This window comes from Aeribacillus pallidus (assembly GCF_050478865.1).
GTDB lineage: Bacteria > Bacillota > Bacilli > Bacillales > JACDOC01 > JACDOC01.
The window spans coordinates 1-57,671 of sequence record NZ_JBCNBW010000001.1; the positions used below are offsets into that span (position 1 = coordinate 1).

Here is a 57,671-nt window from a genome sequence, read left to right on the forward strand (position 1 = left end):
CATGCCGGGCGCACAAGAAAATCCCCTGCCCTTCAATGAGGGACAGGGGATTAATATTAATACCTGGATATACTTCGTATATTAATGTTAACAAAATTAGACCTTATTTTATTAAATATCCTATTATAGAGAGACAGTTCTTCATTCGAATGATTCGTCCTTCTTTTCTGTCCTAATAATTTTGCTCTGATGATGTTTTCTCTTCGAGAGCAGTAGAAACAGGTTTAATGATGTCTTCTTTTGATACATTTCCAATCACTTCAACTATAATTTCATTTCCATGTACGATAATCAGCGCTGGATATTCATCAATATCAAATCTCTCTTTCACTTCATGCTCTTTTCCGGGACTAATGACTACCATATTTTTAAATACTTCAGGATATTCTTTTTTTAACTCAATTAATGCATCATAGTATGAGACTTCATTTTTATAATCCGACTCATTTGAAAAGAAGAAAACTTGATTCTCATCCATCAATTCTTTTTCAGAAGGGGTTTCGTGCACACAACCGTTTAACAAGAGAAGGGAGATAAGAAGAAAAAAAGATCTGCCTCTCATACGTGGCGCCTCGCTTTATGGAATGATGATTGTAAAATTATTACTTCTTTTTTTGCTATTTTATCACATATACATGTACAAACACGGCTTGTAAATTAAATGTTACACAATTGAAACATAGAAGGTGGGCCTTAAGGGAAGTGATTCGATGAAAACGTATGTAGTATTATTAATTCATATGATAATTTGGAGTGGTTTTTCATTAGCTATTTGGTTGTCCCCAGATGATCATAAGGAATATAAATTATTAATGCTTTTGGTTTTTATTTACATCAGTGTTATCGTGGCCAACCGTTTTTTTTATTCCCTCCGACGCTCGATTGTGGTTACCGTGCTTAGCTTTGGATGTTATTTCGGAATTTATTCTTTTTTGTAATGTTCAAATCCAAAGAGAAAGGCTGACGAACCCAAGGTTTCGTCAGCCTTTGTTCCTTTTATTTCGTTTATTTTTTTCGAGTTGTTTTCATTTCTTCATTAAAAGATGTTATTAAAGAAACGACAATCATTAACATAATAACCGTAAACGGTAATGCCGCGATAATTGAAGCACGTTGTAATGCAGCTAAACCACCATTCCATAAAAGGATGGCAGCAGTAGCTGATTGAATAATACCCCAAACGAATTTCACTTGGTTTGATGGATTTAAACTTCCATTTGTTGTTTGCATACCAAGAACGAACGTAGCCGAGTCAGCTGATGTAATAAAGAAAGTACTAATTAATACAATGGCTATGGCAGATAAAAGGGTAGTTAATGGGAAATTTTCGAATACAGTAAACAAGGCAATTTCAACGCCTTTATTTGACATGACTTCCATAATATTTTTTCCAATGAAATGTTCTAAGTAAATACCAGTACCACCGAATACTGCAAACCATAGCATACCAAAAATGGTTGGTACAGCTAATACCCCAATGACAAATTCACGAACAGTACGTCCACGAGATACACGGGCAATGAATGATCCAACAAATGGTGCCCATGCAATCCACCATGCCCAATAGAAAATGGTCCAATCTTGGAACCACGTAATATCTTGTTCAAACGGTGCTAACCGGAAGCTCATAGAAGGTAAATTTTGTAAGTATTGGCCGATGGTAGATGTGAAGACATCCATAATAAAGTTTGTTGGTCCAACAAAGAGTAAAAAGAGCATGAGTAATATCGCTAAGAAAATGTTAATATTACTTAAATATTTAATTCCACGGTTTAATCCTGTTTGAGCTGAAAGCATAAATAAGACAGTAACAACAGCCACAATCATCAATTGTGTACCGATCGTATTTGAAACACCATCAAACAAATAAGAAATTCCCCCACCGATTTGGATCGCTCCTAATCCTAAGGAAGTTGCTACCCCAAAGACGGTCGCAAACACGGCAATAAAATTAATAAAAACGCCTAAACCACCGTCAGCACGGTCACCTAAAATCGGTCTTAGCGTGGAACTAATGACACCCGGTGAATGTTTACGGAATTGGGTGTAGGCTAAAGAAAGTGCAACAACCGTATATATCGCCCAAGGATGTAAGCCCCAATGGAAGTATGAATAGCGCATAGCTGCTCGAGCAGCTTCGTTCGTTTGTCCTTCAACAAACGGTGGAGAATAATAATGATACAATGGTTCAGCTACGCCCCAGAATACTAAACCAATCCCCATTCCAGCGCTAAAGAGCATCGCAAACCATGTTAAGAAGTTGTACTCTGGCTCCTCATTGTCTTTCCCCAAACGAATGTTCCCATACTTTGAGAATATTAAAATGAAGGCAAAAACTAAAAAGATGGATGCGGATAATAGATAAAACCACCCAAATTTTTCTAAAATGAAAGAGTGAACTTTTGTAGTAATTGTATCTAAATTTAACGTTGGAAATTTATCTTTTGGTAGAAGTCCCCAAATAATAAACAATACTGTAACAATGACAGAAACGAAAAACACTGGGGTTACCTTCTTCATCAAATCTCCCCTTTCAATATGAAATTTTTTGTTTGAATGGATAAATTCGGTTCTTTTTCTAGATAAAAAATCAGTATAATAAATTGAGCCAATATCGTTTGAAAAAGACAATGAGCGCTTATGACAAATGGGTGTTGGGGCATACGGTTTACTACGTTACCATCTTTAGCTATTTTCGTAAAGGAAGGAGAATCCCTATGAATAAGATCATTATAGGTACCATGTTGTTACTACTGATTACTGCATGCTCCCATACGTATACTGAGACAACCGATTCACCGCCTTCATATAAATACCCTGAACAAAAGGAAACTAAACATGAAAATGAGGGAAAAATTGAAAATAATGAAGAAAATGAGAAAGATGTTTTGAATATGCATGAGGAAGAAAAGGAAGTCCCACTTGTTCCACTCTACCGTGTAGATGAACATTCATGGACAATCGTTCCTATCGCGGATGCGAATGAAAAAGTTGTTCTATTGACAATCGATGATGCGCCTGATCAATATACGTTAGAAATGGCCAACATTCTTAAAGAGCTCGATGTCAAAGCGATCTTTTTCGTCAATGGTCATTTTTTAGATACGGAGGAAGAACAAAATGTTTTAAAAGAAATACACCAGTTAGGTTTTGAAATCGGAAATCATACGTACAGTCATTCCATGTTAAGTAAACTCTCTCCTGAAAAACAGAAAGAAGAGATTGTTCGGTTAAATGATTTGATCGAAAATATTATCGGTGAACGCCCGAAATTTTTCCGGGCACCATTTGGGGTGAATACAGAAATTAGTAAGGAGATTGTAAGGCAAGAAGGAATGCAGTTGATGAATTGGACGTACGGGTACGATTGGGAAAAGGAGTATCGAACGAAAGAAGCGTTGGAACACATTATGGTAGACACACCATTGTTGCGGAATGGAGCTAACCTCTTAATGCACGACCGGGAGTGGACAAAAGAAGCTTTACGTAACATCGTTCTTGGCTTACAAGAAAAAGGATATGAAATAATAGATCCGGCACTGATTGCCACACCACAACCCAATCAATAGAAGCAAATGTAAAAGGTACAGGACATATGCCTGTACCTTTTATTTCTTTCTTTTCTTTTTTTCGAGTGAAAAGTCCATTAACCGACCGTTAAACAAAGTAACTTTCCCTTTTAGTTTCGGTCCAAATGATTTACAAAACTCGTTCGCTTTCCCTTTGTCACCATGAGTAGATTGGGGATGGAGCTGAATGTAAAGAGAAGAATCGTCCCAAAATAGAAAGATCCCCCAATAATGACGTTCAAACCCTCGTAAAAAAATTTCATGCTCGTTTACTTCTTCTATTTGATAAGGAAAAGCTGCTTCTTCGTATGCCCATCCTAGCTGAGCACCTGTTCTTTTCATTTGTTCCTTATATTCATCAAATAATGTGATCACCTTCTCTTTTGTTATTGGCAGATGATCGGGTACATCGATTCTTGCTCGTTCCATTTGTGTACCTCCTCTCAATAAATAACTAGTCCACATATATGCAGCAATACCGATAATTAGAACAAAAAAAATTAAATGTGACATACAATTTGGGGTTGAAAAATCAAAAGTGTTATATTATTATCTAATTAAGCAAACAAATAAAACGCTTACTTCACTATTTTTGTGAAAGGGAGTATGGAGATGGGAACAATCGTATGTCAAACTTGCAACGCAACCATTGATCATTTTGAAGATGAGAAAGTAACGGTTCTTTATTCTACTTGTTGCGGTTGCAACGAAGAGTCCACGGATGAAGAGTAATATATAAACGGTCTTTAAGGGGAATATGTGTGCTGCTAATAGATAAACGGATGAAACTGTCCTTGAGAGAGGACAGTTTTTTCTTGTTGAGCTATATAATCATGTCATACTTATACACGTATAAATAAAATAACAATGAGGACAAGCCTCATTGTTATTTTATCGCTCTATGTTCTTTGATGACGCGTAATGTTTTTAATTCGAAATCTTCCGGACCTTGAACCGGTAAACCGACTTCTAAGTTTTTCTTAATGTAACGTAAGTTCTCTTCTGTAATAATTTCTCCAGGAATAAAAATAGGAATTCCTGGTGGATAGACCATGATAAATTCGGCGATAATGCGACCAACCGATTTTTCAAACGGCACCACTTCCGTATCGGAATAAAAGGCCTCCCGTGGAGATAGGGCTAAAAGTGGAATATCTGGTAGCATTACATTAGCTGAAACTTCATTGGCTAAGTGCTTGAATGTATCGGAAAGCTTTTGTAGTGCTTCCACAAGGATAGTTGCTTCCCGTTCGGTATCACCAGGTGTTACAATGCAGAGAATATTATATAAATCGGAGAGCTCAACTTCAATGTTATATACTTCTCTCAGCCATTTTTCTGCATCATAACCAGTAATCCCTAAATCTTTCACGGAGATAATAAGCTTTGTAGGATCCATATCATAGGCGGCATTTGTTCCTAAAATTTCTTCGCCTACACAGTACAAATGTTCAATATTGTTAACTTCATTCCGAATCCACTGGGCTAACCGAATCGTTTGGTCTAACATGCTTTTTCCTTCGGTAGCCAAACGTTTACGGGCGACATCTAAAGAAGCCAGTAATAAATACGATGTCGAAGTCGTTGTGAGCATGCTTAAAATCGTTTGGACTCGTTTAGCTGACACGAGACCTTCTCGAACGTTTAAAATGGAGCTTTGTGTCATCGATCCACCTAATTTATGCACACTAGTTGCGGCCATATCTGCTCCTGCTTGCATGGCCGATAGCGGAAGATCATCATGGAAATGAATGTGTACACCATGTGCTTCATCAACTAAGACTGGAACGTTGTAAGAATGGGCGATATCGACGATTTTTTTCAAATCGGCAGATACACCAAAATACGTTGGATTGATAACTAAAACCCCTTTGGCATCAGGGTGTTGTTTCAATGCTTTTTCAACAGCATCGGTAGAAATCCCATGGGAAATTCCTAACCGGTCATCAATTTCCGGATGAATAAAAATAGGCGTTGCACCTGAAAAAACAATTGCTGACATGACTGATTTATGCACATTCCGAGGGACAATTATTTTATCTCCAGGACCACAAACAGACATGACCATTGTCATGATTGCACCACTTGTGCCTTGGACGGAAAAGAATGTAAAGTCAGCACCAAAGGCTTTAGCAGCTAAGTCTTGTGCCTTTTTAATGATTCCTTTCGGTTGGTGCAAATCGTCTAATGGCGCGATATTAATTAAGTCGATAGACAATGCGTTTTCACCGATGAATTGCCGAAACTCAGGGTCCATTCCAGTTCCTTTTTTATGTCCTGGAATATGAAATTGTATCGGATTCTTTTTAGCATGTTCTTTTAACCCAGTAAATAGTGGCGTTTCAAATTGTGACAATTCATTTCACACCTCTTTATATGTTAAAATCAAATTTATCCCAACTTAACGGGCAGTAACTTTCAGTGGGTGGATGAAGGTCCCCACTGATGAAAGTTAAACTTTATGCAAATAGACGATTAAACATAAAACAAATGCATTATAGCACTTATATTATCCGTTTGGAAAGGGGAAAATTTGCTACTTCAATAGTTTTTTTAAGAAAAGGATTTTTATCTTGAATAGAGAAGTAATGGGGGAAAAGATAGGAGGAGTGAGCACGATGAATTTTGAAACACGAGTCACGAAATTATTGAATATTCAATATCCAATCATTCAAGGAGGCTTAGCTCATTTAGCCTATTCAGAATTAGCCGCAGCGGTTTCCAATGCTGGGGGACTTGGACAAATCACAGCCATGTCCTTACCAAGTCCAGAAGATTTGCGGGAGGAAATTAAAAAAGTGAGACAATTAACGGATAAACCGTTTGGAGTCAATTTTGCGATTGGTCAACATGGGCGTCCATTTTCGCATTATCTCGATGTGGCCATTGAAGAAAAAGTACCTGTCATTTCGATGACTGGTGGAAATCCAACACCACTTTTTGAACAATTAAAAGGGGTAGACGTAAAAAAACTCGTGTTAGTAGCAGCGAAACGTCAAGCTCAAAAAGCGGAAGAGCTTGGAGCGGATGCGGTGATGGTCGTTGGCCAAGAAGGTGGAGGACATTTAGGTAAGCATGATATCGGAACGTTTGTACTGATCCCTCAAGTAGTAGACGCGGTATCCATCCCGGTAATTGCCTCTGGCGGGATCGGTGATGGTCGAGGTCTCATGGCCGCTTTCGCTTTAGGTGCAGAAGGAATCGAAATGGGTACTCGCTTTATTGCAACAAAAGAATGTGTTCATGCATCGGATGTCTATAAGCAGGCGTTGATTGAAGGAACAGAAAATGATACAGTAGTGATTAAGCGCTCGCTCGGTGCACCAGCCCGCGCCATCGCTAACTCTTGGACCGAAAAAATATTAGAAATCGAACGACAAAACGGTGGATATGAAGCATTAAAAGATTATATTAGTGGCACCGCCAATAAGCGTTTTATTTATGATGGTAAAGTGGATGAAGGTTTTGCTTGGGCAGGCCAAGTGATGGGACTTATAAAAGATGTCCCGACTGTTCAAGAACTATTCGACCGGATGATTCATGAGGCGGAATCCATTCGTCGTCGCTGGTCGATGGAATAACAGAAAAAGCAGGTGGAACATGATGGAATATCAATATCCGTTCTCGTATGATTGGACAACACAAGAAATAATCGATGTGATTAAGTTTTTTGAAGCGGTCGAAACAGTGTACGAAAAAGGTATGAACCGCGATGAATTTATGACCTTTTATCGACGATTTAAAGAAATCGTTCCTAGTAAAGCGGAAGAAAAAAAGTATTGTAATGAATTTGCTGATTCGAGTGGGTATTCACCTTACCATGTAGTGAAGAAAATGAAGGAATCAAATCCAGGCGATTTTGTGAAAATGGAATCGTAATAAGAGGGGGACAGTCCCCTCTTTTTTGTTGGAGGAATAATTTTACACTTTCACTTCATTCGGCGAGTTGGCAAGCTGATAAAGAGGCAAAAGTGTTTTAAATGTGTTTTCAATCGTTTGAAGAAGTTCGTTTCCAGACATGTTTAACACTTTTTCCTTTGACAGGTGAATGCCACAAAGTATTTCTGCTTTTTTTACGTTCATTAATCGTTCAAACAATTGACGTAAGTCGTCTTCTGTAAGTTCTTTATGAACATTTGCGTAAGGAACCGTATGATCACTAGACCATACATAATGAGAAGGAATTGTGTCGACAATTTGTTTAAAGTTGGTTGTAAATGCTTGTCCAATTTGTTCTTTATAGGGATTTTCGTAAATAACCGCAAAGTAAACAAAAAGATGCGATCCCCATAACCCGATTTGAAAATGTGGTAGTTTTTTATACCCCCTTTTGTTAGGAGCAAAGGCTACCCACGTATCATCAGGAGGATTTTTCGTACGGCGAGCATGTTTGGCAACATGGGCAAACATTTCTTCCCCTGTAAAGGAGCTTAGGATAGGAGCAAAATATTGTCCGAGTTGTTCTAATTTTGGACGGACATATGTAATAATCCCATCCATTCTGTCCTCTAATCCTGGTATTGAAAAGACATCAAAATCTTGTGAAGTAAAGCTTTGAAATGCCATTGACCGATACTCCTTTATTTTTTATTTTAGTCTATTTTAACAAAACGCTCTGTTAAACGATACTGTTGATATTTATACATATCGCTTGTGGCGGACGCTTTACGCGGGCAAGGTGCAAGCCGCTTCCCTCGCTACGCTCAAGTAAGGGTCTTGCGGCTTCTTGTTCCCGCTGGAGTCGCCGCCGTGTGAATAACTTGCTAAAAATCAACAATGACATATAACATAGCCTAACAAAAAAAGAATGTTAGAACTTAGAATGTGGATAAGTAGGTTATAACACAATTTAGTTGCATCAACATGAATCCGTTCATACAATAAATACAAAGTTATTAGAAAATTCGGATATAAAAAAGGGGTGGGAACCGTGAAACAATTGGTCAATTCTTCGAGAAAAAAAGACTATATGAAACAACGTTTAGCGGTATTACGTCTGGAAATGGATTATGAATTAGCGGTGTTATATGAAGCCATGCAAGAACAAGATGTTGAAAAACAAGCGACAAGTAAGAAAAAATTAAATCATATTCGGGAAGAACTGATGAAGTTAAATGCCTTATAATCGCTAGTGGATGGGAGGGAAAGTAATAATTATAATGAAAAAAAATCATACCCTACTCGAGTGAACGAGCGTCCGAAATATCCATCGGAGGTTCGTTTTTTTGAGGTTCACTCCCTATAATAAGTTTAGCCTGAGGTAAATGAAAGTGCAAAAACTTGATTGCAAACAGGAATTATTTTAAGCTAATGAATACATATTATTGGATGCTAAATGGGGGATCACTCATGACAAATTGGACAGAAATTCATGAACACGTACAGCATTGGATTCGAGAGGCTGGGCAACGTATTAAACAGTCGTTTTCTACGACGTTACATGTGCAGTCTAAATCGAATCGAAACGATTTAGTAACGAACATCGATCGAGAAACGGAACAATATTTTATTCAGCGTATTCGTGATACATATCCCACGCATACCATATTAGGAGAAGAAGGATTTGGTGATGATGTCAATTCATTAGATGGCATCGTTTGGATTATTGATCCGATAGACGGAACGATGAATTTTGTTCACCAACAGCGTAATTTTGCCATTTCCATCGGAATTTATGAAGATGGGAAGGGAAAGCTTGGTTATATTTATGATGTCGTTCATGAAGAGTTATATTGGGCCCAATCTGGAAAAGGAGCGTTTTTGAATGATCAACCGCTACCACCTTTAGAGGAAGGACATGTGGAAGATGCCGTAATTGCCCTTAATGCCACATGGGTAAAACCTAACAAACGCATCGACCACCAACTTCTCATTCCGTTAGTCCAAGATGTGCGTGGCACAAGATCGTATGGTTCAGCGGCGATTGAAATGGCATATGTCGCTGCGGGAAGGCTAGATGCATATATCACGATGCGTTTGTCTCCATGGGACTTTGCGGCTGGGAAAATTATTGTAGAAGAACTTGGCGGGAAAATGACCAAGTTGAACGGAGAACCCCTTAATTTACTAGAGAAAAGCTCGGTTTTCGTCAGTAAACCTGGTTTGCACGAGAAAATTCTTACAAAATATTTGCATGCATTGAAGTAAGAAAAACCTATGGATTTATTTCCATAGGTTTTTGTAATTGTCTATAACTTTCCTTCTTCACGCATTTTTTTCTTTGTCTTAAAACCAAGCCCCATGATTAAAGTAAGGGACAAAAGACTAATCACTGCAATTAGAATGCTACGTTCTCCAATGGCAATACCGATTCCCATGATGGAACAAGCAGCAAGAATAGCGTAGAGAACAAAAATCCATTTAATATCTTTCATTACATCACACCCCTATTCCTTTCCATTGTACATAATCAAGTTCTTCTTTTCTACTGAATGTGATATAATAACTTGGTTGAAAATACTGATACGACACGATAGGCAGGAGTGACGAACTTGAAACTACGTGAAAATATACGAAATATCGCCATCATCGCCCACGTTGACCATGGAAAAACAACGTTAGTGGATCAATTATTAAAGCAATCGGGTACGTTTCGTTCAAATGAACATGTTGAAGAACGAGCGATGGATTCCAATGATTTAGAACGGGAACGAGGAATTACGATTTTAGCCAAAAATACTGCTATTCAATATAAAGATGTCAAAATAAATATTTTGGATACACCAGGACACGCCGATTTTGGCGGAGAAGTCGAGCGAATTATGAAAATGGTCGATGGAGTTCTTTTAGTTGTTGATGCGTACGAAGGGTGTATGCCACAAACCCGCTTCGTTCTAAAGAAAGCATTAGAACAAAATTTAACACCAATTGTCGTAGTGAACAAAATTGACCGTGAATTTGCCCGGCCAGAAGAAGTTGTCGATGAAGTGTTGGAATTGTTTATCGAACTTGATGCCAATGATGATCAATTAGAGTTTCCTGTCATTTATACATCAGCCATTAACGGGACGGCTAGTACAGACCCTCATCGTCAAGATGACAACATGGAAGCGTTATTCGAGGCGATTGTCCAACATATCCCGGCACCAGTCGATAATAAAGAAGAACCCCTCCAATTCCAAGTCGCGTTGTTAGACTATAATGATTATGTAGGAAGAATTGGGATTGGCCGTATCTTCCGAGGAACAATGAAAGTTGGTCAACAAGTTGCTTTGATGAAACTCGACGGAAGTGTAAAGCAATTCCGAGTGACGAAAATGTTTGGCTTTTTCGGTTTAAAGCGTCAAGAAATTCTAGAAGCTTACTCCGGTGATTTAGTCGCTGTTTCAGGTATGGAAGATATTAATGTAGGTGAAACCGTTTGTCCTATTGACCATCAAGAAGCATTACCGGTTCTTCGAATTGATGAACCAACTTTACAAATGACGTTCCTCGTGAATAATAGCCCATTTGCTGGAAGAGAAGGAAAATATGTAACCGCTCGAAAAATCGAGGAGCGCCTTCAAGCACAGCTGCAAACGGATGTCAGCTTACGAGTTGAACCAACTGATTCTCCGGATGCTTGGATCGTTTCGGGACGTGGAGAGCTCCATTTATCCATATTAATCGAAAATATGCGCCGAGAAGGTTATGAGCTTCAAGTTTCCAAACCGGAAGTAATTGTGAAGGAAATTGACGGGGTGCGCTGTGAGCCAGTAGAGCGGGTACAAATTGATATTCCTGAGGAGTATACGGGTGCAGTCATTGAATCATTAGGTTCCCGTAAAGGGGAAATGTTAGATATGATTAACAACGGAAATGGACAAGTCCGTCTTATTTTTATGGTTCCAGCAAGAGGCTTAATTGGATATACTACGGAATTTATGACGTTGACGAGAGGATATGGGATTATCAACCACTCGTTCGACAGTTATCAACCGATGCAACCGGGTAAAGTTGGTGGACGTCGTCAAGGGGTACTCGTCTCATTAGAAACTGGAAAAGCAACACAATATGGAATCATGCAAGTAGAAGATCGCGGGACCATTTTTGTTGAACCCGGAACGGAAATTTACGAGGGAATGATTGTTGGGGAGCACACAAGGGAAAATGACCTTACAGTGAATATTACGAAGGTGAAGCATGCAACCAATATTCGCTCGGCTACGAAAGAACAAACAACAACGATGAAAAAACCGAAAATCATGACTCTTGAGGAAGCTTTAGAATATTTAAACGATGATGAGTATTGTGAAGTAACGCCAAAGTCTATTCGACTAAGGAAGAAAATTTTAGATAAAAATGAACGTGAAAAAGTAGCGAAAAAGAAAAAGTATGCAGAAATGAATCGATAAGGAGGGGTTAGCTTGAACGTATCCGAACGATTGTCTTTTTTTGCATCCCTTTTTCGTGTTGATGAACAACCGGAAACGGGGATGTGGCTATTATATTTAACCATTGTGGCCCTTTGTATCGTTGTGTATAAGCTAGGATTTGCGAAAAAGCTCCCAATATTAAAATCAGCGATTATTTATTTGTTTTTAATCATGGGGTGTACCATCTTAACTTTTTTAGCGGTATTCTTACCGGTTGCGGAAGGGTTAGTCGTCGCTGCGCTCATCTTAATCATCTATAAAATTCGACTGCGAAATGAGAAAAAACAGGAAAACGCTTCATAATAAAAAACCGCTTAGCATCAACTAAGCGGTTTTTTTGCCTATCAACTTATTATGATTAATCGATCGATTAAAATTCATCGTCACGACTGGTCGAGCGATAAAACCGGAACTTACCGGTAGCTAGTCTTGCTTTTGTTCGCTCGGTAATGCGATCATGACATGATTGACACATATACGTATGTATCGGTCGGTTCCGTAATTTTTTCGCCAATAATGAATCGCTATCAATGGTTTCAATTTTATCGCAAAGGACACACTTTACACGCATCGTAAACACCTCAATTCCTTTTCCCTTTCTATAAGTATATCACGGGATGATGATGAACGATGTCCATAACATGTGAAAAAACTTGGTTTGTCATGTCTATTACCACTATCTTTATAGTATAATAAAAGTAGATGGGAGGGATTGATGATGGCTAATTTGGTTGAACCAAAACTCATTCCACCTTTATTTGAAGAACTGCAACATGAGAAATATGTTACTCTTTCAACGATCGATTATGAAACAGGTGCGCCGAATGTGAGTGCTATTTCCTGGGTATATGCATTAGATGAAGAAACGATTCGTCTTGCTGTGGACAACCGTTCTCGAATTGTCAAAAACATACAGAATAACCCTCATGTTGTCGTGACGTTAATTGCCAATGAGTCTACGTATGCCATCGCTGGTAAAGCTAAAGTAAAAGTTGAAAAGCTTGAAGGAGTTCCTCTTAAACTAGCCCTTATTGAAATTCGCATTCAAGAAGTGCGTGACGTGATGTTTTATGGCTCGAAAATTACAAGCGAGCCTCAGTATGCAAAAACATATGATAAAAAAGCAGCGGAACGTTTAGATACACAAGTAATGAACGCCATGAAACATGCTTAGTATGGTCCTAAGCTTGTTCATGGCGTTTTTTAAACCTTTCAAAATTGTATTAGTGATAACTGAATATTATTGACTGTTGGATTGGTTTTGCTGTTTGTTTTCTAACGATTGTTTTTCCTTTTCGTTCAAACCTTTTTTCTCATTATCATTCGCATCTTCCGCTTCTGGAACAACGATGTGACGAGGAATTTCAGGCATGAGACGCCCTGCAATATCAGCCAATTCATTCATAATTCCTTGAATTGGTTTTCCTTGTTGAATATCAACGCCAATTTCTTGTAAGCGGGCGTACAAGTCGGGGTCAGCAATGACTACTGCTTCCGCCCCATATGGATCGCTTTTTAAACTCTCGGCTACTGAGTATTTAATGGAACCTACTTCTGATCGTTCGATATTTGAATCAACATCTATACCTACTAGAGCATACGGGCCAAGAACGACGGCAGTCGCATCGTTGACGTGGGGAACACTCGTTGCTAATTCCACTAACCGTCTTGAAATTTCTTGCCCTGTTTTGCGATCAACGTTTTCAATATGGGAATCTTTAACCGTGATGAGCTGTTCTTTATTTTGAACCTCGTTATCATTGGAACGCACACAACCATTTATGAACATAAGACTACTAAGGAAGAAAACAATGATGTTTCGCATACAAGGATACCTCCAGCATGTTTGACAAGTTTACTTATATTGTGTTCATGAAGTATGCGAAGTATCCATTTTTCTTCAATTTCATCAAAGAACATGTGAACATGCGTATACGTGTAACATAAAATAATTATTAATACATGAAGAGCAGGAGGCATCGGTTTGAGTAAAATTTACGTGTTAGATACAAATGTCTTGTTACAAGATCCGTATGCGATTTTTTCCTTTGAAGACAACGAAATTGTCATTCCAGCTGTCGTTCTTGAAGAAGTGGATTCGAAAAAACGGTACATGGATGAAATAGGGAGAAATGCAAGACAAGTATCCAAATTAATTGATGGTTTGCGTCAAAATGGCAAGCTGCATGAAAAAATTCCTCTTCATAACGGAGGGACGTTACGAATTGAATTAAATCATCGTTCATTCCACCAACTGCAAAAAATCTTTGTCGAAAAAACAAATGATAACCGTATTTTAGCTGTGGCCAAAAATTTATCAATAGAAGAGGAGGCAAAAGAAAACGGCCGTCCAGTTATTCTTGTGAGTAAAGATGCTCTCGTCCGTGTGAAAGCAGATGCGATTGGATTAATCGCTGAAGACTTTTTAAATGACCGGGTAGTGGAAGTCGATCACATTTATACCGGTTTTTTAGAAATATATACTACGATTGAGGTCATCAATGTATTTTATGAAAATGGAGAAATTGATTCCTCCTACCTTACGAATCAACCGTTTTATCCCCATCAATTTATTATTATGAAAGATTCTTTAGGAAGTTCTGCTTCAGCCATTGGTATGGTCGACAAAACCGGAAAACGAGTTCGAAAAATTATACATGATCCAGATCATGTTTGGGGGATTAAACCAAGAAATGTCCAACAAATGATGGCCTTAGAATTGTTATTACGTGATGACATCCCACTTGTTACAATGATTGGGAAAGCCGGAACAGGAAAAACATTACTTGCATTGGCAGCTGGATTGATGCAAACGGAGGATTTAAATACGTATAAAAAACTACTAGTTGCCCGACCGATTGTCCCTGTCGGAAAAGATATTGGTTACTTGCCAGGAGAAAAACAAGAAAAGCTTCGCCCTTGGATGCAACCGATTTATGATAATCTAGAGTATTTATTTAATACGAAAAAACCTGGGGAATTAGATGCCATTTTAGCCGGTATGGGCTCCATTGAAGTTGAAGCGTTAACATATATTCGAGGAAGGAGCATTCCCGACCAATTTATCATTATTGACGAGGCACAAAATTTAACGAAACACGAAGTCAAAACGATTCTTACCCGAGTTGGAGAAAGAAGTAAAATCGTATTGATGGGCGATCCAGCTCAAATCGATCACCCATACTTAGATGAATACAATAATGGTTTAACGTACGTCGTTGAAAAATTTAAAGATCAAACCGTTGCTGGACATGTAAAGTTACTGAAAGGGGAACGCTCCGGCCTCGCTCAACTTGCGGCGGATTTATTATAAGTAAAAAACGATAGCTAGATTTTATGCTAGCTATCGTTTTTTATTGAATATTATGTGTAACTCGAAAGTTCGGAAAAAAAGAAGTCACTGAAAAATTTTTCGTTTATAATGTTAATGATATTGAAGTTAAGTTTTAGAAAGGTGGAAGAGCAATGTCTTGGCGTTCTTTAACACTGCTATTTACCATGATTGTAGTAATAATTGTACAACCACAACGTATCGTAGCAATAGACAAAACCATATCTAACACAAGACATGTAACTGTAGCAGTTGACCCAGCTTTACCACCTTTTCAGTTCAAAGAAAATGAGTCTCTTAAAGGATTTAGTATAGATATTTTTGAAACAATTGCAAATGAATTAGGTCTTACTTATGAATATATTTTTTTACCTCATCATCAAGCAATTGAAGCTTTAAAAAATGAACAAGTTGATGTGATTTTAACTGTTCCATATAATGATGTTCTTTCTAAAGATATTTTGTTTTCAGATCATTATTTTACATCCAGTAGTTCGCTTTATGTTGCGTATGGAAATAGTGAAATTCAATCAGTTGAAGACTTGTCAGAGCGAACAGTATCATTAGTTCAAGGTTCTATTGAATATGATTTTCTACAAAATATACGTCGAATAAAGTTCCAGGTAGCCTCTAATCAAAAAAATGCCTTACGTCTCCTAACTGTGAACCGTTCGGATGCATTTATTGGTGAACCACACACGGCTAATTATTTTATAAATCAATGGGGATTAGAGGATAAATATAAAGTAGTTCAAGCGAATGTTGTACCTGTTTACTATAGTTTCGTTTTAAGGCAAGATGAAGCCTTTTTATTGCATCAAATTAATGAGGAACTTTCAAAATTGCGGAAAAATGGAGTGTATCAGCACATAATGGAAAAATGGTTCGAACCTTATCAATGGAGGAGAAAAGTTGAGCATACAATCCATTTCTTAACGTGGTCCTTAGTTATTGTCTTAGTAGTAATTGTATTCATTAGTGTGTGGAACAGAAAATTACAAAAAGAAGTTCAAAAACAAACAAATGCCCTACAGCAACAAGTGTTAGAAACAAAAAATAATATTCAGTTCAAACAACAAATTTTAGACAGTAGTCCAAGGGGAATATTAACGTTCGATCGGTCGGGAGCGCTTACATCTATTAATCAAAAAGCGACCTTAATTATAGGAAAGGCTAATCTTGATATGAAAAGGAGCATTTATACGGAAATACCATTAATTAACAAATTGTTAGATACTACTCTATTTAATCAAGTGATCCGGCACGGAGAAAAAATTTTAGGAAAAGAATTTAATTGGGAGTTGTCAGAGAACAAAATTATGTCCATTAGGTATTACATCTATCCGCTATACAACTATAAACGTGAAATAATTGGCTTAATTTTGTCTTTTGAAGATATTTCTTTGGAAAAATATTTACGGGAACAATTTTTTGAACAGGAAAAAAGTCGAGCGTTAAATCAGCTAGTCGCTGGGATTGCTCACGAAATACGAAATCCATTAACTTCTATTCAAACGTTAGTTCATCTAATCCCATACAAAATGTCTAATGAAGAATTCAAAAAAGAATTGGTCAATATCGTACCAAAAGAGATTGAGCGCATCAATCAATTAGTGGAAGGTTTAATAAATTATGTGAAACCGAAAAAGAGTAAATCATTAATAGAAATTCGAGTTCATGACTTGATTCATTCTATAACTATATTGTTTAAAAGGGTGTTGGAACAAAAAGGAATCGACTTTCATTATCACCATCTCCCCCCTGTGACGATTACATGTGATGAGAATCAATTAAAACAAGCTCTTATGAATTTCATCTTGAATTCAATTGATGCCATCGAAGAACGAAAGAAGATAGAAGTTGGTCACTACCAGCCAAAAATTGAAATTTTTGGAGAAACGACATTAGAGACCTGTATTATTAACATTAAAGACAATGGGATGGGAATTAAAAAGGAAAACCTCGATAAAGTGTACGAGCCATTTTTTACGACCAAAGCCACAGGTACCGGTTTAGGAATGTCAATTTCAAAACAATATATCCAAGAACAAAATGGGACAGTCCAAGTGAAAAGTAAGTATGGGGAAGGGACACAAATAACAATTGCATTCCCATTAACGGAAAGGGGATATTATGGAAAAGATAGTGATAATTGATGATGAATATTCCATTTGTACTTCTTTACAATTTGCATTAGAAGATCAATATGATGTAAAGGCATTTACCGAACCACTTGAGGCACTCCAAGAAATACATTCTGAGCCCTATGATCTTTGCTTATTGGACTTAAAACTCGGTCAAATTAATGGTTTAGAAGTTTTAAAGCAAATAAAAAAGATTCAACCCAATTTAATCGTCATTATTATGACGGCTTATGGAACGATAGAAACATCTGTAGAAGCAATAAAACTAGGAGCTTATACATATTTAACGAAGCCACTTCATATGGAATCATTATTCGTCACCATTGGTCAAGCTTTACAATTTAAAAAATTACAACAACAAGTAGATGAATTGACTGAAGAACTGTCTCAAAAATATGGGATAGATTCTATCATTGGTCATTCTCCGTCCATGGAACGGGTATTTCATTTAGTTAAAAAAGTAAAAGATATCGATACAAATGTGCTGATATCAGGTGAAAGTGGAACGGGGAAAGAGTTAGTAGCCCGGGCTATTCATTTTTCGGGGGCTAGAAAAAAGGGACCATTTGAAGCGATCAATTGTGCTGCCATTCCTGAACACTTGCTAGAAAGTGAACTATTTGGTTTTGAGAAGGGAGCTTTTACTGGTGCTGTTCAAAAAAAGGAAGGGAAGTTTTTAGTTGCCCAAAATGGTACAGTGTTCTTAGATGAAATAGGTGACATGCCATTATCTTTACAGGCAAAATTATTACGTGTACTTCAGCAAAAAGAAATAACACCATTAGGTTCCAACAAAAAATACCCGCTCAACGTTAGAATAATTGCTGCTACAAATCAAAATTTAAAACAGGCTGTAGAAGAAGGAAGATTTCGTGAAGATTTGTATTTTCGATTAAATATCATTGAAATTTCACTCCCACCTTTAAGAGAACGAAAAAACGATTTACCTCTACTTGTTCAACATTTTATTCAACAATTTAATCAAAAATACGATAAGCAAGTTGAAGGGATTACATCCGAAGCTTTTGAAAGGTTAATGAGGTACTCGTATCCTGGAAATGTTCGAGAGTTATCCAATATTCTTGAGGCAGCAGTTATCATGTGTGATAAAAACCGTATTCAAGTACATGATTTACCGCATCAATTTCAAGAAGTTTCTATGCAATCTATGTGGCCAGAAGGCAAACAATTATCAATCTTTGACCAGTTAGTAGGATATAAAATAGAGGAAGTAGAGAAAGAGTTAATATTGGCTACATTAAAAGCAAACAATGGCCATCGACGAAAAACGGCTGAAATGTTAGGAATCTCTGAAAGAGGTTTACGAAATAAATTAAACCAATACAGTGAAGTACGAATCTAAAACCGGAAAAAAGTTCTTCACCGGAACTTTTTTCCGGTTTTCTATTCAACTTTCTGGTACAAATTATTGAATCCGCTTACAATGTTTGTTGGCACAATTTTTGCATAATTAATATATGAGACAAGAAACGAAGGGGGAACAAAAAATGAAGAAATGGAAATTATGGATGATGTTATTAATTTCATCCCTTATTGTCGGAGCATGTTCTAGTAATTCATCCAGTACTGATTCTTCAGGTTCTGAAGATCTATTTGTGACAATAGCCACTGGGGGAACATCGGGAGTTTATTATCCTATTGGTGGTGCAATGGCTTCAGTTTTTGAAGAGGCGTTAGGCATTGATACATCTGTTCAATCAACAGGCGCTTCGATTGAAAATATTAACTTAATTACAAACGATTTAGCAGAATTAGCTATCACAATGTCAGATGCGGTCCAACAAGCGTATGAAGGATCAGGTGCATTTGAAGGAGAAACACCAAATGAAAATTTACGAGGATTAATTTCCTTATATCCAAACTATGTCCAAATTGTAACGACTAAAGATTCTGGAATTGAAACGGTCTATGATTTAAAAGGAAAAAGAGTAGGAGTAGGAGCACCAAACTCTGGTGTTGAATTAAATGCACGTATTATTTTAGATGCGTACGGATTAACTTACGATGACATGGAAGTGGATTATTTATCTTATAAAGAATCGATTGATCAAATGAAAAATGGTATGATTGATGCTGCTTTTGTGACGAGTGGAATTCCGAATTCCACAGTTATTGATTTAGCAACATCACACGATGTAGAAATTATTCCTATTGAAGGAAAAGAATTGGAAAAACTAACATCAGAATATTCGTTTTTCACTGAAGGTACGATTCCAAAAGGAACTTATGAAAATGAGGAAGACATTTCTACTGTTTCCATCATGAACATTTTGTTAGTCAATAAAAACTTATCTGAAGAGGTGGTATATGATTTAACGAAAGCTATCTTTGAACATATAGATGATATTCATGCATCACATAATTCTGCTAAGAATATTACGCTTGATACAGCTACTGACGGTATGGTGGTTCCACTACATCCTGGAGCAGAGAAATATTTAAAAGAAAAAGGAGTAATTGAATAAAGGCAAGGAGCCGATTGTACTTGAAACAATGGGGATTATTCTTATTGATGATCATCATAGGGGGGATGGTTGCTTGCCAAAGGGAGCCATCATCCCCGTATTTATTAATCATTGAAGATGTGGACACAGGTAATAAATATATAGAGCAACCAGTAAAGATTGGAGATCGATTGAAGCTATCATGGATACATTCAGTTGAGCATACTCCCTGGGAGGAAATTATTGAGGTACAGCAAGACGAGCAATTACATTTAATTGAAACAAGGTTCCAATCATTCGGGGCAGGAGTACCTCACGAAAGTGAAGGAAAATTAGTTTATTCAGATGATTTTATTATCATGACCAATCTTGATCGACCTTACAAAAAGTATTCATGGATACATTCTCATTACGTGCAACACGAATTGACGTTAAATAATAAGAAATTTGTTGATACAAAGTTAATTCCTCATCATCGTCGGATTATTATGTATCTTGAAAAGAGGTGAATGGATTTGAACGATCAACAACTACTAGAAAAGTACGATGCCGAATCAAGATATCGTTCCTTTCAAAACCCCTATGTTAAAAACGTAATAGCGACTCTTGCTATTTTATTATCTTTGTACCATCTTTATACCTCCTATTTTGGAACACCTCCTACATTGCAACATCGTTCCATTCACGTAGGAGCTATTCTGGCCTTAACATTTCTCTACTACCCTGCATTTCGTCAATCATCCAAACAAAAGTTATCGGTTATTGATGTTTGCTTAGCCCTTTGTGCGATTTCTACCACTGTTTATTTAGTAGTCGAATACTCTAATATTATCCAACGTGGTGGAATAGCTAGCACATGGGACTACATTTTTGGTGGAATGTTAATCATCTTAGTTTTAGAAGCGGCAAGACGTTTAAGTGGCTTGGCACTTCCTTTATTAAGTATTTTATTTTTGTTATATGCTCTTTTTGGCCGATCATTTTCAGGTATTTTTCGTCATCGCGGATATGATCTTGAACAAGTGTCTGCGTATTTGTATACCACCACCGAAGGGATTTTTAGTACAGCAATAGGTGTTTCAGCAACTTATATTTTTCTTTTTATTTTATTTGGAGCGTTTCTGCAAAAATCTGGTATGGGGCAATTTTTTAATGACTTAGCTTTGGCGATTGCCGGACATACTAAAGGAGGACCTGCAAAAGTTGCCGTCATTGCAAGTGGATTTTTGGGGAGTATTAATGGAGCTGCAGTAGCTAACGTTGTTACTACTGGTGCCTTTACGATTCCATTAATGAAAAAAATAGGGTATAAAAAAGATTTTGCAGGAGCTGTTGAAGCTAGTGCGTCAGTTGGTGGACAAATTTTACCTCCAATAATGGGAGCATCAGCATTTATTATGGCGGAAGTATTGGGCATTCCTTATTCAACGATTGCATTAACTGCAATTTTGCCAGCATTGTTATTTTATTTAGGAATATTAATTCAGATTCATTTTCGTGCGTCAAAAAATGGTTTAGAAGGTCTTGAAAGAGATCAACTACCTAAAGTAAGCGATGTCCTAAAAGAACGGGGGCATTTGTTAATTCCATTAATTTTCTTATTTTATATGTTGTTTTTTAGTGGAACAACCATTATTTTTTCAGCTTTTTGGACAATTATTGTCACTATCCTTGTAAGTTTGGTAAGAAAAACCACACGTATGTCTTGGCGGGATGTATTAGAGGCTTTAGAAGTTGGCGCACGAACATCGCTTGGTGTGGCCGTGGCTTGTGCAGCAGTTGGAATTATTGTAGGTGTGGCCACATTAACCGGGTTCGGTTTAAAATTAGCGAGTGGTATCGTTGCATTAGGTGGGGACAATTTATTCCTTACTCTTATCTTTACGATGATTGCTTGTATTATTTTAGGCATGGGATTACCAAGTATTCCAACTTATATCATTACGGCAACCATGGCTTCTCCAGCGCTCATCCAACAGGGGATTGAACCACTTGTAGCTCATTTATTTGTCTTTTATTTTGGTATTTTCGCAAATATTACTCCTCCTGTAGCATTAGCATCGTTTGCTGCTGCAGGTATTTCTGGTGGAAATCCAATGAGAACTGGATTTGTGTCAATGAAATTAGCGATTGCAGGTTTTATTATTCCGTTTTTCTTTGTATACAATAATGAATTATTATTAATTGATATTACGTTGCTAGGTGCATTACTTGTAATTATTACAGCTATTATGGGTGTCGTCATGCTCGGAATAGCAGCGGAAGGATTCCTATTTACTAGACTAAACTTAGTAGAACGATTGCTTTTAGCCTCAGGTTCATTCCTGTTTCTTACACCAAATGTAGTACAAGATTTAATTGGGATTGTTCTATTTGGGTTCATAGTTTTTCGTCAATTTTCATTACAAAAACGAATGAGGTCCCAGGCAAAGGGATCGGCAATTTAATATGAAAAGCCTATTCCCTGATAAAACCAGGGAACAGGCTTTTTTGTTTTTATTCAACACGGAAACCTCTAACATGTTTAATTGGATTATCCTTATTGGACCCATCTCCAAAATACACATGAACGGGACCATCTTCTTTTAACGGTTTGCCGTCTTTAGAGAAGCCTAAAATTAACTCATACCCTTGTGAAAGTGTGAGGGAAACTTCTTTTTCGGCTGTTTCAATAATCAATGTTGTTGCTTCTTCAAATGGTTCTGCATTTTCTAAAAAAGAGCGGAACGGTATTCCAAACGTTCCCGTGAGAACTTTTTCTTTTTCGAATTTCCGTTCAGTTTTTAATGTAGGGGGAAATACGGCTCCTTCGCGAATCTCTCTTTCCCAGTGTTTGGAAGTTACTTGTATATACTCTTCTTCTTCATTTTTTTCTTGTGGTTCTGTTAAAAAATATGTATTTAAGTCTAACCGGCGGTCATCAAAAATCCATACTCCAGGATCTAAAGTGATTTTGAATTTCACTTTCCCTTTAATTGGTAAAATAGTGTCCATCGTGTTTACCCCCTCACGAAAAAATGGTTTTTTATAGGAATGTTGGTTGAAAATAAGCATGACTCATTCATTAGTATATCTTTCTTGAAAAAGTTTGTCACACGAAACAAGAAACATCAGGAGGTTAAAATCGAATGGAATGCATTAGCAATCAAGAGTTAGAACAGCTCATTGATGAAGTTCGTCCGTATAGTCAATATGGCAAATTAGTGGATTATATTCCAGCGTTAAAAGAAGAAAATAGTGAGGACCTATCCGTATCGATTTTTCATGTGAACGGAACGTTTTTTTATGCTGGAGACTATTTAAAAAAATTTACATTGCAGAGTATATCCAAGGTGATTACGCTAGCACTTGTCCTAATACAAAACGGAGAAGAGGCTGTGTTTGAACGAGTTGGAATGGAGCCAACAGGAGATCCTTTTAACTCAATTGCAAAGTTGGAAACATTAAAGCCAGCTAAGCCATTAAATCCGATGATAAATGCGGGAGCACTAGCGGTAACGAATATGATTCAAGGAAAAGATGTAGACGAAAAATGGGACCGCCTACTTTCCTTTGTGCGGGAGTTAGTCAATGATGACCAAGTGTCGTATAACGAAAGGGTCGCTAAATCAGAATATGATACGGCTAATTTAAACCGTGCTTTATGTTACTTTATGAAACAACATGAGGTAATTGAAGGAAATATTGAAGACCTTCTTTTTTTGTACACGAAACAATGTGCTATTGAAATGAACTGTTCAGATTTAGCACGAATCGGAGCGGTTTTTGCCGCAAATGGTGTTGACCCTGTTACTGGACGAGTACTTATTCCCTCCCATATCGCAAGAATTTGTAAAACGTTTATGGTGACATGTGGAATGTACAATGCCTCAGGAGAATTTGCGATAAAGGTAGGTATTCCGGCAAAAAGTGGAGTATCAGGTGGAATTATGGGAGCAGTCCCTCATAAATGTGGTATCGGTATTTTCGGTCCTGCTCTTGATGAGAAAGGTAATAGTGTTGCCGGAGTAAAACTTCTTGAAAAAATGAGTCAAATATATGGTTGGAGTATTTTTTAACCATCGATGACAAAAAGCCCCTCTATGTATGGAGGGGTAATTTTTATGGTGTTGAGTTGACCTTATTTCTCTTCTCAAAATCTAAAAGTATCTAACCATTTTTTAAAGTGAAAAACTTTTCAAGTTCGTTTATAATAGATTTATAAAGGAATACACAATTTACGAACTTTCATTATTCTTGCCAATTCACTATTCTAACGGTAGAATTTATAGATAGGATTGGAATTTTGGACGGAAATGGGGGGGTTACTGTGGCGTCTGAAATTAAAGTGGATCATCGTGAGAAAGCTTATGCCTTACTAAAAGCAGACGCGGAAAAAATTTTACAATTAATTAAAGTTCAAATGGACAATTTAACGATGCCCCAATGTCCTCTATATGAGGAAGTGTTGGATACGCAAATGTTCGGCTTGTCCCGTGAAATAGATTTTGCCATTCGCTTAGGATTAGTAGATGAGCGCGATGGGAAGGAGCTATTGGATTCTTTAGAAAAAGAACTATCTGCCCTTCACGAAGCTTGGACAAGAAAATAATCAATATAAACTCAAACAGTTCGGACCGAATGTTTGAGTTTTTTTGTATCAAATCCACTTTTTTAGAGACAATGTATTAGTTGGATTTTAATATAAGGAATGATTGATATGTTCAAACGAATTATAAAATCGTATGACTATTCACTGATCATTGTATATTTTCTGTTGTGCTTATTCGGGCTCATTATGATCTATAGTGCCAGTATGGTAACCGCTATTCAAATTTACGGAAAAGAGAGCGACTTTTTCTACGACAAACAAAAACAGCATTTGATCGTTTCGTTCGTTACTTTTGCCATTATGGCATTTTTACCATATAAACTATGGGAATCGAAACAACTTTCGAAGATTTTAGTTTTCGGTTCATTTTTAGTACTAATATTGGTCCTTTTTTTCGGACACGTATCGAACAATGCACAAAGTTGGTTTACCTTTGGCTCAAGAAGTATTCAGCCAGCAGAATTTGTTAAATTAGTTGTTATTATTTATTTATCTTCTGTTTATGCACGTAAACAATCTTATATAAATGAGTTTAATGTTGGGGTTATACCTCCCATTGTGTTTCTTGTCGGTCTTTGCTTTTTTGTTGCCTTGCAGCCGGATTTAGGAACAGCAGCTATAATATTTGCGATCGGTTGTACGATTATCATTTGTTCAGGAATGAACATGAAAAACATTATGAGACTAGCTGTTCTTTCTCTAGTGTTTCTTCTTTTTTTCAGTCCATTTATATATATGAAAAAGGACGACTTTATTACAAAAGAGCGAATTGGTCGGATTAACGGTTTTCTTAAACCATTTGAATACGAGCAAGATGACGGTTATCATTTAGTTAATTCGTATTTAGCCATTGGATCCGGTGGTGTTAAAGGGCAAGGAATTGGACAAAGTATTCAAAAGTTAGGGTACCTCCCAGAACCTCATACAGACTTTATTATGGCTATAATTGCTGAAGAGCTCGGAGTTTTTGGGGTATTGTTCGTTCTGTTCGGATTGGCTTATATTGTTTTAAAAGGTATTTATATTGCGGTAAGGTGTAAAGATCCGTTCGGGACATTGCTTGCTATCGGTATTTCGAGCATGATTGCCATTCAATCGTTTATTAATCTTGGAGGTGTTAGTGGTCTAATTCCGATTACAGGTGTCCCTTTACCATTTATTAGTTATGGAGGTTCCTCCTTGTTGCTCTTATCATTATCTATGGGGATACTTGTAAATATCTCGATGTTTGTTCGATATGAACAAAAATATAAAAAGAAATCGACAACTACAACAAAGGGGATAACAACTTTTTCGTAGTGTTTACGAATAGTTGTTCATCTATAAATCATTTATATGGAATTTCATAGGGGAGAGGTGCAATTGTGAGAAAAAAGATTAACAAAGTATTAGTGGCAAACAGAGGGGAAATTGCCATTCGGGTTTTTCGGGCGTGTACGGAATTAGGGATTCGTACCGTTGCGATTTATTCGAAGGAAGACTCAGGGGCTTATCACCGTTATAAAGCGGATGAAGCTTATTTAGTCGGCGAAGGAAAAAAGCCGATTGAAGCATATTTAGATATTGAAGGAATTATTGAGATTGCCAAACGGGCTGGAGTCGATGCCATTCATCCTGGTTACGGTTTTCTTTCTGAAAACATCCAGTTTGCGAAACGATGCGAAGAGGAAGGGCTTATTTTCATCGGGCCAGAAACACGTCATTTAGACATGTTCGGCGACAAAGTAAAAGCTCGCTTTCAAGCAGAATTAGCAGGTATTCCAGTTATACCTGGAAGCGATGGTCCAGTAAAAGGACTAGATGAAGTGATTAAATTCGGAAAAGAGCATGGCTTTCCAATAATAATTAAAGCGGCCCTTGGCGGTGGTGGACGCGGGATGCGGATTGTTCGTAGCTTAGATGAAGTACGAGCATCCTATGAACGAGCCAAATCTGAAGCAAAAGCCGCTTTTGGAAGTGAAGACGTCTATGTCGAAAAATTCATTGAAAAACCAAAGCATATAGAGGTACAAATTTTAGGAGACCAATATGGAAACATCGTTCATTTATTTGAACGTGACTGCTCTGTGCAACGACGCCATCAAAAAGTCGTAGAAGTAGCACCATGCGTGTCCATATCCGAAGAGCTTCGTCACCGTATTTGTCAAGCGGCAGTTCAGTTAATGGAGAATGTCGGATATGTAAATGCGGGAACAGTGGAGTTTTTAGTTTCAGGTGACGATTTTTACTTTATTGAAGTCAACCCGCGAGTGCAAGTGGAACATACGATTACCGAGATGATTACGGGTATTGATATCGTTCAATCCCAAATTTTAATTGCTGCCGGTTATCAATTAAAAGATAAAGAAATCGGTATTGAATCACAACAATCGGTCACGATGCATGGATATGCCATCCAATCTCGTGTCACAACTGAAGATCCATTGAATAACTTTATGCCAGATACAGGAAAAATCATGGCGTATCGTTCAGGCGGCGGCTTCGGCGTGCGACTTGATGCCGGAAACGGATTTCAAGGTGCTGTCATTACACCGTATTATGATTCTTTGCTTGTGAAATTGTCTACTTGGGCACTGACGTTTGAACAAGCTGCAGCGAAAATGGTTCGTAACTTGCAAGAATTTCGTATTCGCGGAATCAAGACAAACATTCCGTTTTTGGAAAATGTCGTGAAACACGAAAAATTTATTTCTGGTCAATATGATACTTCGTTTATCGATACGACACCGGAATTGTTTATTTTCCCGAAGCGGAAAGACCGGGGAACCAAAATGCTTACGTACATTGGTACGGTTACAGTCAATGGTTTTCCGGGAATTGAGAAAAAGAAAAAACCGGTGTTTCCTAAAGCGCGTATTCCTAAGGTCAATGTAACAACTTCACCACGTGAAGGTACGAAGCAAATTTTAGAACGTGAAGGTGCGGAAGGCCTCGTCCGTTGGGTTAAAGACCAACAAAGAGTGTTATTAACCGATACAACATTCCGAGATGCACATCAATCATTGTTAGCTACGCGTGTAAGAACGTATGACTTGAAGCAAATTGCTCGACCAACATCTAGGCTGCTTCCAAACCTATTCTCATTAGAAATGTGGGGAGGAGCGACCTTTGATGTGGCCTATCGCTTCTTAAAAGAAGACCCATGGGAGCGCCTATTAACGTTACGCGAACGAATCCCGAATATATTATTCCAAATGTTATTACGGGCATCGAATGCAGTTGGCTATAAAAACTATCCGGACAATGTGATTCGTGAATTTGTTGAAAAATCAGCCTATGCCGGTATCGATGTGTTCCGTATTTTTGATAGTTTAAACTGGGTGAAAGGAATGGAAGTAGCAATTGATGCTGTTCGCCAATCTGGTAAAATTGCGGAAGCATCGATTTGTTACACCGGAGATATTGACGATCCAACGCGGAAGAAATATAACATTAACTATTACAAACAAATGGCGAAAGAGTTAGAACAGCAAGGGGCCCATATTCTAGGCATTAAAGATATGGCTGGTCTGTTAAAACCACAAGCTGCCTATCGATTAATTTCGGAATTAAAAGATACAGTTGATATTCCAATTCACCTACACACTCATGATACAAGTGGAAATGGAATTTTCACGTATGCAAAGGCTATTGAAGCAGGAGTAGATATTGTAGACGTTGCCGTGAGCTCAATGGCCGGACTCACTTCTCAACCAAGTGCGAATACGTTATTCTATGCTCTTCAAGGCACGGAACGTCAACCAGATGTTGATATTCAATCATATGAGCTGCTTTCGCGGTATTGGGAAGATGTTCGAAAATACTATCAAGATTTTGAAAGCGGGATTCTTTCGCCACACACAGAAGTGTATCAACATGAAATGCCTGGGGGGCAATATAGTAACCTTCAACAGCAAGCAAAAGCGGTCGGCCTAGGTGACCGATGGGATGAAGTAAAAGATATGTATCGTCGCGTCAACCAATTGTTTGGAGATATTGTAAAAGTCACTCCTTCTTCAAAAGTGGTTGGAGATATGGCTTTATTTATGGTCCAAAATAATTTAACGGAGCAAGATATATTGGAACGCGGAGATAAACTAGATTTCCCAGATTCGGTCGTTCAATTGTTTGAAGGGTATTTAGGTCAGCCGTATGGGGGATTCCCTGAAGAGCTGCAAAAGGTAATTTTAAAGGGGCGCGAACCAATCAATGTTCGTCCTGGTGAATTACTAGAAGATGTTGATTTTGATGAAGTGAAGAAAGAGTTATTTGAAGAATTAGGGCGACAAGTCACTTCTTTCGATGCGATTGCATATGCCCTTTATCCAAAAGTATTTAGAGAATACAATGAAGCCGTTCAACAGTATGGTGATTTATCTGTTTTAGACACGCCTACGTTCCTATACGGAATGCGCTTAGGTGAAGAAATTGAAGTAGAAATTGAAACAGGAAAAACATTAATCGTCAAACTCGTCTCCATTGGACAAGCCCAAGCAGACGGGACACGAATTGTGTATTTTGAGCTAAATGGTCAGCCACGGGAAGTGATTATTCGTGATCAAAGCATCAAATCAGCGGTTGCGTCAAGAGTGAAAGCCGATCCGAAAAACGAAGCACACATTGGCGCTACTATGCCAGGTACGGTGATCAAAGTACTAGTAGAAAAAGGCGAAAAAGTGGAAAAAGGCGACCATTTAATGATTACTGAAGCGATGAAAATGGAGACGACTGTCCAAGCACCTTATTCTGGTGTGGTCAGAGATATTTTTGTACAAGCTGGTGACGCGATTCAACCAGGAGACTTGTTAATTGAATTACAAAAATAATAAAGAAACAGGCCTTGGAATCAACTCCAAGGCCTGTTTCTTTTAATCCATACTTTGACGCTGATTGTAATTGCTCCGAACAACAAGCAATATAAAATAACACAATAAACCGAATAAGCATGTGATAAAGAACGCATGAAGTAATGCGATAGCTAAATTTAACTGAGTGATGATGACAAGTGCACCAGCAATTACTTGACTTAAAGTTAATACAAAGGCGATGATCCATCCCCAATAAAGTACTTTTTGGTGCTGGTATTGTCGAATGGCCATCCAAGTTACATATGCAATCCAAATAAAAATAAGACCAGCGGCTACACGGTGTCCCATTTGAATCCATTCGTACATATTGGATGGTAAGGCAGGATCTGTATTAATACATAATGGCCAATCTCGGCAAACTAAGCTTGATTTTGTATGGCGAACAAGAGCTCCGGTATAAACGACAAAATAGCTGTAAATCGTAATGGCAATAATGTGGAACCGCATTCGTTTATCGATAACAATACGGTCGGCATCAAATTTTTGATCAACTTCAAAAATAAGCAAGGTTAATAAAAAGACAGCGGCAAACGATATTAAAGAAATACCGAAATGAAGAGCTAATACAAAGTCTGACTGTCCCCAAATTACTGCCGCTGCTCCAATTAATCCTTGAAGGACAAGAAAGAAAATCGAAAGTATGGCCAAAAATTTCGTTTCACGCTTGTGTCCAATCGCTTTATATGACCAAATAGCTAAAATAAGGACTAACAAGCCGACTCCACCCGAAACGACCCGGTGGGCAAGTTCAATAATCGTTTCTAATGTAATATTTTCAGGGATGATTTGGCCATGGCATAGCGGCCAAGAACGTCCGCAGCCCATACCAGAGCCTGTTTTGGTGACTAGTGCTCCTCCGAGAAGCACGAATATCATCCCAATCGTTGTTAGGACTGCAAACCATTTTAAATAACGTCGCAAATGCTTCACCTTCTTACGAACATTGTCGAAAAATCATATGCACTTAATCGATATTACTAAAGGAATACTAAAAAAACAATTCTAAAAAAGATTATTCTTGAAAAACTATTGAAACGGAAGGGAGAGTCTGTTAGAAATATTTATGGAATCTATTTGGCCTCTCTTCTACTAAAATAGATTCTATTGTACATACTAATTATGATATTTTGTAGTAAAAAAAACAACCGTTCGGCTAATAACGGTCACAAATTCGACATAAATACTTCAAAAACTCTTCACAAAAACGCAACGAGATATGTTTTAATATAAAAATGATGGGTTTATTTTTGTCCGAGATTTGAAAAACTGAAAATGGTTTCATTTAACCATTCATGTTGTACTAAAATTGTGATTAATATAGCTAGACGACAGTTTTTCCTATATAGTTATGTTATGCGGCTTGACCTTACGTATAGAGAGGGGGGAGAGGCAATGTCCGACGTCCGTACGGTTACCGTTGATAAAGGAAACTTTCCTGAAACATCAGCGTGGCGAGATTTTTTAGCGTTAATCAAAATTGGTATTGTTAATTCAAATTTAATAACAACATTTACTGGATTATGGTTAGCGCTTTATTTCAATAATAAACATTTTCTTCAACATTTAGATATGATGGTTTTGTCATTGCTAGGGTCAACGCTAATTATCGCAGGCTCATGCAGTTTAAATAACTTTATTGATCGTGATATTGATCATGTGATGGAACGAACTAAAAAACGGCCGACCGTTACTGGAAAATATTCTGGTCCAAAAGTATTAACGATTGGTTTTTCATTCATCGTGATTGGATCGTTCCTATTATTTTTAACTTCTTTTACTGCTGGATTAATTGGTTTAATCGGGATTTTTAGCTATGTTGTATTATATACGATGTGGTCTAAACGCCAATATACGTTAAATACGGTTATTGGAAGTATTTCTGGGGCTGTACCACCGTTAATCGGTTGGGCTTCCATTGATCCTGATTTACATGTAGTGGCGTGGATTTTATTTTTATTAATGTTTATTTGGCAACCGCCACACTTTTTAGCACTAGCAATGAGACGAACAGAGGAATATCGTGCGGCAGGAATTCCGATGTTGCCTGTTGTTCACGGTTTTGATATAACGAAGCGACAAATGGTTGTTTGGGTAGCATGCTTGTTACCGTTACCTTTTTATTTGCATTCGTTAGGAATGCCTTTTGTCGTGTTAGCAACCATATTAAATATTGGATGGCTGATTTTAAGTATTGTTGGTTTTCGAGTGAAAGATGATATTAAGTGGGCAACACAAATGTTTGTCTACTCCATCAATTATTTAACTATTTTGTTTGTATTGATGGTTATTATGACCGTCATTTAATAAAGGGAGTTCTTTCTATAAAGAAATCCACATATAATCTTGTTTTCCAGTCCTTGTGTTGCAAAACAATAAACGAAAGAGGGGTTTGATTAAGCTATGAAACAATGGCTAACAAAATGGCGTCTTTACTCACTTTTCGCTATGTTGACGCTCATTTTGTCCGGCTGCGGTGAACCATTCGTTTCCGCATTAAGACCGGCCGGCGAAGTGGCTGAAGATCAATTTAATCTAATGTTAATAAGCACAGCGATTATGGTTTTAGTAATTGTAGTCGTTGTTGCCGTATATGTAATTGCACTTATTCGTTTCCGTCGTAAAAAAGGAGACGAGAACTACATCCCGAAACAAGTGGAAGGAAGTCATACTTTAGAAATTATTTGGACAGTTATTCCAATTATTTTACTTTTAATTTTAGCTGTTCCAACTGTTTCCTACACATTTAAATTTGCTGATGTATCTGAAATGGAAAAAGTAAATGAAGAAGGAAACCGTGAAGCGCTAGTTGTTAATGTACGTGCTAGCCTTTACTGGTGGGAATTCGAATATCCTGATTTAGGAATCATTACTAGCCAAGATTTAGTCGTTCCAACCGATCAAAAAGTTTATTTCCAAATTAAAGCATCTGATGTTAAACACTCCTTCTGGATTCCTGCAGTCGGAGGAAAAATGGATACAAACACCGACAATATCAACAAATTCTGGTTAGAATTTGATGGTGAAAAAGCAAATGAGGCTGGAAACCTATTCTATGGGAAGTGTGCGGAACTTTGTGGTCCTTCGCACGCATTAATGGATTTCAAAGTAAAAGCTATTTCACAAGATGAATTCGCTCAATGGGTAGAGGATATGCAAAATGCAGAAGAGCCTCAACCAACAACTGAGTTAGCAAAGCAAGGACAGGAAATTTTCACCCAAAAATGTTTAAGCTGTCACGCAGTATCTCCACAAGATAATCGACCAGAGCAAGCACGTTTAGCACCAAACTTAGCAAACTTTGGTGAACGTTCACGTGTTGCTGGTATTTTGGATCATAATAAGGAAAACTTAATTGAGTGGTTAAAAGACCCTGAAACAATTAAGCCTGGTAACAAAATGACTGGAACTTACGGTCAGCTTACTGACGAAGAGCTTGAGGCTTTAGCAGAATATTTAATGGGCTTAAAAGTACAGGATTAATTCGGACTAGACAAGGGAGGGTTAAACGTGAGTACCTACGCACAAAAGAAGGGCTTCGCTGCCACTCTTTGGGACTACTTAACAACAGTAGACCATAAGAAGATTGCCATCCTTTACTTAGTTACTGGTGGTCTCTTTTTCATCCTTGGTGGTATCGAAGCACTTGTCATTCGTATTCAGTTAGCGGTACCTGAAAATGATTTTATCAGTGCAGGTCTTTATAACGAAGTATTAACGATGCACGGAACAACAATGATTTTCTTGGCAGCTATGCCATTGTTATTTGCGTTTATGAACGCTGTTGTACCACTTCAAATTGGTGCTCGTGACGTAGCGTTTCCATTCTTAAACTCACTTGGTTTCTGGTTGTTCTTCTTCGGAGGACTATTCTTAAACCTTTCATGGTTTTTAGGTGGAGCTCCTGATGCTGGTTGGACTTCTTATGCATCTTTATCTCTAGCTTCACCAGGCCATGGAATAGACTTCTATGTATTAGGATTACAGATTTCTGGTGCAGGTACGTTAATTGCTGGTATTAACTTCTTAGTTACAATTATTAACATGCGAGCGCCAGGTATGACATACATGCGTATGCCATTGTTCACATGGACAACATTCGTTGCATCTGCACTTATTTTATTTGCGTTCCCGCCTTTAACAGTAGGTCTCTTTTTAATGATGTTTGACCGTTTATTTGGCGCAAACTTCTTTGATGTAGCAGCAGGTGGTAACACAATTATTTGGGAACACTTATTCTGGATTTTCGGACACCCAGAAGTATACATTCTTGTTTTACCGGCATTCGGTATTTTCTCTGATATTTTCTCAACTTTCTCTAGAAAACGTTTATTCGGTTATTCTTCGATGGTATTTGCAACCGTATTAATCGGTTTCTTAGGATTCATGGTGTGGGCTCACCACATGTTCACGACTGGTTTAGGACCAATTGCAAACGCAATCTTTGCGGTTGCAACAATGGCGATTGCTGTTCCTACTGGTGTTAAGATTTTCAACTGGTTATTAACGATGTGGGGCGGAAGTATTAAGTTTACAACTCCAATGTTGTATGCAGTGGGCTTTATTCCTTCTTTCGTTGCCGGTGGGGTAACAGGTGTTATGAACGCCGCAGCTGCTGCCGACTATCAATATCACGATAGTTATTTCGTAGTTGCGCACTTCCACTACGTTATCATTGGTGGGGTTGTTCTTGCGATATTAGCAGCAACACATTTCTATTGGCCAAAAATGTTTGGTACAATGTTAAACGAAACATTAGGTAAAATTACGTTCTGGTTATTCTTTATCGGGTTCCATTTAACCTTCTTTATCCAACACTTCCTTGGCTTAATGGGAATGCCACGTCGTGTTTGGACTTTCTTACCAGGTCAAGGTTTCGAAACAGGAAACTTAGTATCTTCCATCGGGGCTGGCTTCATGGCAGCTGGTGTCATTGTATTACTACTCAACATTGTTATCACAAGTGTGAAAAATGAAAAAGTTGGAAACGACCCTTGGGGAGATGGTCGCACAATTGAGTGGGCGATCCCATCACCACCACCATTCTACAACTTTAAACAAACGCCTCTTGTACGTGGGTTAGATACATGGTGGATTGAGAAGATGGAAGGTAAAAAAGAATTAACTCCAGCAGAACCGCTTGGAGATATTCATATGCCAAACTCTTCTATTTTACCATTTGTTATGTCTTTAGGTCTTTTCGTCGCTGCATTTGGTGCGATGTATCAAGTGGACGATAAGCCTTGGGCAATTCCAGTTTTAATTATTGGTATGCTAATCACACTTGGTGCCATGTTCTTACGTTCTGTTATTGATGATCATGGATACCATATTCATAAAGAGGACTTATTGAAAGATGGCGAAAAGGGGGTTAAGGCATAATGCACGTTGAAGAAAAATTCACGCCGAAAACATGGCCTGCATCTCCTGAAAAGGCAACCCTTGAAGGAAAAAATAAGTTTTTAGGTTTCTGGCTATTTCTTGGGGGCGAAACGGTGCTCTTCGGCTCCCTTTTCGCTACCTACTTAGCACTGAAAGATAAGGTACCTAGTACCGATCATGCGTTAGCAAAAGATTTATTCGAATTGGAACTAGTATTTATTGCAACAATGCTTCTTTTAACAAGCTCGTTAACAAGTGTATACGCGATGTATCACATGAAGAACTACAGCTTCCAAAAGATGCAAGCATGGTTATTAATTACGGTTCTTTTAGGAGCAGGGTTCTTAGGACTTGAGATTTACGAGTTTAATCATTATGTTCATGAATTTGGTCATACTTTTACTAGTAGCGCATTTGGTTCAGCATTCTATACGTTAGTTGGCTTTCACGGTGGACACGTTGCCTTCGGATTGTTATGGATTATTACGCTCATGTTACGTAATGCGAAGCGTGGGTTAAACCTTTACAACGCACCGAAGTTTTATGTTGCCAGCCTTTATTGGCACTTCATCGACGTTGTATGGGTATTCATCTTTACAGTAGTATACTTAATGGGAATGGTGGGATAACCTATGGCAAATCAAACGAATACCGGTAACCCTAGAGTAGACTATGAGTTTCGTCGCAAAAAGAATGCTGAAGACATGAAATTTCAAGTCATTTCCTTTGTGCTAATGATTTTCTTAACCATCATTGCGTTTTTCGCAGTTGGTGGAGATTTCTCGCATTGGTTTGTCGTACCGTTCATTCTGTTATTAGCAGCAGTACAAGTTATTTTCCAATTGTACTATTTCATGCATATGAGCCATAAAGGACACGAAAAACCTGCGTTGTTCCTTTATTCTGGCTTATTAGTAGCGCTTGTTACTGTGTTAGCGTTCGTAACCATTGTGTGGATTTAATTGGAAAAGGAGCTGACCTCCAGATTGGAATCGTCAGCTCCTCTTTTATTTTTACGGGATTTACACATGAAATTGTCATGAACTTGTCAAGACCATTCATTGAATCCCTAAATTGTAAAAAGTATAATAAAGATAGCATGAACTAAAGCGAGGTGAAGGACACGTGCCTTTGAAAATATTTGGGTTTGAAGCATTATGGAGCCCTTTCTTTTTCGTTGCTATTTTGTTTATGACGACCGTATATTTTTTAGTAACGGTTAAGTGGCGCCATGATTTCCAAAATAATGAGCCATTGAAAAAGAAAGAAGGAGTATTCTTTGTCATTGCGATGATTCTTTTGTATGTTATAAAAGGATCACCCGTCGATTTAATGGGCCACATCTTATTCTCTGTTCATATGGTTCAAATGGCGGTATTATATTTATTGATTCCACCGTTATTAATCGTCGGAATTCCATCATGGCTATGGCAGTTTATCATTAAGCAACCAGTAGTAAAACAAATATTCCAATTTGGAACAAAGCCACTAATTGCTCTTATTTTATTTAACGGAATGTTTTCTTTTTATCATATGCCGATGATTTTTGATGTCATTAAAACCGATGAAACATTGCATGGAATCTATACGTTCGTCCTATTTATTTTTGCCATCTTTATGTGGTGGCCGCTTGTAAATAAATTACCAGGTGAAAACAGACTGCATGGGTTAAAAAAAGTCGGTTACATTTTTGCCGATGGCGTTCTATTAACCCCTGCATGTGCTTTAATTATTTTTGCAGAATCACCGATGTATGCCACATATTACGATGCCTCCGTTTGGCTACAAGCTCTAACATTATGTGTACCAATTGATACGTTAGCTGGATTAAATCTATCAGGGCCTGAACTATTTACAGATATGCCCCCAATTGAAGATCAACAACTTGGTGGGGTGCTCATGAAAATTATTCAAGAAATTGTGTACGGTGTCGTGTTAGCCCAAATTTTCTTTGAATGGTACCGAAAAGAACAAGTAGAAAGTGATTCAATTAATGAACAAGCATTATTAGCTCGAAATCCGCAAACTACAGAATAAAATATAAAGCGGCAGGCCATTAAGCAGCTTGCCGCCTCTATATGCTTTTATGATACATAGTAGAAAAGGAGAAAAAGAAATGACAGTGCCAATTTTACCAACGATTAGTACATCTTGTATTGTCATTAGTGCAGTTTTAGTGGCGATTGGTTGGTGGCAGATTAAACAGAAAAAAACTGAAGCTCATCAAAAAACAATGTTTGCTGCCGCTATTTTTGCACTTTTGTTCTTTCTTATCTATTTAAGCAGGACCATATTTATTGGAAATACAGCGTTTGGTGGACCTGATGATGTGAAAATTTACTACACAGTCTTTCTCATTTTCCATATTGTTCTTGCTACTACAGGAGCCGTCTTTGGCCTGGTTACATTATTTTCGGCGTATAAAAAGGAATGGACTCGTCATCGAAAGTTAGGACCAATAACAAGCATTGTATGGTTTTTTACAGCTACGACTGGGGTTGTTGTTTATTTATTGTTATATGTGATTTATCAAGGTGGAGAAACAACTTCCGTTATTAAAGCGATTTTAGGATTTTAACGAAAAAAGACTAAGGGAAGCAAATATCCCTTAGTCTTTTTATATTTTGGTCTGTTAAATGATAGTGTTGATATTTATCATTTCGCTTATGGCGGACGCTTTCCGCGGGCAAGCCGAAAGCCGCTTCCCTCGCTACGCTCAAGTATGGGTTTTGCCTGGCTTCTTGTTCCCGCTGGAGTCGCCGCCGTGTGAACAACTTGCTATAAATCAACAATGAAATATAACATAGCCTATATTTTAAAGTCAGTTTTAATAATTCCTGCTTCTTTGGCAGAATTAAATACAATTAAAACAAGTGGTCCTAAAATAAACCCTAACATACCGAGTAGTTTCAAACCAATATACATTGCTATTAATGTTGCTAACGGGGATAGTCCGATATGGCTACCCATCACTTTTGGTTCGACTGTTCGGCGAATAATTAACAAAATGGCGGCTAAGATGGCCAATTTTGTTCCTAGAGCAATATCACCTGTTACTAGATGAAACAATGCCCAAGGACCTAAAATAACAATCGATCCAATAATTGGAATAAAATCAATTAACCATATAATTAATGACATTACAAAGGCTATGTCAGGAGTAATGATTAAAAGACCGATTAAGGAAGCAATAAAAATAATGATACTAACTAAAAATTGTGCTTTGAAAAAACCAAAAATAACGTAAGACAGTCTAGATGTCATAAAAGACACTTTATCTGCTGTTTCTTCGTTTAAGTGGTTATATATCATTTTACGCAATTGTGGTAAATCAATCATAAATAAAAATAAAGCAATGAGAAAGACTAAAAAGCTGACCAAGTAGTTTGGTATGTATGACAATGCTGCGCTAATGGTCTCGATATTCACATAATTTAAAATAATCTCCTTTGATCTTTTAAAAAAATCGTTGATTTGGGAGGTAATTTCATCGACAAAATCTTTAGGTAAATCTTTTGCAGCATGGGTAAGATACGTTTCCGCATTTGCCCAAGCTACAGAAATTTCATTAATATAGGTCGGGGCATCTTTTACTACCTTTACTGCTTCCCCAACTACTTTTGTCGTCACAAAATATGACGTTAAGCCAATAAAAAGCAAAAAGACTAAAAACACTATTAAAACTGCGTATTTCCGTTTCAGCTTTATTTTTCGCTGGAAAAGCTTTACTGCAGGTTCTAAAAATAAAGCGGTAATTAACGCCGATATGATCGGAATTGAAACTGGTAATATGTAGTAGAGAACAATCCCGATGATGAGAATTGCTAAGATGAGAAAAACCGTCTTTCTTTTAAAAATTGACGCCAAGGTATATGTCTAGCTCCTTTCTAACGACACTTTTTATTTTATTATAGTATGGTTATCATTTTATGAACAATGATTTTGTTTTTTAAATTGTAAAGAAATCAAAGGATTGAATTTAAATAAAAAAGTGTAGAGAATGTAATCTCTACACTCGATTGAAATTATTCTGCAAACATTTCAATTTCTTTTTTCACATCTTCTAAAATTTTCTCACATTGTTTGACTAGATGTTCAGGGAAATGTTCTCCTTCACCGTATTCAACACCGTGTGGATAATAATGTTTACCAAGAAGTGGTTTCATCAGTTGAATTAACGCATCGTGACTTCCTACGTCACCTTCAACAGCGTATCCTTGAACACGTAAGTAGTATGTACCTTCTTTAATTTCAAATTTGCGGTCGTACGTTACACGTTCATAATCCCATTGTGATTCACGAAGTAAACCATGGGAGCGCATGACTTCATCTAATCGAACTAAATCCGCTTTTAAGTTTTCAATTCCAGTATTTTCGAATCTCATGATTATTTCCCTCCTATATGTTCAAACATACCGATCGCATGCCTTAACAGACATTCTGGAAACTACACATTTTAATAATAGACGAAAAGGAAGGAACATGCAATGTGTTCTCACGGAAGTTTTCCAAATGGACAAAAATAGCCTTGAATAATTTTGAACAAAAAGGAGATGCTATTGTTGTGGATAACACAAATAGTGTGAAACACAATGGAAAATGATAAGGAGGGTTTACATGACAACAGTTCGGGAAATTATGACGAGTGACGTCGAAACATGCTCCTTACTAGACAATGTATTTGAAGTGGCTCAAAAAATGAAACAGTACAATGTAGGAGCCATTCCGATTGTTGATGGAGATCGATTAGTTGGGATGATTACCGACCGTGATATAGTGATTCGCTGTATTGCCGAAAAACATCCACCTTCATCCAAAGTGCAAGATATAATGAGCGAGCAGCTTGTTACCGTTTCACCAGATACGCCAACGGATGAGGCGGCTCGATTAATGTCTGAGCATCAAATTAGACGATTACCAGTCGTTGATGGCGAACGGCTCGTCGGTATCGTATCACTTGGAGATTTTGCTGTACGTGAGTTAACAGACAATCAAGCAAAACAAGCGTTATCAGAAATTTCCGAACCAAGCAACGAACATTATTCTCATTAATTCATGTAAAGGTGTCCATTAATGGGCACTTTTTTATGTATTAGTGAAAGTACATAACTGTTTATTGAATTATTTGAAATGATATAATATTAGTAGGAAATAGCTACTCGAGAAAGAGAGGAGGATCCTCCTGAAACTTTTAATTCGCATATTACTTGTTTTAACAATTGTTCTTGTTTATAACATTTATACTAATTCATCCTCGGAGAAAAACGAACTGCTAACGGGAATGGAGCAAAAAGTTCCTAAATATTTGGAAGAACTTAATCAGTCAACTAACGAGTTGATTTCTACGGATGAACGTCCAACACAAGGTGTTTCAACGTTTATCGGAAAAACAGTGGAAGAGTGGACGAAAGTATACGGGAAGCCTTCGAGAATTGACCCTACTCCCTATGGTTACGAATGGTGGATTTATAATCAAGATTATAAGACATATATGCAGGTAGGTGTAGAAGAGAATACAATTGTTACTATATTTGTTATGGGGGAAGAAGTCGATATCTTTCCATACCAAATTGGACAAAAAGTAGAGGATATTTATCAATTTACGTTTGTTGAAACAGAGCACGTTGTTGAGCTTCCTTCTGGCACCTACCGATTTGAATTGTCAGAAGAAGATATAAATACGAGACCACTTATCGCACTTGGAGATATTTATGCCCAGTTGTATATTGATAAATTCACGAGTACACTCTCCAGTGTTCGTTTTTTAAACGGAAAAACACTAGTCAAACAACATCCGTACGAAATGGTGTATCGTGGGGAATTACTTGAAGCAGATCCCCTAACAGAAGAGATGTGGAAAAAGGTTGAATCAGGCACAGAACAGCAAATTTTTGAACTAACTAATATTATACGCCAACGTTTTCAGTTAGATCCGCTTTTATGGGACGAGAAAACGGCTGAAGTGGCCTACAATCATAGTGTTGATATGTATGAAAGCGATTTTTTCTCCCATGAATCTCCCGAGTCAGGAACGCTCTTTGACAGGTTGAAGACAGCTGATATTTTATTTTCGTTAGCGGGTGAAAATATTGCCGCCCATTATACCGATGGACCAGCTGTTGTCGAGGGATGGCTGAATTCGAAAGGACATCGGGAAATTATGTTGAATGAGGATTTTACCCATATAGGTGTTGGGGTGTATCAACAATATTTTACCCAAAATTACATTAGTAAAGAATGGTTAAATGTAGGAGAGAGATAATCTCTCCTATTTTTTTGTAATAATGAAAAATGTTCCTGTTCCGTGGGCAATTAATTGATTAGACGAATCCACAACTTTACCTTCTAACACCATCGTTTTTTTTCCATGATGTAAAAGTTGCGTAGTGGCCGAAATTGAACCATTGGAAACAGGGGCTATGTAATGAATCGATAAATTGGAAGTTACAGCACCTAAATGGTCAGGAAGTAGTTGGTTAGCATAAGTTCCCATGACAGAATCTAATAAAGTAAAGGTGATCCCCCCGTGTAAAATACCTAATGAATTTTCGGTAAGTAAATGAACAGGAAGCGTCCCTCGTGTAATAACACCGTTTTCAAGTTCATAATCAATATGAAAGAGAGAACGTAAATATGTACCTCGTTTATGTTTTTGCTTATTTTTCAGTCCTTCTAAGACGTGTTTTAAAACGTGTATATCTTCTTTCGTTGCTTCCTTTAGTACTGATTCAAATAACGAATATAACTCTTTATCCATTTTTACCCTTCCATTATTATTGTTGTTTTTTATCATATCATGAGTTTCTGAATTTAGCACCATTTCTTTTGTTATACATAGGCTATAGCAGATAAATATCTTGGCGGAGGTGATACGATGTGGAAAAACAACTTCACCCTGACGTAGAAAAATTTAAACAGTTCGTTAAGAACCATCCTAAATTAATCCAACGCGTACGCCGAGGAGAAGTAACATGGCAAGAAATGTATGAAGATTGGTATTTGTTAGGGGAAGACGATCCAAAGTGGGATCCATATAAAGATAAAAATGTAGAAGAACAACCTTCAAAAGAAAGTGATGGGAACTGGATGAACCAAATCGGATCGATGTTAAAAAAAATTGATGTAAATCAGTTCCAATCCCATATACAACAACTCAATGAAGCATTGGGTTCTATTCAAGGAGTATTAGCCCAATTTCAACAATCAAATAAACAAACGAGAACGAGCGGAGAAGAAAAACGCCCACATCCGTTTAGCTTTCGAAAGGATTAGGTGATGATTCATGAGAAGTGATGTGATGGAGTACATTCGACGTGATCCATTTTTACATCAATTTTTACGACAACAACCGGCGTGGTATCGTATGTTGAGTCGTTCCCCACAAGACTTGGAACAATTTGAAATTGCTTCGCTACATTACTATAAAAAAACGATACCACATCGGGTCGAAAAATTTTCCCAAACCCTACAAATGGCATCGATGATGATGTCCATGTTGGATATTATGAAACAATAGGATAGATGCTATTTATAATAGGTCCCTTATGTGTAAAACAAACGCTTCTTGCAAATGATAAAGGCAAGGAGTGATGGAAGATGAAAAAATGCCTTTTGATGATCGGATTTGTCTTCGTCTTATTTGGTTGTAAGCAAGACTTTCCAGAACCAGAATCAGTTTCAGCTGCCCATATTCAACATACGCAACAAAAAAAATTACAAGTTCGACATATTGTGCAAGGAAACAATGTTTTTGTTGAATGTGTCGTCCAAGGGGTATCATTTGCTTCTGAAAAAGGAAAGAAAAATGGGAAAATTATTGTGTATCTTGATGGTAAGCGCTTTGGAGAATATCATACGGCTGCTTTTGTCATGAAGGGAGTAAAAAAAGGTGTTCATTTAGTAAAAATTGATATCGTTTCACCGCATAACGAATCATACCATTTGTCTAGAAATTTTTACGTGACCATTTCGTAAAGCTTGAACATTTTCCCACTCATCTCGAACGTGGTACAATAAAGAGAGGAGGTGGGCGAATGTTAGCAACGATGGAGCAAATTGAAATTATCAATTTTGCTGAACAATTAGCCAATATGATTATTCAATCAGAGACGGCCGAACAGTACCGTCGCTGTTATCATAAATTATATACAGACGAACAAACAAAGCGGAAAATTCAAGCGTTTGTTCAACTAAAGGAACGTTACGAAGAAGTTCAACGTTTTGGGAAGTATCACCCTGATTACAAAGAAGTAACACGAAAAATTCGGGAAGTAAAAAGGGAAATGGATTTAGATGAAAATGTGGCTAATTTCAGACGGGCAGAAAATGACATGCAACAGCTTCTTGATGAAATTAGTCGATTAATAGGTCATGCGGTTTCACCTCAAATTAAAGTTCCGACCGGAAATCCATTTTTCGATTCCTTATCAAGCTGCGGTGGTGGCTGTGGATCGGGAGGAGCGTGTGGTTGTTCTTCATGAGTGATCGTTGGAAAATACGATCACTCTTTTACGTGTTGTAAGGTCTAAGACGAATACAATCTTCACAAATGTTACCACAGCAAAACATTTTTTCTTGCGGGACATAAAAGCGGTGACGGTAAATAAAGGTTTCTACATTTTTTCGAAAAAAATGGGTTTCCGCATGAAGTCTCTTTCCGCGCATCGCTTTACCAGCACAAGATTTAATCAAGTGTTCCACCTCTTCTTTTGGGAGGGAAGAAGTAATATATAAAAAAGGTATCCCTGCACTTTTTCTCATTTTTGCCAAATGAATGGCTTCTTCTTTATTTAATAATTGCAGGAAGTGGTCCCAAATAACAGCCAAATCCATGTTATACACCTTCCAGATATCAGTTGAAAGATTTGCTAAAAATATGCTAGACTTAGGAAAAATACGAATTAGATAGATACAAGTATTAAGGGGAAAATTATATGTTTGTTGAACGTCAAGGGTTAATTGTGTGGTTATATCATTTAAAGCACGTAAAATCGATCCGTCGATTTGGTAACATTCATTACGTATCAAAACGGTTAAAATATGTTGTATTATATTGTAATCAAGACGAATTGGAAACGGTTATAGATAAACTCTCTTCATTTTCATTCGTCAAAAAAGTAGAACCATCTTACAAACCTTTTTTAAAAACGGAGTTTGAAAACTCCAAACCAGATAAAGCAAAAGAATATGATTATAAAATGGGCTTTTAACTTCAAGCTCGTATATGTAATCATTCGAAAAAACACCACTTACAAAAGTGGTGTTTTCTTATTGTAACGGAGGAAGGTATTTATTCATTCGTAATATACCGATTAAATGCTGATAATATAATTCCTTTTCAGCAAACATCGTGGAAGGTTTAACGTTCATTTCGATAATTTCTTTGTTTAGTTCTCTGGCAAGCTCCTTAAACAAATCAAACCGTTTATTTGGCTTTGTATATGGATAAGGAATTCCTTCCCTACAGATATAAAGTGGTTGAAAATCACCTGGTGATGTTGGATGTAATACAACGACGAGGGAAGTGACTTCATTTCCATTCACAACCGTATGAAATGCCATTAAATGAGCAAGGCGGTGTTGATTCCGACGAGCAATTTCTAGTAGCTCATATATGTCCGAATACCCTTCTCCAAGTTCGATAAACCGTTGAATCAACTCTTAACGCCTCCTTATAAATTCAAATTTATCCTCTCTTACTTTATCATTGCCAAGTTAAAATGAGAAGAGAATATTTCTTTGTCCATCCTTTTATTGAAATATTCCTTTTATGAAAATCGTTTGAAAAAATTCCATTAATTCCACAAAAAATTTGTTAATATAGAAAAGTAAAAATGATTTAGTTAAGTGAAAGAATAAGGGGAAACGCAAAATGTTTAGAACATCTTTAATGTTTATATTAACGTCTCTAGCATCCATTGGTGGGTTTTTATTTTTTCAATGGCAAGATTACGTTACGGCACTAAAGCATGAAGACGAAGAACAGGTGATGGTCGATCAAACCATAGAAGTTACTTATCGAGACGATAAGTTATACATTAAACAAACGTTGTACGATCTTCCTGAAGGAACATATACGGTCACCCTGCCAACAGGGATTTCCGAGGCATCCTGTATCAATAGTGAGGGCCAGGCTTGTGAAAGATGGAAAGAAGGGGAGGAAAGGACTTTTTTTACGTCTTCAGGCAATGTTACCATTACCTATCATCTACGGGTTCAAAGAAATACGGAACCTTTGATTAAAAATTGGTATGCCCAATTTTCCAATTTAAAAATTTTACATACCATCGTACAACTATCAGATGAATCGAAGCAGGAAGGGACTTGGGTTGTTAGCGGAAAAAGAACGTCGTTTATTGAAAAAAATTATATAAATTTTTACCGGTTTGAAACAGCAGGGACACCATCTTCTCTTTATTGGCATGAATCTCCTATGGTAATGAATGAGTGGACTTCAACCATCACAGTGTATACACCAACTGAACTTACTATTAAGGCGGAAGAATGGAAAAAGTTTTTAGAGCAAGTAGAGGCAACCATTATTATGTCGGATATACAATCTTCAACAGATGGAAAGCTATATTTTTTTCGTAATGAACAAGATTTTGAGCAATTGCAGTATGAACTTGCTTTTAATTATGTGAATAATCGCTTTGACTTTTTAGAAGAAGAAAAATGGCTTGCTTCTGTTGTTTCTTCTTTACTTGCCGATGAAAAGTCAAATCATTCAAAAGCGAATCTAATCGTACAAGAACTAAAAGATCAGTTGACAGAGAAAACATATTTCGCCTTAATTGATTCTATAATTGCACATGACGGAGAGTTATCGGCCGAACGGTTAGACAATATGATTTACGAACTAACTGGACTTAAAACGAACTTTTTTCAAGAAAATAAGCAAGAAAACGTACCATTTAGGCACTTTTTATTGTTTGATGGAAGGAAGTTACAAGTAAATGGTCGTGTGTTAGACAAGGAAGAGGCTGTGTATTTTTCGGGAAGACGATGGTATCCATTTCTTTCTACTATGCAAGCGCTTGGATATGAAACGAGACCAATTGTCGAACGAGAATCCTATATTGTTAAACAAGCGGGAAACGTATATCGATTATATCTAGATGAAACCTTTTTCATATTTAACGAAGAAAGTTTTGGATTAACGCGCAATCCATTAACCGAACTCAATGAGGAAATTTTCATCGATGAGGCTTGGCTTGAAAAAATTTTCCGAGTGTATATTAGCCACTTAGATGAGACCATTTTGATTGAAAAGAATTTTTAACATATGTTAGCAAAAGGCTCTGTTAAAGAATGCTGTTGCTATTTAGCATTTCGATGCAGGCGGACGCTTTCCGCGGGCAAGGTGCAAGCCGCTTCCCTCGCTACGCTCAAGTATGGGTCTTGCGGCTTCTTGTTCCCGCTGGAGTCGCCGCCTTTCGCTTCATGTGAACAACTTACTAAAAATCAACAATGAAAGATAACATAGCCTAGCAAAAAAAAATCCCTGCAACGAACCATTGCAGGGTCCTCCTAACTCCTTCAAAGAAGGAAAGAAGGCAAAGGGAGAGGAGAAACCGGAGGAAGAACTTATGGGGAAACGTAAGTCTTCTCCGTGGTTGGCAACAACATCAATGACCGATGTTGTTATTATCAGTATCACCAATTGATGATAAATTATGCAGGATGGAAGAAATTTTATGAAGTTTTGAAAAAAATCATTGCAACACAAAAAAGGTCTACAAAAAACAATGCAATTTTCTTAATTTTCTTTATATAATGGATGGTGGACTGAATATTATCTTTTTTTCCTGATATAGCACATCTACTCGAATTATGATAGGATAAGGAAGAAATTTATTTCCTAGAAGTAAGTGGTGAATGGTATGAGAGTAATTTCGGGTAGTTGTAAAGGACGAGTGTTAAAATCAGTTCCGGGAAATCAAACAAGACCAACCACGGATAAAGTAAAGGAATCAATTTTTAATATGATAGGTCCATATTTTCATGGGGGAGTGGCTTTAGATTTATTTGCTGGAAGCGGTGGGGTAGGAATTGAAGCGCTAAGCCGCGGAATGGATAAGGCCATTTTCGTTGATCGTCATCCGAAAGCGATTCAAACCATTAAACAGAACGTTTCCTTATGTAAGTTAGAAGACAAAAGTGAAATTTACCGAAATGACGCTTTTCGCGCGTTAAAAGCTCTGATCAAACGACAATTGACTTTTGATTGTGTGTTTTTAGACCCGCCCTACAAACAACAAGAATTAGAAAAGATTTTACATATTTTAGATAATGAGCAGTTAGTAAATGAAAACGGTTTCATCGTGTGTGAACACGAGGCAAACGTTCAATTACCAAATGAGGTTGGACAGTTCCAAGTCATAAAAAAAGAAACGTATGGAATTATTGGAATTACCATTTTTCAACGGTCGGCTCAACAATAAAGGGGGTTAACAAAGTGGGAAAAATTGCAGTTTGTCCAGGAAGTTTTGACCCGATTACATACGGACACCTCGACATCATTCAACGAGGAGCTAAAGTATTTGATGAAGTGTATGTGTGCGTCTTAAATAATTCTTCGAAAAAGCCGTTGTTTACGGTAGAAGAGCGGGTTCAATTAATTGAAGAAGTGACGAAGCCGATTCCAAATGTAAAAGTAGATACGTTTCAAGGGTTATTAGTCGATTACGCGAAAAGTGTCAATGCCAATGCGATTATCCGAGGGTTACGTGCTGTTTCCGATTTTGAATACGAAATGCAAATTACATCGGTCAACCGCGTGTTAAATGAAGATATTGAAACATTTTTTGTGATGACAAATAACCAATATTCCTTTTTAAGTTCGAGCATTGTAAAAGAAGTCGCCAAGTATAATGGGAATATATCTGAACTTGTACCAAAGCCTGTAGAAGAAGCGCTTAAAAAGAAATTTTCGCTAGACTAGTAAGAAAAAAGTGTCCATATAAAGAATAATCTGTCCATTATTATGAAAAATTTGTTCAAAAGAAAGCAGAGAGTTATTTTCTGGAACAGAACATACTTTTTTCGAAAACCTTAAGGAATGGTACGCAATCTTCGAATAAGATACATATTCGATGTACGATAAAAAGAGAATAGAGACGGAATAATATAAAAAGGGATCGCTTTCACGCGGTCCCTTTTTATTTAGCGATTTTTATTATTTTTTGCCGATAAATCCAACAATAACATACAAGTACGATAATTGTAAAAAGAGGACCAATTGATGAAATCATGTAGTAGGATTGATGGATAAGACTTGATGTGGTTGAAAGGAATACTGGAATAACGTCTGCTGGCTGTTCTTCCATAAAAAACCGTTCGTATATAGGGGACCAACACAACCAAGTGAGGATACTTGAGAAACAGCCGTGTAAAATTCGGGCCAAGAAAAAAGGAGTAAATCGAATATCGGTATCTGCCAAAATACTTGCCACTTGGGCATGAACACTAAAGCCACTAAAAGCAAGGATAAAACTTGTTAGCATTGCTTGATGCATTAAGTCGACATTTTTCACATCACTTGTTAATTGACTTCCTAGCGTTATTTCAAATAACCCTGAAATAAACGGAATACTGAGAGTGCTCGGAAAATGTAGTCCATGAAACACCCATCCAACCAAGAATGCGAAAGTATCTGTAATGTTCAAACGATATAAAATTTGATTGACAACTGAAAAAAGAATAATGAATCCACCTATTAGTAATAACGTGTTCACAGATGAAATAACTGAATCTCCTAAAATTTGCCCGAATGGACGAGTTTCCTTTATACGCGTAACGTGTAATTCATGAAATGCTTTTTGAATAGAAAAGGAGCGGTGGAATCTTGATTCTGAGGGAACTTCTTTTTCTCTTCCATAAAAACGCATGACAAGTCCGACTCCAACATTACCTATATAATGCGACAAGGCTAAAATAATGCCAAGCGACGGATTATGAAAAAAACCAACTGCTACTGCCCCGAAAATAAATAACGGATTCGAAGAATTAGTGAATGAAACAAGCCGCTCTGCTTCTATTTTTGAAATTTGGCCTTTTTGACGCAGTCGGGCGGTTAATTTCGCTCCAGAAGGAAAGCCAGAAGCCATGCCCATCGCCCACACGAAACCGCCTGCCCCAGGGACTCGAAATATGGGACGCATGAACGGTTCTAATAATACACCGATAAAATTGACAACTCCAAATCCAATTAATAATTCTGACATAATAAAAAAGGGAAGAAGTGAAGGAAAGACGATTTCCCACCACATATGTAGTCCTCGAATCGATGCATCTACCACTTCTTTAGGAAAAAAAATAAAGGAGCCTGTTAATAATGAGAGGGACAAAGCAATGAACAGACTCATCAGCATGGACGATTTCATGCAGACCCTCCTTTGACGAATGTAAAACATGAAGGAATTTCGTAACAATGGTAAAATTTATTATTATTACATATTACCAAGCCTTGTCCTCATATAAATCAATATACGAAACAGATAAGAAGTTTAGACCGCTAATTTCGGCAGGAAGGAGGAGCATCCGTGGACAGACCTCGAATCGGGTTAGCGTTAGGATCAGGTGGAGCAAGAGGTTTTGCCCATCTAGGGGTTTTAAAAGTGTTAGTGGAAGAGAATATTCCGATTGATTATATTGCAGGAAGTAGTATGGGAGCGTTAATCGGTACGTTCTATGGGGTAGGGCATTCCATTGAATCGATGTATAAGTTGTCAACCGCCTTTAAACGAAAATATTTTCTTGATTTTACTGTCCCGAAAATGGGCTTTATTAGTGGGAAACGATTAAAGGAATTTATTCACCTTTTTAGTCATCAAAAGCGGTTGGAAGATTTACATCCTCCTGTGGCAGTAGTCGCGACCGATTTGATGCGAGCAGAAAAAATCGTTTTTACACAAGGCTCAATTGCCGATGCGGTTCGTGCAAGTATATCTATTCCTGGTATTTTTGTTCCAGAAAAAATAAACGGAAAATTGCTCGTTGATGGAGGAGTGATTGACCGTGTTCCCGTTTCTGTTGTTCGGGAAATGGGAGCAAACATCGTCATAGGAGTTGATGTTGCTCACGTTAAACAAAACGAAGAGATTACCAATATTTACGATGTGATCATGCAAAGCATTGATATTATGCAAATGGAATTAGTGGAAAGTCGGGAAATTGCGTCCGATGTCATGATTCGGCCACGTGTAGAGCAATTTAGTTCACGAGCGTTCAAGAATACAGAAGAAATTATCGCCATTGGAGAAGAAGAAACTAGACGAATGATTTCGACCATTCGACAAGTGATCCAACAGTGGAAGGAGTAACGACTTATGCTCAAACAAAAATGGTCAAGATGGTTTTTCGTGATTCTAACCGTCATCCTCATCAGTGTATCATTTATTCAACTCCCTTATTACGTAACGAAACCCGGCATGGCTCATGACGTCGAACCAATGGTCGAAGTAGAAGGTGGTTTCGATGCAGAAGGGACCTTTATGCTAACAACGGTTCGATTAGGAAAAGCGAATGTATATTCCTTTTTACTTGCTAAAGTAAATAAATACCAATATTTATACCAAGAAAACGAAATCCGACGAACCGACGAAACGGAGGAAGAGTACCATCTGAAACAACTTCAAATGATGGAAAACTCGAGAGAAAGTGCAATCGAAGTGGCATACAAAAAAGCGGGAAAAGAGATTAACTATCAATATAAAGGTGTCATTGTCATTGATATATATCCAGGGATGCCAGCTGAAGGGAAATTGGAGTTAGGCGATCGAATTATAGCCATAAATCAAATGAAAGTGAAGAATACGGAGCAGTTCATCTCGTATGTTTCCTCAAAAAAAGAAGGGGATTCGATTCGTATACAATTTATACGGGAGGGGAAACAAATGGAAGAAACATTAACGGTGGCTCCATTTCCACAGCAACCAAATAAAGTCGGCATAGGCATAGGGTTAGTAGACGATAAGAAAGTACAAACTGATCCGCAAATTGAAATAAATACGGAAGAAATTGGTGGTCCATCTGCAGGTTTAATGATGACGTTGGAAATCTATAATCAATTAACGAAAAAAGATATAACAAAAGGGTATAAGATTGCTGGAACGGGGACGATCGATTCAGAAGGGAATGTCGGTAGAATAGGTGGTATTGAGCAAAAAGTCGTTGCCGCCCATGAAGCGGGAGCAGACATCTTTTTTGCACCGAACGACCCGATTAGTAAAGAAATCAAGCAACAAAATCACATTGTATCGAATTATGAAGCAGCTTTAAAAACAGCGAGAGACATAGGAACGAATATGAAAATTGTTCCTGTGACTAGCTTTGAAGAAGCGTTAGCTTATTTGGAAAAACTCCCACCAAAAGAAAAATAGACGTGTTTTCTGTTTGTAAAAAACGCTTGGAATGTTCCAAGCGTTTTTACTTTTAGAGAAACGATCATAAATTATGATTTTTTAAAATACACTGGTGGACAAGTGAAATCCATGTTCATGAGGTCTCGTCTTTTCTTTGTTTTTTTAACTCCAATGCCATATGTTCTTGTTGCGAGAAGGTCGAAGGCGAGTAGTTCTTGTACGTTTGCTCCTACTTTCGAAATGAGCGGCAATGATAAATCTTTTTTGATTTGAGAAAGATAGTTTCGTCCATTTTCCGACATACCTAATAAACGAATATAGGAAGGTGCTTTCATCGATTTCCACATATCCTCTTTTCTTGTATTCATTAAAATATGTACGCACATTCGTTGAAGGCGGGTCCATGTATATCGTTTTGTCTTCATTTTTTCCATAAAATCATGAAAGCTTACGGAAGATGGCGCCATTTCTTTCAGACGATATTCAATTCCTTCCTCCACTTCGTATATTTCACGTAATTGTTCGATGGATGATGTTATTAAGCGATATTGCAGAAATGGCCAATACGATTCCCAATGATGTAACTGACCTATTTCTTGATAATAATTTTGTAAGGCTGCTAACGTTGTTACAGGAACATAAGAGGCAATTTGGTTCCAGTCCTTCGTTTCGAAAAACGCTTTTCGAATACTTGTGGCGCTCGCAATCGTATCAGATGAAAAACGTTCATCATGATAATGGGCCGACTTCCGCTCGATTGTATACGGAACGATTGACGCCTGTATGTCATCCACTGCTTTTACATAGTGAAACCCTAATATGTTATTTGGTTGACTTAAATCTATTCCATCCCGAATATTCAATGATTGAAAAGCACGTGATACAGCCGTTGGATAACTGACTCCTTTTTTCATTTCCTGTTTTATAATGGCATCGATTTGATTTTTATGGTTTTTAAACATCTGTACCGTATGGACAAAGTGGTCGATTGTACCAGATTCACTACCAAAGCAAAATCGGGTGCATTTCATACTTTCTAGTAAAAACACAGCCCCAAAAGCAAATGTTTCCGCTTTTTGGACAGCAAAGGTATACGGAAGCTCGATTACGATATCAATTCCTGCTGCTAATGCCATGTGAGTTCGCGTCCATTTGGAAACGATAGCTGGCTCCCCGCGCTGTAGAAAATTTCCGCTCATCACGGCAATAACAACATCAGCATTTGTCTTTCGCTTCGCTTCATTCAAATGGTATAGATGTCCGTTATGAAAAGGATTGTATTCTACAATAACCCCTGTTGCTTGCATGATCCACTCTCCCATTCCTCACATCATTTGCCTTAATTTTAGTGTAATGAAAAGAGGAGAAAATGAAAAGGTAAGAGGTATAGTTCACCATTGTTTGAGAAATATCTACAATATGTAGTACATTAAAAAAGACATAAAGTGATAGTGTAAAGAAAAAATATTGACAAAAGGTATAACGGAAGCTATAATTACCTTTGTTGCCTTGAGGTGATTTATTTGAAATGGTCAACAATACAACTACAAAAATTTCGTAATAAGGGTTTAGCCATCGATGAAATGGTAGATGTCCATGATTTAAAGGAGATTGAACCTCAAATTCGAGACCTTTCTCCGATTCATGTGACGGGTAGAGCAGATATTAGCTCTGAAAAAATTACCTTTCATCTTCGGATTCAGGGCACTTTCGTGTTACCTTGTGCGCGAACCCTTAACGATGTACATTATCCAATTGATATCCAAACACTGGAAACGTTTCTTCTGAAATCACTTCCTTATGAGGAGATGGAGGAAGAAGAAGTGCATCGAGTCCAAGGAGATGTGATTGATTTACTTCCAATCGTTAAGGAACTTCTCCTGTTAGAGGTACCGATGCAAGTGTTTAGCGATGAAGCAGAAGGGGAGCTTCCTTCAGGTAAAGGATGGGAAGTTATGTCTGAAGAGGACGCGTTGTCAAAAGACGAAGAAGAAAAACCAATTGACCCACGATTAGCTGCTTTATCGAAGTTTTTTGAAAAAAAGGATGAATCTTAATTTGGGAAGAACCAGCTAGTTCTGGCCTTCATATTTTTTCGTAATCTCTTTAAGGAGGTGGGAAGAATGGCTGTACCTTTTAGAAGAACATCTAAAACGGCAAAAAGAAAGCGCCGTACTCATTTCAAACTACAAGTACCTGGTATGGTAGAATGCCCAAACTGCGGTGAAATGAAATTAGCTCACCGTGTATGTAAAGCGTGCGGAACTTACAAAGGAAAAGAAGTAGTAAACAAATAATTATTTTCCATCAATGAAAAAGCGTAGAGAGACCATGGCTCTTTACGCTTTTTCTTATTTTTGGCGTTTTTATCATTAGTTATCTTCTCATCCTTCGGTCGTCGTTAAGTTTGTTTTATCAATGGAGCTGACCTTGTAGTTCCAAAAGTTGCTCGATAAAATGAAAGAAAAAAAGGTAGGAGCGATACAATGGGTTCATATGTTATTCAACAACCGTCTACGGATATTCTTATGTTTCGAATTACAAGAGAATCAATTCGAAATGCGATCAACTATGAAGTAATGGAAGGTCTTGAGCACGCATTAAACGAAGTTGAAGAGAACAAGCGTATTAAAGCATTGGTTATTACAGGTGAAGGAGAACAGGCCTTTTGTTCGGGTGGTGATTTATCGGTCTTTCATGGTTTAAAAACAAAAGAGGAAGCATTGCCGATGCTTCAACGGATGGGGAATCTTTTATATCGTTTAGCCACCATTCCTAAGCCTACGGTTGCGCTTGTAAATGGTATTGCGGTCGGAGGGGGTTGTGAATTAGCAACGGCATGTGATTTTCGTCTTGCAAGAGAAGGAACGAAAATGGGATTTATTCAAGGTACATTGGCTATTACTACTGGATGGGGTGGGGCTTCCTTATTATATGAAAAAATGGATGTGTATCGTGCCATGAAAATACTAATGGAAGCTGATGTTTATCCTGTTGAAACATTGGCAGAGTGGGGATACATACATAAAATTATCGCAAAACCAGAATTTAAAGAAGTAGAATCCTTTTTGGAACGAATGGTGTTACGTGATGTCAATGTTATTCAATCATATAAAAAAGTGTTAGTCCAAAAATGGGTGCAAAATGGCTTAAAAGAACGAATGGACAACGAGATAAAAACGTGCAGCGAATTATGGGAGAAGGATGCCCACCATGAGGCAGTCCGTCAATTTTTAAATAAATAGCTATGTTATATTTCATTGTTGATTTTTGCAAGTTGTTCACACGGCGGCGACTCAAAGCGGGGACAAGAAGCCAGGCAAGACCCATACTTGAGCGTAGCGAGGGGAGCGGCTTGCGGCTTGCCCGCGGAAAGCGTCCGCCCAAGCGTAATGTATAAATTTCAACAGGATCGGTTAACAAAGCCAAAAAATTTGTCCTACTATTAAGTTAGTTCCTTAACTCTCCTCTATAGCCTAAAAAATGACAGATAGTAATAGAATTTTCGTCTATCGTTTCTATGAAGTGCATACATATAGATAAAAAAGGAGGGGAGAAAGAATGACGGGAGCACGGCAAGATGCATGGACACAAGACGAAGATTTATTGTTAGCTGAAGTTGTGTTACGGCATATTCGTGAGGGTAGTACACAGTTAAAAGCCTTTGAGGAAGTAGGAAAAAAGTTATCGCGAACGCCTGCTGCGTGTGGATTTCGTTGGAACTCTTATGTAAGAAAACAATATCAATCAGGAATTGAGTTAGCGAAAAAAAGACGAAAGGAACTTAAAAAAGAAACTTCTCAACGTAAAGAAGAAACGGCACTTGCAACATCCTCCTTGTCTATCTCGCAAATCATAACCTATTTAAAAAAAATAGAATCCGACATTTCTTCGGTCCAAAAAATACAAGAAGAAAAAAGTCAGCTACAGTATAAATATAACCAACTACAAGAAGAAAACAAAAAATTGCATCAGGAAAATGAGCAACTAATTGAAAAACTAGAAACTTTATCAGAGGACTATCGAATTATGTTAAATTTAATGGAAAAAGCACGGAAATTAGCACTTAATGAAAACAGTGAGGAAAAGAAAAATGTGAAGTTTCAAATGGACAAAAACGGGAACTTACATCGTGTAGAAAAATAATAGGAAAAGGCTGTCTTACAAGGGATGAAAAATCCAGATAGACAGCCTTTAGTATTATTATTATGCATCAGAGGAAACTTTTTGTTCTTTTACACCATTGGGATACCAAACTAGCGGATTTTCCCCCAAGTCGCGATCCATATCATAGGTGACTGGTTCAAAGCCCATCTTCTCCCAAAACGGCTGGGATTTGACGCGGGCATTCGTTTTAATTGGAAGGCCAAAACTTTTGGCAAACTCCACTAGCTTTCGGCCAAAACCACGATTTTGATATCCTGGTAATACTTCTAATTTCCATAACTCTAAATACGTTTGTGGTGGATCAAAATAACGGTCGTATTTCGCATCCCGTTGATACAAACTCATTCGTGCAACGAGCTTGTCACCAAAGTAAATTCCGTAAAACGGTGAGTCACTGTCGTTTTCAATCATATTCGCTTGTAAATCTTCAAGCATCGATAATTCTTGTAACCCGTATTCTTTAAACTGTTTAAATTCTTCAAGCGTTTTATAATTTATTTTTAAACGTTCAACTTTTTCAGCCATCCGAATCCCCCTTTGTCCTTGCCATTATTGGTCAATAATGACCTAACTATCTTTTGTTTTTATTATATATCAAAAATAAAAAAAATTCTGCCATTAATTTAAGAAAACGTTTACAAAAAAAGAAGGAATTTTCCGATTTTTGTAGAATGCTATGGTTGGGAGTGCCATTGGATCTCAAGCGAAGAAAGGGGTACGAACGTGCGAAAAATATTAATTGCCAATCGGGGAGAAATTGCTTCACGGATTATTCGAACGTGTCAACAATTAGGGATTGAAACGGTCGCTGTTTATTCGGATGCCGATGCCCACATGCCGTTTGTAAAAGAAGCGGATATTGCTTATCGCATCGGTGAATCACCGGTGAACAAGTCGTATTTAAACATGGAAACAATAATTCAAATCGCAAAAGACGAAAAAGTAGATGGTATTCATCCCGGCTATGGGTTGCTTTCAGAAAACGCTCAATTTGCAAAAAAAGTAGAAGAAGCAGGCATATCCTTTATCGGGCCAAAAGCAGAGACCATTGAAAAAATGGGTGATAAAATTGCTGCGCGTAAAACGATGCAGCAAGCAGGAGTTCCAGTCGTTCCTGGAAGTGATGAAAGGTGTGAAACGATTGAAGAAGCGAAACAATTGGCCCAGCAAATTGGGTATCCCGTCATGTTAAAAGCGAGTGGTGGCGGGGGCGGAATTGGTATGATTCGATGCGATCATGAGCAAGCGCTCGTTCAAAACTTTGCTTCTACTAAAAATCGTGCGAAAGCCTACTTTGGTTCTGATGAAGTGTTTATTGAAAAATGTATAAACAACGGAAGACATATTGAAGTTCAAATTTTTGGAGATACTTTTGGTAATTACGTTCATCTTTTTGAGCGAAATTGCTCTGTCCAAAGAAGAAATCAAAAAGTCATTGAAGAAGCGCTATCACCAGCATTGTCAGAAGAAACAAGAGAGAAAATGTATACAGCTGCAATTCAAGCGGCGAAAGCGGTTAAATATGTGAATGCTGGAACCGTTGAGTTTATTGTTGATGAACATGAAAACTTTTATTTTTTGGAAATGAATACACGCTTACAAGTGGAACACCCAGTTACGGAAAAGGTTACTGGATTTGATTTAGTTAAATGGCAAATTCAAGTGGCTGCAGGTGAACCGTTACCTATTAAACAACAAGACATCGTTCCCCAAGGACATAGTATCGAATTCCGGGTGTATGCAGAGGATCCGGTCACGTTTTACCCTTCTCCTGGTAAGATTACGAAGTTATATTGGCCTGACGTTTCATCCGTACGTGTTGATAGTGGCTACGAGGAAGGAGGAACGGTCACTCCGTTTTATGATCCGATGATTGCAAAAGTGATTGTTTCTGGACGTGATCGTAACGATTGCCTTCTACGAGCGAAAGAATATATCGAATTAGTAGAAATTGAAGGAATCAAAACAAATATTCCTTTATTAAAAGAAATGTTGAACTATTCCGCATTTGTTCAAGGAACGTATACGACACAAGTAGTGCAACAATTGTATTCAACAAAGAAATGATATGTAGGAGGATTAAAAGATGAAAGAAATTACATCAAGTATGGCAGGAACCGTGTTATCCGTAATCGTAAGTGAAGGCGATGAAGTATCAGCAGGTCAAACCGTTTTAATGTTGGAGTCTATGAAAATGGAAATTCCTGTCGAAGCTCAAGAGGAAGGAAAAGTAAAAAATGTGAATGTCGGTGTTGGCGACTTTGTGAACGAAGGGGATGTGTTGATTACTTTAGAATAGATACAAGCGAACAAAGGGGAGTGATTCGATTGGCAACAACAATCTCTTTAGAACAAAAGTTAAAGGAACAGAAAAAACAAATTGCTGCAGGGGGACACCCAAAATATCATGAGAAATTAAAAGAAAATAATAAGTTATTCGTTCGGGAACGCTTAAAGCTG

Annotated in this window: 63 protein-coding genes (1 of these 63 running past the window's edge); 45 read left to right on the plus strand and 18 right to left on the minus strand. The window is 37.6% G+C overall.

What is annotated here, in order from left to right; translation table 11 throughout:
• Positions 1–172 precede the first annotated feature (172 nt).
• Positions 173–562: a small peptidoglycan-associated lipoprotein gene (locus tag ABES52_RS00005; protein WP_429647687.1), complete on the minus strand. Its 390-nt coding sequence runs from the start codon at positions 560–562 to the stop codon at positions 173–175.
• Between the two features lie 443 nt (positions 563–1,005).
• On the minus strand, positions 1,006–2,520 hold the full coding sequence (locus ABES52_RS00010; protein WP_429647689.1) for a glycine betaine uptake BCCT transporter: 1,515 nt from the start codon (positions 2,518–2,520) through the stop codon (positions 1,006–1,008).
• Positions 2,521–2,717: 197 nt separating this feature from the next.
• On the opposite strand from ABES52_RS00010, the gene ABES52_RS00015 reads away from it, so the two are divergent.
• The gene (locus ABES52_RS00015) at positions 2,718–3,569 is read left to right on the plus strand and encodes a polysaccharide deacetylase family protein (protein ID WP_429647691.1); all 852 of its coding nucleotides are present in this window, start codon (positions 2,718–2,720) and stop codon (positions 3,567–3,569) included.
• A 39-nt stretch (positions 3,570–3,608) separates the two neighbouring features.
• On the opposite strand, the gene ABES52_RS00020 is transcribed toward ABES52_RS00015, so the two are convergent.
• Positions 3,609–3,998, minus strand: coding sequence for a DUF1885 family protein (locus ABES52_RS00020; RefSeq protein ID WP_429647693.1), 390 nt, complete (start codon positions 3,996–3,998; stop codon positions 3,609–3,611).
• A 183-nt stretch (positions 3,999–4,181) separates the two neighbouring features.
• Here ABES52_RS00020 and ABES52_RS00025 point away from each other — a divergent pair, with 183 nt between their 5' ends.
• Entirely contained in the window at positions 4,182–4,301 is a 120-nt protein-coding gene (locus ABES52_RS00025) for a GapA-binding peptide SR1P (RefSeq protein ID WP_429647695.1), read from the plus strand.
• A 154-nt stretch (positions 4,302–4,455) separates the two neighbouring features.
• Here the strand turns inward: ABES52_RS00025 and ABES52_RS00030 are convergent, their stop codons facing one another.
• Complete coding sequence (locus tag ABES52_RS00030; protein ID WP_429647697.1) at positions 4,456–5,925, minus strand: aminotransferase class I/II-fold pyridoxal phosphate-dependent enzyme; 1,470 nt, start codon at positions 5,923–5,925, stop codon at positions 4,456–4,458.
• Positions 5,926–6,187: 262 nt separating this feature from the next.
• Between ABES52_RS00030 and ABES52_RS00035 the strand changes: the two genes are divergently transcribed.
• Positions 6,188–7,150, plus strand: coding sequence for an NAD(P)H-dependent flavin oxidoreductase (locus ABES52_RS00035; protein ID WP_429647699.1), 963 nt, complete (start codon positions 6,188–6,190; stop codon positions 7,148–7,150).
• Positions 7,151–7,172: 22 nt separating this feature from the next.
• Positions 7,173–7,448: a UPF0223 family protein gene (locus ABES52_RS00040; RefSeq protein WP_429647701.1), complete on the plus strand. Its 276-nt coding sequence runs from the start codon at positions 7,173–7,175 to the stop codon at positions 7,446–7,448.
• Between the two features lie 42 nt (positions 7,449–7,490).
• On the opposite strand, the gene ABES52_RS00045 is transcribed toward ABES52_RS00040, so the two are convergent.
• The gene (locus tag ABES52_RS00045) at positions 7,491–8,135 is read right to left on the minus strand and encodes a YktB family protein (RefSeq protein ID WP_429647703.1); all 645 of its coding nucleotides are present in this window, start codon (positions 8,133–8,135) and stop codon (positions 7,491–7,493) included.
• A 364-nt stretch (positions 8,136–8,499) separates the two neighbouring features.
• Between ABES52_RS00045 and ABES52_RS00050 the strand changes: the two genes are divergently transcribed.
• On the plus strand, positions 8,500–8,694 hold the full coding sequence (locus tag ABES52_RS00050; protein WP_429647704.1) for a YkzI domain-containing protein: 195 nt from the start codon (positions 8,500–8,502) through the stop codon (positions 8,692–8,694).
• 224 nt (positions 8,695–8,918) lie between these two features.
• Positions 8,919–9,716, plus strand: coding sequence for an inositol monophosphatase family protein (locus ABES52_RS00055; RefSeq protein WP_429647706.1), 798 nt, complete (start codon positions 8,919–8,921; stop codon positions 9,714–9,716).
• A 41-nt stretch (positions 9,717–9,757) separates the two neighbouring features.
• On the opposite strand, the gene ABES52_RS00060 is transcribed toward ABES52_RS00055, so the two are convergent.
• Positions 9,758–9,943, minus strand: coding sequence for a YlaF family protein (locus tag ABES52_RS00060; RefSeq protein WP_429647708.1), 186 nt, complete (start codon positions 9,941–9,943; stop codon positions 9,758–9,760).
• 117 nt (positions 9,944–10,060) lie between these two features.
• Here ABES52_RS00060 and typA point away from each other — a divergent pair, with 117 nt between their 5' ends.
• Positions 10,061–11,902, plus strand: coding sequence for a translational GTPase TypA (gene typA / locus ABES52_RS00065; RefSeq protein WP_429647710.1), 1,842 nt, complete (start codon positions 10,061–10,063; stop codon positions 11,900–11,902).
• 12 nt (positions 11,903–11,914) lie between these two features.
• Complete coding sequence (locus ABES52_RS00070) at positions 11,915–12,226, plus strand: YlaH-like family protein (protein WP_429647712.1); 312 nt, start codon at positions 11,915–11,917, stop codon at positions 12,224–12,226.
• A gap of 67 nt (positions 12,227–12,293) precedes the next feature.
• Here ABES52_RS00070 and ABES52_RS00075 read toward each other — a convergent pair whose 3' ends face one another.
• Complete coding sequence (locus tag ABES52_RS00075) at positions 12,294–12,494, minus strand: YlaI family protein (protein ID WP_429647713.1); 201 nt, start codon at positions 12,492–12,494, stop codon at positions 12,294–12,296.
• 147 nt (positions 12,495–12,641) lie between these two features.
• On the opposite strand from ABES52_RS00075, the gene ABES52_RS00080 reads away from it, so the two are divergent.
• Entirely contained in the window at positions 12,642–13,097 is a 456-nt protein-coding gene (locus ABES52_RS00080) for a pyridoxamine 5'-phosphate oxidase family protein (RefSeq protein ID WP_429647715.1), read from the plus strand.
• Between the two features lie 66 nt (positions 13,098–13,163).
• On the opposite strand, the gene ABES52_RS00085 is transcribed toward ABES52_RS00080, so the two are convergent.
• Positions 13,164–13,712 carry a YhcN/YlaJ family sporulation lipoprotein gene (locus ABES52_RS00085; RefSeq protein WP_429647827.1) on the minus strand — a complete coding sequence of 183 codons (549 nt, stop codon included), beginning with the start codon at positions 13,710–13,712 and terminating at the stop codon, positions 13,164–13,166.
• A 195-nt stretch (positions 13,713–13,907) separates the two neighbouring features.
• Here ABES52_RS00085 and ABES52_RS00090 point away from each other — a divergent pair, with 195 nt between their 5' ends.
• The 6 genes from ABES52_RS00090 (at position 13,908) to ABES52_RS00115 (ending at position 22,310) form a co-directional block, all read left to right on the plus strand.
• The gene (locus ABES52_RS00090) at positions 13,908–15,236 is read left to right on the plus strand and encodes a PhoH family protein (RefSeq protein WP_429647717.1); all 1,329 of its coding nucleotides are present in this window, start codon (positions 13,908–13,910) and stop codon (positions 15,234–15,236) included.
• A 152-nt stretch (positions 15,237–15,388) separates the two neighbouring features.
• Positions 15,389–17,410, plus strand: a complete 2,022-nt coding sequence (locus ABES52_RS00095; RefSeq protein WP_429647719.1) for a transporter substrate-binding domain-containing protein — start codon at positions 15,389–15,391, stop codon at positions 17,408–17,410.
• A complete protein-coding gene (locus ABES52_RS00100; protein ID WP_429647720.1) occupies positions 17,388–18,761 on the plus strand; it encodes a sigma-54-dependent transcriptional regulator in 1,374 nt (457 codons plus the stop codon). Before ABES52_RS00095 ends, ABES52_RS00100 begins: the two co-directional genes overlap by 23 nt.
• A 145-nt stretch (positions 18,762–18,906) precedes the next feature.
• Positions 18,907–19,884 carry a TAXI family TRAP transporter solute-binding subunit gene (locus ABES52_RS00105; protein WP_429647722.1) on the plus strand — a complete coding sequence of 326 codons (978 nt, stop codon included), beginning with the start codon at positions 18,907–18,909 and terminating at the stop codon, positions 19,882–19,884.
• Between the two features lie 20 nt (positions 19,885–19,904).
• Positions 19,905–20,372, plus strand: a complete 468-nt coding sequence (locus ABES52_RS00110; protein ID WP_429647724.1) for a DUF1850 domain-containing protein — start codon at positions 19,905–19,907, stop codon at positions 20,370–20,372.
• Positions 20,373–22,310, plus strand: coding sequence for a TRAP transporter permease (locus ABES52_RS00115; RefSeq protein ID WP_429647726.1), 1,938 nt, complete (start codon positions 20,373–20,375; stop codon positions 22,308–22,310).
• 49 nt (positions 22,311–22,359) lie between these two features.
• Here the strand turns inward: ABES52_RS00115 and ABES52_RS00120 are convergent, their stop codons facing one another.
• On the minus strand, positions 22,360–22,857 hold the full coding sequence (locus ABES52_RS00120) for a peptidyl-prolyl cis-trans isomerase (RefSeq protein ID WP_429647728.1): 498 nt from the start codon (positions 22,855–22,857) through the stop codon (positions 22,360–22,362).
• 134 nt (positions 22,858–22,991) lie between these two features.
• Between ABES52_RS00120 and glsA the strand changes: the two genes are divergently transcribed.
• The 4 genes from glsA to pyc all read left to right on the plus strand — a co-directional run bounded on the left by glsA (position 22,992) and on the right by pyc (position 29,259).
• On the plus strand, positions 22,992–23,921 hold the full coding sequence (gene glsA / locus ABES52_RS00125) for a glutaminase A (protein WP_429647730.1): 930 nt from the start codon (positions 22,992–22,994) through the stop codon (positions 23,919–23,921).
• Between the two features lie 251 nt (positions 23,922–24,172).
• Positions 24,173–24,454 carry an Fpa/YlaN family protein gene (locus ABES52_RS00130; RefSeq protein WP_429647732.1) on the plus strand — a complete coding sequence of 94 codons (282 nt, stop codon included), beginning with the start codon at positions 24,173–24,175 and terminating at the stop codon, positions 24,452–24,454.
• Between the two features lie 108 nt (positions 24,455–24,562).
• Positions 24,563–25,753, plus strand: a complete 1,191-nt coding sequence (locus ABES52_RS00135; RefSeq protein WP_429647734.1) for an FtsW/RodA/SpoVE family cell cycle protein — start codon at positions 24,563–24,565, stop codon at positions 25,751–25,753.
• A 65-nt stretch (positions 25,754–25,818) separates the two neighbouring features.
• Complete coding sequence (gene pyc, locus ABES52_RS00140) at positions 25,819–29,259, plus strand: pyruvate carboxylase (protein ID WP_429647736.1); 3,441 nt, start codon at positions 25,819–25,821, stop codon at positions 29,257–29,259.
• Between the two features lie 42 nt (positions 29,260–29,301).
• Here the strand turns inward: pyc and ABES52_RS00145 are convergent, their stop codons facing one another.
• Entirely contained in the window at positions 29,302–30,222 is a 921-nt protein-coding gene (locus ABES52_RS00145; RefSeq protein WP_429647738.1) for a COX15/CtaA family protein, read from the minus strand.
• Between the two features lie 471 nt (positions 30,223–30,693).
• Between ABES52_RS00145 and cyoE the strand changes: the two genes are divergently transcribed.
• From cyoE to ABES52_RS00180, 7 genes are all read left to right on the plus strand, one after another.
• Complete coding sequence (cyoE, locus tag ABES52_RS00150) at positions 30,694–31,605, plus strand: heme o synthase (protein ID WP_429647740.1); 912 nt, start codon at positions 30,694–30,696, stop codon at positions 31,603–31,605.
• Between the two features lie 96 nt (positions 31,606–31,701).
• Complete coding sequence (coxB, locus tag ABES52_RS00155) at positions 31,702–32,781, plus strand: cytochrome c oxidase subunit II (RefSeq protein WP_429647742.1); 1,080 nt, start codon at positions 31,702–31,704, stop codon at positions 32,779–32,781.
• A gap of 27 nt (positions 32,782–32,808) precedes the next feature.
• A complete protein-coding gene (ctaD, locus tag ABES52_RS00160; protein ID WP_429647743.1) occupies positions 32,809–34,680 on the plus strand; it encodes a cytochrome c oxidase subunit I in 1,872 nt (623 codons plus the stop codon).
• Entirely contained in the window at positions 34,680–35,309 is a 630-nt protein-coding gene (locus ABES52_RS00165) for a cytochrome (ubi)quinol oxidase subunit III (RefSeq protein WP_429647745.1), read from the plus strand. Before ctaD ends, ABES52_RS00165 begins: the two co-directional genes overlap by 1 nt.
• Positions 35,310–35,312: 3 nt before the next feature.
• On the plus strand, positions 35,313–35,642 hold the full coding sequence (gene ctaF, locus ABES52_RS00170) for a cytochrome c oxidase subunit IVB (protein ID WP_429647747.1): 330 nt from the start codon (positions 35,313–35,315) through the stop codon (positions 35,640–35,642).
• Between the two features lie 163 nt (positions 35,643–35,805).
• Complete coding sequence (gene ctaG / locus ABES52_RS00175; protein ID WP_429647749.1) at positions 35,806–36,717, plus strand: cytochrome c oxidase assembly factor CtaG; 912 nt, start codon at positions 35,806–35,808, stop codon at positions 36,715–36,717.
• Positions 36,718–36,796: 79 nt separating this feature from the next.
• Positions 36,797–37,258, plus strand: coding sequence for a DUF420 domain-containing protein (locus tag ABES52_RS00180; protein ID WP_429647751.1), 462 nt, complete (start codon positions 36,797–36,799; stop codon positions 37,256–37,258).
• A gap of 230 nt (positions 37,259–37,488) precedes the next feature.
• Here ABES52_RS00180 and ytvI read toward each other — a convergent pair whose 3' ends face one another.
• Together ytvI and ABES52_RS00190 are read right to left on the minus strand one after the other, a co-directional pair.
• Positions 37,489–38,547, minus strand: coding sequence for a sporulation integral membrane protein YtvI (gene ytvI / locus ABES52_RS00185; RefSeq protein ID WP_429647752.1), 1,059 nt, complete (start codon positions 38,545–38,547; stop codon positions 37,489–37,491).
• 158 nt (positions 38,548–38,705) lie between these two features.
• Entirely contained in the window at positions 38,706–39,065 is a 360-nt protein-coding gene (locus tag ABES52_RS00190) for a YugN family protein (RefSeq protein ID WP_429647754.1), read from the minus strand.
• A 232-nt stretch (positions 39,066–39,297) separates the two neighbouring features.
• Between ABES52_RS00190 and ABES52_RS00195 the strand changes: the two genes are divergently transcribed.
• The gene (locus ABES52_RS00195) at positions 39,298–39,732 is read left to right on the plus strand and encodes a CBS domain-containing protein (protein WP_429647756.1); all 435 of its coding nucleotides are present in this window, start codon (positions 39,298–39,300) and stop codon (positions 39,730–39,732) included.
• A gap of 229 nt (positions 39,733–39,961) precedes the next feature.
• On the plus strand, positions 39,962–40,942 hold the full coding sequence (locus tag ABES52_RS00200) for a CAP domain-containing protein (RefSeq protein ID WP_429647758.1): 981 nt from the start codon (positions 39,962–39,964) through the stop codon (positions 40,940–40,942).
• Positions 40,943–40,948: 6 nt separating this feature from the next.
• Here ABES52_RS00200 and ABES52_RS00205 read toward each other — a convergent pair whose 3' ends face one another.
• The gene (locus tag ABES52_RS00205) at positions 40,949–41,437 is read right to left on the minus strand and encodes a PaaI family thioesterase (RefSeq protein WP_429647760.1); all 489 of its coding nucleotides are present in this window, start codon (positions 41,435–41,437) and stop codon (positions 40,949–40,951) included.
• Positions 41,438–41,556: 119 nt separating this feature from the next.
• On the opposite strand from ABES52_RS00205, the gene ABES52_RS00210 reads away from it, so the two are divergent.
• The 4 genes from ABES52_RS00210 to ABES52_RS00225 all read left to right on the plus strand — a co-directional run bounded on the left by ABES52_RS00210 (position 41,557) and on the right by ABES52_RS00225 (position 43,160).
• A complete protein-coding gene (locus ABES52_RS00210) occupies positions 41,557–41,952 on the plus strand; it encodes a YlbD family protein (RefSeq protein WP_429647761.1) in 396 nt (131 codons plus the stop codon).
• Positions 41,953–41,962: 10 nt separating this feature from the next.
• Positions 41,963–42,196 (plus strand): YlbE-like family protein, encoded by a 234-nt coding sequence (locus tag ABES52_RS00215; protein WP_429647763.1) that lies wholly within the window; start codon positions 41,963–41,965, stop codon positions 42,194–42,196.
• A gap of 80 nt (positions 42,197–42,276) precedes the next feature.
• The gene (locus ABES52_RS00220; RefSeq protein ID WP_429647765.1) at positions 42,277–42,654 is read left to right on the plus strand and encodes a hypothetical protein; all 378 of its coding nucleotides are present in this window, start codon (positions 42,277–42,279) and stop codon (positions 42,652–42,654) included.
• Positions 42,655–42,713: 59 nt separating this feature from the next.
• Entirely contained in the window at positions 42,714–43,160 is a 447-nt protein-coding gene (locus tag ABES52_RS00225; RefSeq protein WP_429647767.1) for a YlbF/YmcA family competence regulator, read from the plus strand.
• A 28-nt stretch (positions 43,161–43,188) separates the two neighbouring features.
• Here the strand turns inward: ABES52_RS00225 and ABES52_RS00230 are convergent, their stop codons facing one another.
• Complete coding sequence (locus tag ABES52_RS00230) at positions 43,189–43,512, minus strand: hypothetical protein (RefSeq protein ID WP_429647769.1); 324 nt, start codon at positions 43,510–43,512, stop codon at positions 43,189–43,191.
• 101 nt (positions 43,513–43,613) lie between these two features.
• On the opposite strand from ABES52_RS00230, the gene ABES52_RS00235 reads away from it, so the two are divergent.
• Positions 43,614–43,889, plus strand: coding sequence for a YlbG family protein (locus ABES52_RS00235; protein ID WP_429647771.1), 276 nt, complete (start codon positions 43,614–43,616; stop codon positions 43,887–43,889).
• A 58-nt stretch (positions 43,890–43,947) separates the two neighbouring features.
• Here the strand turns inward: ABES52_RS00235 and ABES52_RS00240 are convergent, their stop codons facing one another.
• Complete coding sequence (locus ABES52_RS00240; protein ID WP_429647773.1) at positions 43,948–44,337, minus strand: DUF7147 family protein; 390 nt, start codon at positions 44,335–44,337, stop codon at positions 43,948–43,950.
• 214 nt (positions 44,338–44,551) lie between these two features.
• On the opposite strand from ABES52_RS00240, the gene ABES52_RS00245 reads away from it, so the two are divergent.
• The 3 genes from ABES52_RS00245 to coaD all read left to right on the plus strand — a co-directional run bounded on the left by ABES52_RS00245 (position 44,552) and on the right by coaD (position 47,623).
• Complete coding sequence (locus tag ABES52_RS00245) at positions 44,552–45,961, plus strand: hypothetical protein (protein WP_429647775.1); 1,410 nt, start codon at positions 44,552–44,554, stop codon at positions 45,959–45,961.
• Between the two features lie 601 nt (positions 45,962–46,562).
• Positions 46,563–47,123: a 16S rRNA (guanine(966)-N(2))-methyltransferase RsmD gene (gene rsmD / locus ABES52_RS00250; protein ID WP_429647777.1), complete on the plus strand. Its 561-nt coding sequence runs from the start codon at positions 46,563–46,565 to the stop codon at positions 47,121–47,123.
• Positions 47,124–47,137: 14 nt separating this feature from the next.
• Positions 47,138–47,623 carry a pantetheine-phosphate adenylyltransferase gene (coaD, locus tag ABES52_RS00255; RefSeq protein WP_429647779.1) on the plus strand — a complete coding sequence of 162 codons (486 nt, stop codon included), beginning with the start codon at positions 47,138–47,140 and terminating at the stop codon, positions 47,621–47,623.
• Positions 47,624–47,840: 217 nt separating this feature from the next.
• Here the strand turns inward: coaD and ylbJ are convergent, their stop codons facing one another.
• Positions 47,841–49,064, minus strand: a complete 1,224-nt coding sequence (gene ylbJ, locus ABES52_RS00260) for a sporulation integral membrane protein YlbJ (protein ID WP_429647781.1) — start codon at positions 49,062–49,064, stop codon at positions 47,841–47,843.
• Positions 49,065–49,223: 159 nt separating this feature from the next.
• On the opposite strand from ylbJ, the gene ABES52_RS00265 reads away from it, so the two are divergent.
• Positions 49,224–50,003, plus strand: coding sequence for a patatin-like phospholipase family protein (locus ABES52_RS00265; protein WP_429647782.1), 780 nt, complete (start codon positions 49,224–49,226; stop codon positions 50,001–50,003).
• 6 nt (positions 50,004–50,009) lie between these two features.
• Entirely contained in the window at positions 50,010–51,062 is a 1,053-nt protein-coding gene (locus ABES52_RS00270) for a SepM family pheromone-processing serine protease (RefSeq protein ID WP_429647784.1), read from the plus strand.
• 71 nt (positions 51,063–51,133) lie between these two features.
• On the opposite strand, the gene ABES52_RS00275 is transcribed toward ABES52_RS00270, so the two are convergent.
• Positions 51,134–52,351: a nucleotidyltransferase gene (locus ABES52_RS00275; protein ID WP_429647786.1), complete on the minus strand. Its 1,218-nt coding sequence runs from the start codon at positions 52,349–52,351 to the stop codon at positions 51,134–51,136.
• Positions 52,352–52,567: 216 nt separating this feature from the next.
• On the opposite strand from ABES52_RS00275, the gene ABES52_RS00280 reads away from it, so the two are divergent.
• The 4 genes from ABES52_RS00280 (at position 52,568) to ABES52_RS00295 (ending at position 55,190) form a co-directional block, all read left to right on the plus strand.
• On the plus strand, positions 52,568–53,101 hold the full coding sequence (locus ABES52_RS00280) for a YceD family protein (RefSeq protein ID WP_429647788.1): 534 nt from the start codon (positions 52,568–52,570) through the stop codon (positions 53,099–53,101).
• Between the two features lie 66 nt (positions 53,102–53,167).
• Entirely contained in the window at positions 53,168–53,341 is a 174-nt protein-coding gene (gene rpmF, locus ABES52_RS00285) for a 50S ribosomal protein L32 (protein WP_429647790.1), read from the plus strand.
• 189 nt (positions 53,342–53,530) lie between these two features.
• Entirely contained in the window at positions 53,531–54,289 is a 759-nt protein-coding gene (locus ABES52_RS00290) for an enoyl-CoA hydratase/isomerase family protein (RefSeq protein WP_429647792.1), read from the plus strand.
• A 316-nt stretch (positions 54,290–54,605) separates the two neighbouring features.
• Positions 54,606–55,190 carry an RsfA family transcriptional regulator gene (locus tag ABES52_RS00295; protein WP_429647794.1) on the plus strand — a complete coding sequence of 195 codons (585 nt, stop codon included), beginning with the start codon at positions 54,606–54,608 and terminating at the stop codon, positions 55,188–55,190.
• 60 nt (positions 55,191–55,250) lie between these two features.
• Here ABES52_RS00295 and ABES52_RS00300 read toward each other — a convergent pair whose 3' ends face one another.
• The gene (locus ABES52_RS00300; RefSeq protein ID WP_429647796.1) at positions 55,251–55,736 is read right to left on the minus strand and encodes an N-acetyltransferase; all 486 of its coding nucleotides are present in this window, start codon (positions 55,734–55,736) and stop codon (positions 55,251–55,253) included.
• A gap of 198 nt (positions 55,737–55,934) precedes the next feature.
• On the opposite strand from ABES52_RS00300, the gene ABES52_RS00305 reads away from it, so the two are divergent.
• The 3 genes in view from ABES52_RS00305 to ABES52_RS00315 are tightly spaced (at most 29 nt apart) and all read left to right on the plus strand, a layout consistent with a single transcriptional unit that may run on beyond the window.
• Entirely contained in the window at positions 55,935–57,278 is a 1,344-nt protein-coding gene (locus ABES52_RS00305; protein WP_429647798.1) for an acetyl-CoA carboxylase biotin carboxylase subunit, read from the plus strand.
• 19 nt (positions 57,279–57,297) lie between these two features.
• Positions 57,298–57,510, plus strand: a complete 213-nt coding sequence (locus ABES52_RS00310) for a biotin/lipoyl-binding carrier protein (RefSeq protein WP_429647800.1) — start codon at positions 57,298–57,300, stop codon at positions 57,508–57,510.
• Between the two features lie 29 nt (positions 57,511–57,539).
• Positions 57,540–57,671, plus strand: the 5' end (the start) of a protein-coding gene (locus tag ABES52_RS00315) for an acyl-CoA carboxylase subunit beta (protein WP_429647802.1). 1,410 nt of this gene lie beyond the right edge of the window; only the first 132 of its 1,542 coding nucleotides appear in the window; the start codon lies at positions 57,540–57,542; its stop codon lies beyond the right edge, outside the window.

Coding starts and splice junctions, on each gene's coding strand:
- ABES52_RS00005 (WP_429647687.1), bottom strand. CDS start 562: ATGAGAGGCAGATCTTTTTTTCTTCTTATCTCCCTTCTCTTGTTAAAC.
- ABES52_RS00010 (WP_429647689.1), bottom strand. CDS start 2,520: ATGAAGAAGGTAACCCCAGTGTTTTTCGTTTCTGTCATTGTTACAGTA.
- ABES52_RS00015 (WP_429647691.1), top strand. CDS start 2,718: ATGAATAAGATCATTATAGGTACCATGTTGTTACTACTGATTACTGCA.
- ABES52_RS00020 (WP_429647693.1), bottom strand. CDS start 3,998: ATGGAACGAGCAAGAATCGATGTACCCGATCATCTGCCAATAACAAAA.
- ABES52_RS00025 (WP_429647695.1), top strand. CDS start 4,182: ATGGGAACAATCGTATGTCAAACTTGCAACGCAACCATTGATCATTTT.
- ABES52_RS00035 (WP_429647699.1), top strand. CDS start 6,188: ATGAATTTTGAAACACGAGTCACGAAATTATTGAATATTCAATATCCA.
- ABES52_RS00040 (WP_429647701.1), top strand. CDS start 7,173: ATGGAATATCAATATCCGTTCTCGTATGATTGGACAACACAAGAAATA.
- ABES52_RS00045 (WP_429647703.1), bottom strand. CDS start 8,135: ATGGCATTTCAAAGCTTTACTTCACAAGATTTTGATGTCTTTTCAATA.
- ABES52_RS00055 (WP_429647706.1), top strand. CDS start 8,919: ATGACAAATTGGACAGAAATTCATGAACACGTACAGCATTGGATTCGA.
- ABES52_RS00060 (WP_429647708.1), bottom strand. CDS start 9,943: ATGAAAGATATTAAATGGATTTTTGTTCTCTACGCTATTCTTGCTGCT.
- ABES52_RS00075 (WP_429647713.1), bottom strand. CDS start 12,494: ATGCGTGTAAAGTGTGTCCTTTGCGATAAAATTGAAACCATTGATAGC.
- ABES52_RS00080 (WP_429647715.1), top strand. CDS start 12,642: ATGGCTAATTTGGTTGAACCAAAACTCATTCCACCTTTATTTGAAGAA.
- ABES52_RS00085 (WP_429647827.1), bottom strand. CDS start 13,712: ATGTTCATAAATGGTTGTGTGCGTTCCAATGATAACGAGGTTCAAAAT.
- ABES52_RS00095 (WP_429647719.1), top strand. CDS start 15,389: ATGTCTTGGCGTTCTTTAACACTGCTATTTACCATGATTGTAGTAATA.
- ABES52_RS00100 (WP_429647720.1), top strand. CDS start 17,388: ATGGAAAAGATAGTGATAATTGATGATGAATATTCCATTTGTACTTCT.
- ABES52_RS00105 (WP_429647722.1), top strand. CDS start 18,907: ATGAAGAAATGGAAATTATGGATGATGTTATTAATTTCATCCCTTATT.
- ABES52_RS00115 (WP_429647726.1), top strand. CDS start 20,373: ATGGATTTGAACGATCAACAACTACTAGAAAAGTACGATGCCGAATCA.
- ABES52_RS00120 (WP_429647728.1), bottom strand. CDS start 22,857: ATGGACACTATTTTACCAATTAAAGGGAAAGTGAAATTCAAAATCACT.
- glsA (WP_429647730.1), top strand. CDS start 22,992: ATGGAATGCATTAGCAATCAAGAGTTAGAACAGCTCATTGATGAAGTT.
- ABES52_RS00135 (WP_429647734.1), top strand. CDS start 24,563: ATGTTCAAACGAATTATAAAATCGTATGACTATTCACTGATCATTGTA.
- cyoE (WP_429647740.1), top strand. CDS start 30,694: ATGTCCGACGTCCGTACGGTTACCGTTGATAAAGGAAACTTTCCTGAA.
- coxB (WP_429647742.1), top strand. CDS start 31,702: ATGAAACAATGGCTAACAAAATGGCGTCTTTACTCACTTTTCGCTATG.
- ABES52_RS00165 (WP_429647745.1), top strand. CDS start 34,680: ATGCACGTTGAAGAAAAATTCACGCCGAAAACATGGCCTGCATCTCCT.
- ctaF (WP_429647747.1), top strand. CDS start 35,313: ATGGCAAATCAAACGAATACCGGTAACCCTAGAGTAGACTATGAGTTT.
- ABES52_RS00180 (WP_429647751.1), top strand. CDS start 36,797: ATGACAGTGCCAATTTTACCAACGATTAGTACATCTTGTATTGTCATT.
- ABES52_RS00190 (WP_429647754.1), bottom strand. CDS start 39,065: ATGAGATTCGAAAATACTGGAATTGAAAACTTAAAAGCGGATTTAGTT.
- ABES52_RS00195 (WP_429647756.1), top strand. CDS start 39,298: ATGACAACAGTTCGGGAAATTATGACGAGTGACGTCGAAACATGCTCC.
- ABES52_RS00200 (WP_429647758.1), top strand. CDS start 39,962: ATGGAGCAAAAAGTTCCTAAATATTTGGAAGAACTTAATCAGTCAACT.
- ABES52_RS00205 (WP_429647760.1), bottom strand. CDS start 41,437: ATGGATAAAGAGTTATATTCGTTATTTGAATCAGTACTAAAGGAAGCA.
- ABES52_RS00215 (WP_429647763.1), top strand. CDS start 41,963: ATGAGAAGTGATGTGATGGAGTACATTCGACGTGATCCATTTTTACAT.
- ABES52_RS00220 (WP_429647765.1), top strand. CDS start 42,277: ATGAAAAAATGCCTTTTGATGATCGGATTTGTCTTCGTCTTATTTGGT.
- ABES52_RS00225 (WP_429647767.1), top strand. CDS start 42,714: ATGTTAGCAACGATGGAGCAAATTGAAATTATCAATTTTGCTGAACAA.
- ABES52_RS00230 (WP_429647769.1), bottom strand. CDS start 43,512: ATGGATTTGGCTGTTATTTGGGACCACTTCCTGCAATTATTAAATAAA.
- ABES52_RS00235 (WP_429647771.1), top strand. CDS start 43,614: ATGTTTGTTGAACGTCAAGGGTTAATTGTGTGGTTATATCATTTAAAG.
- ABES52_RS00245 (WP_429647775.1), top strand. CDS start 44,552: ATGTTTAGAACATCTTTAATGTTTATATTAACGTCTCTAGCATCCATT.
- rsmD (WP_429647777.1), top strand. CDS start 46,563: ATGAGAGTAATTTCGGGTAGTTGTAAAGGACGAGTGTTAAAATCAGTT.
- ylbJ (WP_429647781.1), bottom strand. CDS start 49,064: ATGAAATCGTCCATGCTGATGAGTCTGTTCATTGCTTTGTCCCTCTCA.
- ABES52_RS00270 (WP_429647784.1), top strand. CDS start 50,010: ATGCTCAAACAAAAATGGTCAAGATGGTTTTTCGTGATTCTAACCGTC.
- ABES52_RS00275 (WP_429647786.1), bottom strand. CDS start 52,351: ATGCAAGCAACAGGGGTTATTGTAGAATACAATCCTTTTCATAACGGA.
- rpmF (WP_429647790.1), top strand. CDS start 53,168: ATGGCTGTACCTTTTAGAAGAACATCTAAAACGGCAAAAAGAAAGCGC.
- ABES52_RS00290 (WP_429647792.1), top strand. CDS start 53,531: ATGGGTTCATATGTTATTCAACAACCGTCTACGGATATTCTTATGTTT.
- ABES52_RS00295 (WP_429647794.1), top strand. CDS start 54,606: ATGACGGGAGCACGGCAAGATGCATGGACACAAGACGAAGATTTATTG.
- ABES52_RS00300 (WP_429647796.1), bottom strand. CDS start 55,736: ATGGCTGAAAAAGTTGAACGTTTAAAAATAAATTATAAAACGCTTGAA.
- ABES52_RS00310 (WP_429647800.1), top strand. CDS start 57,298: ATGAAAGAAATTACATCAAGTATGGCAGGAACCGTGTTATCCGTAATC.